The 57671-nt window shown below is 45.5% G+C and carries 53 protein-coding genes (1 of these 53 running past the window's edge); 30 read left to right on the top strand and 23 right to left on the bottom strand.

Features of this window, described 5'->3' with window-relative positions:
* The 7 genes from CLV31_RS18930 to CLV31_RS18900 form a co-directional block, all read right to left on the bottom strand.
* Window positions 1–286 carry the beginning of a penicillin-binding protein gene (locus CLV31_RS18930; RefSeq protein ID WP_111394651.1) on the bottom strand. It extends 1823 nt beyond the left edge of the window, so only the first 286 of its 2109 coding nucleotides appear in the window; it begins with the start codon at window positions 284–286; the stop codon falls past the left edge of the window.
* Complete coding sequence (locus tag CLV31_RS18925) at window positions 283–666, bottom strand: FtsL-like putative cell division protein (RefSeq protein WP_111394650.1); 384 nt, start codon at window positions 664–666, stop codon at window positions 283–285. The genes CLV31_RS18930 and CLV31_RS18925 overlap by 4 nt, the downstream gene beginning before the upstream one ends.
* On the bottom strand, window positions 663–1574 hold the full coding sequence (rsmH, locus tag CLV31_RS18920) for a 16S rRNA (cytosine(1402)-N(4))-methyltransferase RsmH (RefSeq protein ID WP_111394649.1): 912 nt from the start codon (window positions 1572–1574) through the stop codon (window positions 663–665). The genes CLV31_RS18925 and rsmH overlap by 4 nt, the downstream gene beginning before the upstream one ends.
* A 5-nt stretch (window positions 1575–1579) precedes the next feature.
* Window positions 1580–2014: a division/cell wall cluster transcriptional repressor MraZ gene (gene mraZ / locus CLV31_RS18915; protein WP_111394648.1), complete on the bottom strand. Its 435-nt coding sequence runs from the start codon at window positions 2012–2014 to the stop codon at window positions 1580–1582.
* A gap of 390 nt (window positions 2015–2404) precedes the next feature.
* Complete coding sequence (locus CLV31_RS18910; protein WP_111394647.1) at window positions 2405–4372, bottom strand: M56 family metallopeptidase; 1968 nt, start codon at window positions 4370–4372, stop codon at window positions 2405–2407.
* Between the two features lie 87 nt (window positions 4373–4459).
* A complete protein-coding gene (locus tag CLV31_RS18905; RefSeq protein ID WP_111394646.1) occupies window positions 4460–4834 on the bottom strand; it encodes a BlaI/MecI/CopY family transcriptional regulator in 375 nt (124 codons plus the stop codon).
* Window positions 4835–4941: 107 nt separating this feature from the next.
* Window positions 4942–5742, bottom strand: a complete 801-nt coding sequence (locus tag CLV31_RS18900) for an SDR family NAD(P)-dependent oxidoreductase (RefSeq protein WP_181452669.1) — start codon at window positions 5740–5742, stop codon at window positions 4942–4944.
* 108 nt (window positions 5743–5850) lie between these two features.
* Here CLV31_RS18900 and CLV31_RS18895 point away from each other — a divergent pair, with 108 nt between their 5' ends.
* Genes CLV31_RS18895 through CLV31_RS18875 form a run of 5 tightly spaced genes read left to right on the top strand, consistent with a single transcriptional unit; the run spans window position 5851 to window position 9728 of the window.
* The gene (locus CLV31_RS18895; RefSeq protein ID WP_111394644.1) at window positions 5851–6960 is read left to right on the top strand and encodes an alkene reductase; all 1110 of its coding nucleotides are present in this window, start codon (window positions 5851–5853) and stop codon (window positions 6958–6960) included.
* A gap of 54 nt (window positions 6961–7014) precedes the next feature.
* Complete coding sequence (locus CLV31_RS18890) at window positions 7015–7761, top strand: NRDE family protein (RefSeq protein WP_111394643.1); 747 nt, start codon at window positions 7015–7017, stop codon at window positions 7759–7761.
* 11 nt (window positions 7762–7772) lie between these two features.
* A complete protein-coding gene (locus CLV31_RS18885; RefSeq protein ID WP_111394642.1) occupies window positions 7773–8744 on the top strand; it encodes a YpdA family putative bacillithiol disulfide reductase in 972 nt (323 codons plus the stop codon).
* A 55-nt stretch (window positions 8745–8799) separates the two neighbouring features.
* Window positions 8800–9270, top strand: coding sequence for an MbcA/ParS/Xre antitoxin family protein (locus tag CLV31_RS18880; protein WP_111394641.1), 471 nt, complete (start codon window positions 8800–8802; stop codon window positions 9268–9270).
* On the top strand, window positions 9270–9728 hold the full coding sequence (locus tag CLV31_RS18875; RefSeq protein ID WP_111394640.1) for an RES family NAD+ phosphorylase: 459 nt from the start codon (window positions 9270–9272) through the stop codon (window positions 9726–9728). Before CLV31_RS18880 ends, CLV31_RS18875 begins: the two co-directional genes overlap by 1 nt.
* Window position 9729: 1 nt before the next feature.
* Here CLV31_RS18875 and CLV31_RS18870 read toward each other — a convergent pair whose 3' ends face one another.
* Window positions 9730–10500, bottom strand: coding sequence for a type III pantothenate kinase (locus CLV31_RS18870; RefSeq protein WP_111394639.1), 771 nt, complete (start codon window positions 10498–10500; stop codon window positions 9730–9732).
* Between the two features lie 71 nt (window positions 10501–10571).
* On the opposite strand from CLV31_RS18870, the gene CLV31_RS18865 reads away from it, so the two are divergent.
* From CLV31_RS18865 to CLV31_RS18855, 3 genes are all read left to right on the top strand, one after another.
* A complete protein-coding gene (locus tag CLV31_RS18865) occupies window positions 10572–11054 on the top strand; it encodes a GNAT family N-acetyltransferase (RefSeq protein WP_111394638.1) in 483 nt (160 codons plus the stop codon).
* A gap of 68 nt (window positions 11055–11122) precedes the next feature.
* Entirely contained in the window at window positions 11123–11857 is a 735-nt protein-coding gene (locus tag CLV31_RS18860) for an RluA family pseudouridine synthase (RefSeq protein ID WP_111394637.1), read from the top strand.
* Between the two features lie 105 nt (window positions 11858–11962).
* Window positions 11963–12460: a phosphoglycerate mutase family protein gene (locus CLV31_RS18855; protein ID WP_111394636.1), complete on the top strand. Its 498-nt coding sequence runs from the start codon at window positions 11963–11965 to the stop codon at window positions 12458–12460.
* Here CLV31_RS18855 and CLV31_RS18850 read toward each other — a convergent pair.
* Window positions 12457–13218, bottom strand: a complete 762-nt coding sequence (locus CLV31_RS18850; RefSeq protein ID WP_111394635.1) for a DeoR/GlpR family DNA-binding transcription regulator — start codon at window positions 13216–13218, stop codon at window positions 12457–12459. The genes CLV31_RS18855 and CLV31_RS18850 overlap by 4 nt on opposite strands.
* A 127-nt stretch (window positions 13219–13345) precedes the next feature.
* On the opposite strand from CLV31_RS18850, the gene CLV31_RS18845 reads away from it, so the two are divergent.
* From CLV31_RS18845 to CLV31_RS18835, 3 genes are read left to right on the top strand one after another with little or no spacing between them, the layout of a single operon-like run.
* Window positions 13346–14914 carry a glycerol-3-phosphate dehydrogenase/oxidase gene (locus CLV31_RS18845; RefSeq protein ID WP_111394634.1) on the top strand — a complete coding sequence of 523 codons (1569 nt, stop codon included), beginning with the start codon at window positions 13346–13348 and terminating at the stop codon, window positions 14912–14914.
* A gap of 35 nt (window positions 14915–14949) precedes the next feature.
* Window positions 14950–16449 carry a glycerol kinase GlpK gene (gene glpK / locus CLV31_RS18840; protein ID WP_111394633.1) on the top strand — a complete coding sequence of 500 codons (1500 nt, stop codon included), beginning with the start codon at window positions 14950–14952 and terminating at the stop codon, window positions 16447–16449.
* The gene (locus CLV31_RS18835; protein WP_111394632.1) at window positions 16446–17180 is read left to right on the top strand and encodes an MIP/aquaporin family protein; all 735 of its coding nucleotides are present in this window, start codon (window positions 16446–16448) and stop codon (window positions 17178–17180) included. Before glpK ends, CLV31_RS18835 begins: the two co-directional genes overlap by 4 nt.
* Here CLV31_RS18835 and CLV31_RS18830 read toward each other — a convergent pair.
* Together CLV31_RS18830 and CLV31_RS18825 are read right to left on the bottom strand one after the other, a co-directional pair.
* A complete protein-coding gene (locus CLV31_RS18830; RefSeq protein ID WP_111394631.1) occupies window positions 17177–17791 on the bottom strand; it encodes a thiamine pyrophosphokinase in 615 nt (204 codons plus the stop codon). The two genes, CLV31_RS18835 and CLV31_RS18830, sit on opposite strands and share 4 nt — an antisense overlap.
* Entirely contained in the window at window positions 17791–18777 is a 987-nt protein-coding gene (locus CLV31_RS18825; RefSeq protein WP_111394630.1) for a dipeptidase, read from the bottom strand. The genes CLV31_RS18830 and CLV31_RS18825 overlap by 1 nt, the downstream gene beginning before the upstream one ends.
* A 174-nt stretch (window positions 18778–18951) precedes the next feature.
* On the opposite strand from CLV31_RS18825, the gene CLV31_RS18820 reads away from it, so the two are divergent.
* The 5 genes from CLV31_RS18820 to CLV31_RS22305 all read left to right on the top strand — a co-directional run bounded on the left by CLV31_RS18820 (window position 18952) and on the right by CLV31_RS22305 (window position 22929).
* Window positions 18952–19464 (top strand): 3-hydroxyanthranilate 3,4-dioxygenase, encoded by a 513-nt coding sequence (locus CLV31_RS18820; RefSeq protein ID WP_111394629.1) that lies wholly within the window; start codon window positions 18952–18954, stop codon window positions 19462–19464.
* A gap of 197 nt (window positions 19465–19661) precedes the next feature.
* The gene (gene kynU / locus CLV31_RS18815) at window positions 19662–20948 is read left to right on the top strand and encodes a kynureninase (RefSeq protein WP_111394628.1); all 1287 of its coding nucleotides are present in this window, start codon (window positions 19662–19664) and stop codon (window positions 20946–20948) included.
* 22 nt (window positions 20949–20970) lie between these two features.
* Window positions 20971–22323 carry an FAD-dependent oxidoreductase gene (locus CLV31_RS18810; protein ID WP_111394627.1) on the top strand — a complete coding sequence of 451 codons (1353 nt, stop codon included), beginning with the start codon at window positions 20971–20973 and terminating at the stop codon, window positions 22321–22323.
* A 74-nt stretch (window positions 22324–22397) separates the two neighbouring features.
* Entirely contained in the window at window positions 22398–22631 is a 234-nt protein-coding gene (locus CLV31_RS18805; protein ID WP_111394626.1) for a hypothetical protein, read from the top strand.
* A 1-nt stretch (window position 22632) separates the two neighbouring features.
* On the top strand, window positions 22633–22929 hold the full coding sequence (locus CLV31_RS22305; protein ID WP_111394625.1) for a type II toxin-antitoxin system RelE/ParE family toxin: 297 nt from the start codon (window positions 22633–22635) through the stop codon (window positions 22927–22929).
* A 58-nt stretch (window positions 22930–22987) separates the two neighbouring features.
* Here the strand turns inward: CLV31_RS22305 and ruvB are convergent, their stop codons facing one another.
* Window positions 22988–24019: a Holliday junction branch migration DNA helicase RuvB gene (gene ruvB / locus CLV31_RS18795; RefSeq protein ID WP_111394624.1), complete on the bottom strand. Its 1032-nt coding sequence runs from the start codon at window positions 24017–24019 to the stop codon at window positions 22988–22990.
* A gap of 109 nt (window positions 24020–24128) precedes the next feature.
* On the opposite strand from ruvB, the gene CLV31_RS18790 reads away from it, so the two are divergent.
* The 9 genes from CLV31_RS18790 (at window position 24129) to CLV31_RS18745 (ending at window position 35023) form a co-directional block, all read left to right on the top strand.
* Window positions 24129–25187, top strand: a complete 1059-nt coding sequence (locus tag CLV31_RS18790; protein WP_111394623.1) for an FAD:protein FMN transferase — start codon at window positions 24129–24131, stop codon at window positions 25185–25187.
* A gap of 110 nt (window positions 25188–25297) precedes the next feature.
* Window positions 25298–26032 (top strand): ZIP family metal transporter, encoded by a 735-nt coding sequence (locus CLV31_RS18785; RefSeq protein WP_317048789.1) that lies wholly within the window; start codon window positions 25298–25300, stop codon window positions 26030–26032.
* 191 nt (window positions 26033–26223) lie between these two features.
* Window positions 26224–26487 carry a DUF4212 domain-containing protein gene (locus tag CLV31_RS18780; protein WP_111394685.1) on the top strand — a complete coding sequence of 88 codons (264 nt, stop codon included), beginning with the start codon at window positions 26224–26226 and terminating at the stop codon, window positions 26485–26487.
* A gap of 1 nt (window position 26488) precedes the next feature.
* The gene (locus CLV31_RS18775) at window positions 26489–28174 is read left to right on the top strand and encodes a sodium:solute symporter family protein (RefSeq protein WP_111394622.1); all 1686 of its coding nucleotides are present in this window, start codon (window positions 26489–26491) and stop codon (window positions 28172–28174) included.
* Between the two features lie 29 nt (window positions 28175–28203).
* Entirely contained in the window at window positions 28204–30096 is a 1893-nt protein-coding gene (gene acs, locus CLV31_RS18770) for an acetate--CoA ligase (protein ID WP_111394621.1), read from the top strand.
* Window positions 30097–30554: 458 nt separating this feature from the next.
* Window positions 30555–32501, top strand: a complete 1947-nt coding sequence (locus CLV31_RS18760) for a DUF294 nucleotidyltransferase-like domain-containing protein (RefSeq protein WP_111394619.1) — start codon at window positions 30555–30557, stop codon at window positions 32499–32501.
* A complete protein-coding gene (locus CLV31_RS18755) occupies window positions 32498–33175 on the top strand; it encodes a 3'-5' exonuclease (protein WP_111394618.1) in 678 nt (225 codons plus the stop codon). The genes CLV31_RS18760 and CLV31_RS18755 overlap by 4 nt, the downstream gene beginning before the upstream one ends.
* 108 nt (window positions 33176–33283) lie before the next feature.
* Window positions 33284–34522, top strand: coding sequence for a hypothetical protein (locus CLV31_RS18750; RefSeq protein WP_111394617.1), 1239 nt, complete (start codon window positions 33284–33286; stop codon window positions 34520–34522).
* Between the two features lie 12 nt (window positions 34523–34534).
* On the top strand, window positions 34535–35023 hold the full coding sequence (locus CLV31_RS18745) for a HEAT repeat domain-containing protein (RefSeq protein ID WP_111394616.1): 489 nt from the start codon (window positions 34535–34537) through the stop codon (window positions 35021–35023).
* A 92-nt stretch (window positions 35024–35115) separates the two neighbouring features.
* Here CLV31_RS18745 and CLV31_RS18740 read toward each other — a convergent pair whose 3' ends face one another.
* Window positions 35116–36522 (bottom strand): DUF4403 family protein, encoded by a 1407-nt coding sequence (locus CLV31_RS18740; RefSeq protein WP_111394615.1) that lies wholly within the window; start codon window positions 36520–36522, stop codon window positions 35116–35118.
* 67 nt (window positions 36523–36589) lie between these two features.
* Between CLV31_RS18740 and ytxJ the strand changes: the two genes are divergently transcribed.
* From ytxJ to CLV31_RS18725, 3 genes are all read left to right on the top strand, one after another.
* On the top strand, window positions 36590–36925 hold the full coding sequence (gene ytxJ / locus CLV31_RS18735; protein ID WP_111394614.1) for a bacillithiol system redox-active protein YtxJ: 336 nt from the start codon (window positions 36590–36592) through the stop codon (window positions 36923–36925).
* A 128-nt stretch (window positions 36926–37053) separates the two neighbouring features.
* Window positions 37054–39954 (top strand): TonB-dependent receptor, encoded by a 2901-nt coding sequence (locus CLV31_RS18730; RefSeq protein WP_111394613.1) that lies wholly within the window; start codon window positions 37054–37056, stop codon window positions 39952–39954.
* A gap of 233 nt (window positions 39955–40187) precedes the next feature.
* Window positions 40188–40685: a hypothetical protein gene (locus CLV31_RS18725; RefSeq protein ID WP_111394612.1), complete on the top strand. Its 498-nt coding sequence runs from the start codon at window positions 40188–40190 to the stop codon at window positions 40683–40685.
* A 566-nt stretch (window positions 40686–41251) separates the two neighbouring features.
* Here the strand turns inward: CLV31_RS18725 and CLV31_RS18715 are convergent.
* Window positions 41252–41812 (bottom strand): fasciclin domain-containing protein, encoded by a 561-nt coding sequence (locus tag CLV31_RS18715; RefSeq protein ID WP_111394684.1) that lies wholly within the window; start codon window positions 41810–41812, stop codon window positions 41252–41254.
* A 179-nt stretch (window positions 41813–41991) separates the two neighbouring features.
* Here CLV31_RS18715 and pheS point away from each other — a divergent pair, with 179 nt between their 5' ends.
* Window positions 41992–43020 carry a phenylalanine--tRNA ligase subunit alpha gene (gene pheS, locus CLV31_RS18710; protein WP_111394610.1) on the top strand — a complete coding sequence of 343 codons (1029 nt, stop codon included), beginning with the start codon at window positions 41992–41994 and terminating at the stop codon, window positions 43018–43020.
* A gap of 205 nt (window positions 43021–43225) precedes the next feature.
* Here pheS and CLV31_RS18705 read toward each other — a convergent pair whose 3' ends face one another.
* From CLV31_RS18705 to CLV31_RS18685, 5 genes are all read right to left on the bottom strand, one after another.
* Window positions 43226–44098, bottom strand: a complete 873-nt coding sequence (locus CLV31_RS18705) for an SMP-30/gluconolactonase/LRE family protein (RefSeq protein ID WP_111394609.1) — start codon at window positions 44096–44098, stop codon at window positions 43226–43228.
* A gap of 486 nt (window positions 44099–44584) precedes the next feature.
* Window positions 44585–45472: a sugar phosphate isomerase/epimerase family protein gene (locus tag CLV31_RS18700; protein WP_111394608.1), complete on the bottom strand. Its 888-nt coding sequence runs from the start codon at window positions 45470–45472 to the stop codon at window positions 44585–44587.
* 6 nt (window positions 45473–45478) lie between these two features.
* The gene (locus CLV31_RS18695) at window positions 45479–46270 is read right to left on the bottom strand and encodes an SDR family NAD(P)-dependent oxidoreductase (protein WP_111394607.1); all 792 of its coding nucleotides are present in this window, start codon (window positions 46268–46270) and stop codon (window positions 45479–45481) included.
* A gap of 1 nt (window position 46271) precedes the next feature.
* On the bottom strand, window positions 46272–47315 hold the full coding sequence (locus CLV31_RS18690; RefSeq protein ID WP_111394606.1) for a zinc-binding dehydrogenase: 1044 nt from the start codon (window positions 47313–47315) through the stop codon (window positions 46272–46274).
* A 3-nt stretch (window positions 47316–47318) separates the two neighbouring features.
* Window positions 47319–48026, bottom strand: a complete 708-nt coding sequence (locus CLV31_RS18685; protein ID WP_111394605.1) for an orotidine 5'-phosphate decarboxylase / HUMPS family protein — start codon at window positions 48024–48026, stop codon at window positions 47319–47321.
* A 166-nt stretch (window positions 48027–48192) separates the two neighbouring features.
* Here CLV31_RS18685 and CLV31_RS18680 point away from each other — a divergent pair, with 166 nt between their 5' ends.
* Window positions 48193–49218 carry a LacI family DNA-binding transcriptional regulator gene (locus CLV31_RS18680; protein WP_111394604.1) on the top strand — a complete coding sequence of 342 codons (1026 nt, stop codon included), beginning with the start codon at window positions 48193–48195 and terminating at the stop codon, window positions 49216–49218.
* Between the two features lie 328 nt (window positions 49219–49546).
* Here CLV31_RS18680 and CLV31_RS18675 read toward each other — a convergent pair whose 3' ends face one another.
* The 4 genes from CLV31_RS18675 to CLV31_RS22200 all read right to left on the bottom strand — a co-directional run.
* A complete protein-coding gene (locus CLV31_RS18675; protein ID WP_111394603.1) occupies window positions 49547–51505 on the bottom strand; it encodes an amylosucrase in 1959 nt (652 codons plus the stop codon).
* A 30-nt stretch (window positions 51506–51535) separates the two neighbouring features.
* Window positions 51536–53017: an MFS transporter gene (locus tag CLV31_RS18670; protein WP_111394683.1), complete on the bottom strand. Its 1482-nt coding sequence runs from the start codon at window positions 53015–53017 to the stop codon at window positions 51536–51538.
* 771 nt (window positions 53018–53788) lie between these two features.
* Window positions 53789–54724, bottom strand: a complete 936-nt coding sequence (locus CLV31_RS18665; RefSeq protein ID WP_111394602.1) for a PorP/SprF family type IX secretion system membrane protein — start codon at window positions 54722–54724, stop codon at window positions 53789–53791.
* A 157-nt stretch (window positions 54725–54881) separates the two neighbouring features.
* Window positions 54882–57671: thrombospondin type 3 repeat-containing protein (locus CLV31_RS22200; protein WP_111394601.1), on the bottom strand; the 2790-nt coding region annotated here is incomplete at its 5' end.

Genomic DNA, 57671 nt, shown 5'->3' with positions numbered 1-57671 from the left:
AATCAATACCCGACTTGAACTTTTGGTCTTTGACGACAGTCGGATCGATCGCTACTCTATAAAATGGCAAACTGGTAGCGAGCAGGCTTCCATCAGTTGCGTAAATGTTGCCTCTGGTAGCCGGCACCTCACGGTATTGGAAGTTGACCTGTTCTGCTTTTGCTTTCCACTTTTCTCCTTCCTGGAGTTGCACCACGGCAATTTTGTAAGGAATGGCACACGCAGCCACAGCCACCAGGATGAAAATCACCCTCACTCGGAGCACTATGGAGCGTTTGATGTTCACTTGTTTACTTCTATTTTGATAGGCGGCTGATTCAACTCATAGATTTCTAGCTTGGCGGCACGCTTAGCCACTTCGGATTGCATGCTGCTTTGCATATATTCTGCTTCCAGGGTGGTGACATCTGCTCGCAGGTCTTCCACCTCCTGTTGGGCTTTTTCAATTTTTCGGACCATGTTTTCCGCCCTGTGATTGCTATAGATATAGATCAAAGCAAGCAACACCAGGAATCCAACAGGCGGGACCAATTGCACAGGAACGCCTTCACCTAAAATTCCGGTGACATCCAGCTTCTCCTCGATCCAGGTAAAAATGGTCTTCTTGGGACCTCCTTTTGGAGAGTTCCCAGCCTTCAGTTTCCGCTTAAAGGTGTTCTGACTCATTTTCCTGTTCTTTTAGCTACTCTCAACTTGGCACTTCTAGCCCGCGGATTTGTCGCAACTTCCGCTTCATCCGCTACCACTGCGCCTCTGGTCAACGGCTCGAGCGGACGGATCAGATTTCCGTAAAAATCCTTTTCCACCTCACCCTGAAATTTCCCTTTGATGATCAGGTTTTTCACCAAGCGATCCTCCAAGCTATGGTAGCTCATCACCACCAATCGGCCTTCGGGCTTGAGCAAGTCCACGGCACTGAGGAGCATTTCTTCCAATGCGCCCATCTCATCATTTACTTCTATTCGCAGAGCCTGAAAGACCTGCGCGAAGTATTTAAACTCTTTACCTCGTGGAGCAAACTTTTTCAAGAATGCCGTGAAGCCCTCCGTCGTATCAAAAGGCTTTGCCGCACGTTCTGCGACTATTGCCTGAGCCAGCGTTTTGGCATTTTTTACCTCCCCGTAGATTCCCAAAATCTTATGAAGCTTTCCTTCCTCATAAGTATTTAAGACCTCTTTGGCCGATAATTCGGCTGACTGATTCATTCTCATATCCAAACTGCCGCTAAATCGGGTCGAAAACCCTCTACTCGGCTCGTCGATCTGATGAGAAGAAATCCCCAAATCAGCCAATATCCCGTCTACCTGCTTGACTCCATACAATCGGAGGTACCGCTTGATATCTCTGAAATTGGCCTGAATCAAGGTAAATCGACCATCCTCGGGAGCATTGGCTACCGCGTCCTTGTCCTGATCAAAGGCATACAAATGCCCGCTATCCAGGTGTTTTAAAATTTCCCTTGAATGACCTCCTCCCCCAAAAGTGACATCGACATAAATCCCGTTGGGATTAATAGCCAAGCCTTCAGTGCATTGGGCAAGCATCACTGGGATATGGTACACAGACTCAGTCATAGCGCTTAGGAGAGATACTTTTCCATCAGGCCGGACAAGTCCGCCGGATCTACAATGATGTTTTTGAGGTAATTGTCAGGATTCCAGAGTTCGATGCGAGTTCCCATACCGACTACCACAACGTCCTTGTCAAGGCTGGCATAGGTTTGGTAAAGCTTGGGAATCAGTAATCGCCCTGCAGCATCCAGTTCCACCTCGACGATGGAATTGAAAAATGACCTTTGCAGCATACGCTGTTCCGGATTATTGATATTCAGGGACTTGATCTGACTTTCCAGCTTCTTATACTCTACCATGGGATAGAGGGCAAGACATTTGTCTTCGGCCATGCGGAGCATGAGCGATGGCCCATTAGCTTCCGGAATTGCCGCCTTGATTTTGGCAGGCAACACCAGACGCCCTTTGGGATCCAGCTTGCTATCGTATTGACTGTTGAACATGACTTGACTTCTATTCGCTAGAGTTTTCTGTAAAAACAAAAGTAAGAAAATGAGTTACACATTCTACCACTTTCTCCCACTTTTTCCCACTTTGGATTAAAAGTAGCCAAAAGAATATTCCAAGCCAATATTTTTTTCTAAAAATTGAAAGAAATTTTTGTTGATTTTCAGGAGGTTAAGAGGGCTAAATACTACCCAAAAAATGGCCTTATTGTAGAAATTTTAAGGTTTTTCGGGATCAAATCTTCTTGTGAATCAAAAGCGGAGCCGTGCTTTTCGAAAAAGTGGGAGAAAATCCCATGGAAAATCCTCCTTTTCGGGAATCTCAAAAAAATAAGCAAAAAAAAACCTGCCCAAACAGGCAGGTCTTTCGATAGCATCAACACACAATTAGTTATCGTCTTTTTTAAGTTCTTCCCTGAGCAGTTTTTGGAACTCTTCCAATCTGGCTTGGTGCTCTTTTTGCCAAGCCTCCATTTTCTTCTGGAACTCTTCAAGTTTCGGCTTTTGGGTCGCTTCCCACTCCTTCATTTTAAGTTCAAACTCTTTCATCTTGGGTTCCTGGGCTTCTTGCCAAGCTTTCATTTTTTCCTCAAACTCCTTCATTTTAGGACCTTGAGCTTCCTGCCATTCTTTCATTTTCTGCTCAAATTCCTTCATTTTAGGCTCCATCTCTTTTTTCCAGGCTTCAATCTTGGCTTCTCTTTCCGCTGCATTCTCTTTCCATCGAGCCGCCCACTCTTCAGAGCGTTTTTCCATTTCAGCCGACCATGTTTTCATTTTTTCCGCCCACTGTTTCTGTTCTTCTGGTGTCATTTTCGTGGTGTCCGTCCGAAATTGAAATCCTGGAATATTCCCGTCAAATGGGATCACCATCAACCTGTCTTTCGGATCGAGTAACATAGGAAACTCCTTCATATCCAATAACGGCATGGCAGGTACTCCATTCATTTCAAATTCGAAGCTCGGCATCGGAGCATCTGAAAAAGCTAAAACCGGAAAATTAGGGGCCATTGGCAATTCTAGGGTGGGAAGTCCTGACTTGTCAAGTTGTCTGAGTTTCAAAAGAGCCTCCTTGGAGCGACCGGTTAGGATAATCGTGTCTTCGCCGGTGATCAGAGTATCTCCTTTGATTTTATATTCAAAACCATCACCAGAACTAAAAACCATCACATTATTTCCATAAACTTTGACATCTTTCGGAGCACTGGGAGTGGTTTTGGGTTTTTCAGGAATCGTGTCTGTTACAGAAAGCGGGGCAAAAGCAGGTTCAATCGAAGAAGCATTGCTTTTTTGAATTACAGGTTCAATAGGTTTGGGAGCATCTTGCTGTGCACTCGCCATCAGGCCGGCACTGAGAAATAGCGTAAGTAACATGGGGATAGAGATAATAGGGGTTTGTGGATAGTTTTCAGTTGGATAGCCTAGCATTCGCTTGATTCGAAGCAGGGTTGGATTTCTCTTTTTGCCGGCAGCAAGAGCGAGTTCGGGAGGATTTTGCTTGGCAAAGTTTAGCACTTCGGCTAGACTCGTTGCCAAAACTTTGGGCTGTACACCCGTCTTCAATGCTAAATCATCTGCGGCATTTTCTCTCAGTTCCTTGACAGTTTGGCTCATCCACCAGTAGCAAGGATGGAAGAAAAACAGGATCTCCAATCCAGAAAGAAGCAGATTGCTGAGATAATCATTTCGTTTGACATGAGCGAGTTCATGAGCAATGATAGCTTCTAGCTGCAAGGGGGTAAGTTGGAAAATCAGCGCAGCGGGAAGTAAAATCACAGGCTTAACGGTGCCAAAAGTCAATGGGGATTGTGCAAATGAACTGGAACGGAGCTGTACCTCCCGGTTGATGTTCAGTTTACCCATGAGTCGGTACGTGATTTTCTCCAGTTCAAAGTCTTGGATCAAGGATGCATTTCTCCTGAGATTTCGTACTTCCGCCAAGCTATTGACCAGTCGGAACAGAAATAAAAGGGATCCAAAAAACCAAAAATTAACCAAAATCGGAAGATTACGATCAATCCAAGCGGTAGCTTGAACAATTCGGGATTCCCAGGTGAGATCTTGGGAAATTGCTGTCGAAGAGACGAGTATAAACTCCGTCTCTGACAAGGTAAAGACAGGATTTGATTCAATCTGCGACCATTCATAGGTGAACGTAGCGAAAGTCAGTACAAATGAAAACACCAAGGCACCCACTGCAAGTCCGTATTTCAAAGCAGGGCTGGACTTTTTGACCAGATGTAAGACGATCCATAAAATTCCTGCTACTAAGATCAGCTGCCAAAGTGCGTGAACCAGGGTCCATCCAAGAGCCTTCAGCAATTCTTCTGAGATCCAATCATTTAAAAGTGTCATATGATTATAATTTTTTCTTTAAGGCCATATGGAATCTAGCTTGACTTAAAATCATGGAAGGATGTGCCCCTTCCGATATGCTCGATTTCATCGGTTATCGTTTTCTAGGTTGTCGAGAAAAGCTCTTATTTCATCCAGTTCTTCTTTGGAAGGCTTCTCTTGGCCTAGAGCCTGCATGACCAGAGATTTGGAGGACCCTCCAAAGGCTGTGGAGAGTAAATTTTTCAAGAGGGACTTTTGAGTATCTCCCTGCTTGACCAAGGGACGATAGACATGGGTTCGGCTCTCCTCATCACGAGCGAGCATCCCTTTGGCATGCATAATTTGCATGATCTTGAGGGTGGTGGTATAACCCGTGTCTTTGGTTTCAGCCAACCGTTCATGGACTTGGCGGACACTGGCATCCTTCAATTCCCAGAGAATCGACAAAATCTCCAATTCGGCTTCTGTTGGTTTGTTCATGAGCGTAATTACGATAGCTTTCGTACCAAAGTTATACGAAGGCAATCGTAATTTCAAAATAAATACGATAATTATCGTATTAAAAAGTGTTAATCGCTCAAAATCGGTTACTTACGTAGTTTTTGAAGGTTTTTTATCCCTCTTTTCTCCAAGGAGTTTCTAAAAATTTCACTCAACTGTGGCCAGGCTCCGGCAATTTTTGCCAATAATCCTCGAGAAGAAGGGACGGTCACCTGAAGTCTGGGATTCTCCATCAAGTCCAAGATTTCTTTCACAATATCTTCAGGTTGAAGAATCTTAGAGGAACCGCTAAATGTAAGTTTAGACTCCTCCGGATATTCCAGTTGTATATCCAGCATCGGTGTCTGAACCAAATCGGGGCAAATCACGCTCACATCCACCCCATAATCACGTAACTCTGCAGCTACTGCTAAAGAAAATCCACGCAAGGCAAACTTGGAAGCCACGTATAAACTCAATCCCGAAACCGGTGCCAAGCCAGCCAAGGAAGAAACATTTATAATGTGCCCAAATTCCTGAAATTTCATCTCCCTGGCAATAAGCGTGGTTCCAAGAATTGCCCCTTTGGCATTGATATTCAGATGATAATCAATATCTGAAATAGCATAATCAACCAAAAAACCAGGACGAATCACTCCTGCGCAATTGATCAAATGCGAAATAGGCAAGTGAATTTCCTTTGCCTTTTCCAAGACTTGATGCCAAGTTTCTTCTTTGGCAACATCTCCGCCTATAAGGTGAATTTTAGAGGATGAAAAAGAGTTTTCCAACGGGCCAAGGTTCAGGTCTACTAAGATTAAGGACAAATTATTCCCCTGAAAATGACGCGCAAGTTGAAGACCAATGCCACTGGCAGCTCCGGTAATAACGATCAGTGTTGGATCCATTAATTGTGGTGATAACACAGACAAAGTACAGAAAACTTCCAAGAAAAGGAACATTCTGCATTGCATAATAGTTGTATAGACATTGAATTTCGAAACCAACAAACTACCATGAGTATTACACAAGCGCTTTTACAACCTATTCAAGTCGGTGATTTACAACTGAAAAACAGAGTGTGGATGGCTCCAATGACCCGAAGCCGAGCCAATAATCCAGAAAACAAGGTCTTTGATATTCATGCAAAGTACTATGCCCAAAGAGCTTCAGCCGGATTGATTATTTCTGAAGGATCTCAAATTTCTCCAAGAGCAGTCGGGTACATTAACACTCCGGGCATCTATTCTGAAGCCCAAACCGAAGCCTGGAAGCAAGTTACTCAAGCTGTTCATGAGGCTGGTGGACATATCTTCATCCAGCTTTGGCACGTGGGCCGCATGTCCCATCCGGATTTCCACGGCGGAGAATTACCGCTTTCGGCATCTGCTACCAATCCCAACTCCAAGTCTTACACCCCTCAGGGATTCAAGGACACGGTAACTGCTAAGGAGATGACTCTGGAGGAGATCAAACAGACCATTGCTGACTTCAAAAACGGAGCGAAAAATGCCATGGAAGCGGGTTTTGACGGAATAGAAATCCATTCTTCCAACGGCTATTTACTTCACCAATTCTTCAATGCGACTTCCAATCATCGAACCGACGAATATGGGGGAAGCATTGAAAACAGGGCAAAAATTCTTTTCGAGGTAATCGATGCGATCAAGGAAGTAATGCCTGAAAACCGAATCGGTGTTCGCCTCAATCCGTCGTTGCATGGAGTATTTGGGATGACCATGGATGAAGAGACCATCCCGACTTTCGATTATATCGTCACTAAGCTAAACAAATACAACTTGGCTTACCTCCACCTCTCGGAGCCATTTACCGATGTGAGCGAAATTCCTTTTGCCGAACCGAATATTGCCGAGAGATATCGACCGTTATACAAAGGCACCTTGGTGATCAACAGTGCATTTGATCAGGAAAAAGGGAACCAAATCATTGAAGCGGGTTTGGCGGATGCAGTTGCATTTGGCAAGCCATTTATCTCAAATCCCGATTTAGTGGAACGCTTTGCGGAAAACGCCCCTCTGAGTGAGTGGGATCAAAGTACCTTTTACACCCCCGGTGAAAAAGGGTTTACCGACTACCCAAGTCTGAAAAAGGAGCAAGTTGGTTAATCACCCCAAAAAGAGGTTGTCTGAGTACAGCCTCTTTTTTTTACCTTTAATCTTATGTGTCTGGTAGCGTTATCCTGGAAGGTCCATCCTGATTTTCCGCTTTTGATTAGTGCCAATCGAGATGAGTTTTTTCATCGCCCCACCCTTTCCATGCATCGTTGGGAAGAAGGTTTTTATGCTGGAAAAGACCTTCAGGGTGGTGGGACTTGGATGGGCTTTCATCCAGCCGGTAAATGGGCCTTACTGACCAATTACCGAGATTTCACGCAGAAAAGGCAGGCAAAAATAAGTCGGGGAGTTTTGGTTTCCGATTTCCTCACTTCCGCTATTTCTCCCGAAAACTACTTGGATCAAGTCTGGGAGAAAAAAGCCGAATTTGATGGGTTCAATCTGCTCGTTTCTGATGGAGACCGTCTTTTTTATATGAGTAATTATGGAAATGGTCTTATGGAAATTCAACCGGGAATTCATGGCCTCAGCAATGGCTTACTCAATGATCCTTGGCCTAAAACAGAACTGGCCAAACATCAACTCCAATCTAGTCTAAAATCGCCCTCACCTGAACAACTCCTGGCAATTTTAAAATCAAAGGAAAAATACCCTGAAGAACTTTTACCGAATACAGGGATCCCCAAAGAAACTGAAATTGAACTTTCTTCCCAATTGATTCGAATACCTCCTAACTATGGAACCGTCTCATCCACGGCTGTTGTAAAAGACAAAAACGGAAAGACCTTGATTCGGGAACGGAGTTTTGCTTGGGACCCTGCTAATTTTAAGGACGAAGAAGTCCAATTTTAAACTTCTCAACTATGCAACCTATACATGATTTGATTATCATCGGAGGCGGGCCCATAGGCCTCGCTTGTGGGATCGAAGCAGGGAAAGCAGGCCTAGATTACCTCATCTTGGAAAAAGGAGCGCTTTGCAACTCGATCTACAACTATCCGTTGAACATGACTTTTTTCTCCACTTCCGATCGACTGGAGATGGCCGGAATCCCATTTATGTCCGTAGGTGCCAAGCCGACACGTACCGAAGCATTAGAATATTATCGACGGATCTATTTCCATTTTAAGCTCAACGTCAACCTCTATGAAGGAGTAGAATCGGTAAAAAAAGTGGGGGATCTTTTTCAGATCAAAACTTCAAAAAGGGCTTATCAATGCCGAAAAATCGTGCTTTCTACAGGCTTTTATGATCTTCCCAATCTCATGAATGTCCCAGGCGAGGACTTACCGAAGGTTCTTCACTATTATAAAGAACCCTGGCCCTTTATCGGACAGAAGGTTTTGGTGGTAGGTGGTGCCAATTCGGCCGTAGATGCAGCTTTGGAATGCTGGAGAAAAGGCGCAGAAGTCAGCATGGTGCTTTTGGGAGACGAGGTAGATGATAATGTCAAATATTGGGTCCGCCCGGATATCATGAACCGAATCAAAGAGGGTTCGATCAAGGCTTTCACCCGATCCAAAGTCAAGGAAATCAAAGCTCAGGAGGTGGTCATTTCTACCCAAGACGGTGAAGTCACCATTCCAAACGATTGGGTACTCGCCATGACCGGCTACAAACCCAACTTTTCGCTACTCGATCAACTCGGTGTGGAACTAAGCCTGGACGAGAAGCGACAACCCTGCTACGACCAAACTAATCAGGAATCCAATGTTCCGGGAGTTTACTTAGCAGGAGTAGTGTGCGGAGGTTTAAATACCCGGGAATTTTTTATCGAAAACAGCATCTCTCACGCCGAGGCTATCGTAAAAGATATTATTGCAAAAAGGAGTTAGAGGTATTGCAAATACAATTTTTCTTGATAACTTTCTGGGAATAAAAGAAATAGCCATGAGCACGACTTGGAAAATCCGATTTGATGATCAGCACACCGAAGTGATCGAGTCAGGACCTAGGGCCTATCACTTTTTCACGCAGTCTCCTTCTATCGTGGCCGAGCAGCGGGAGCAGTATGGTGAGGCTGTGCTGGATTTTCATGAGACAAGTCCTTTTTTCGATTACTTGGATTTTACTTCACAGGATGTGGCCGAGCTGCTGGAAGTGGATCCGAGTACACTGTTCCGTTGGAAAAAGGACGATCGCAAGCTCAGCAAGGCCATCACCAAAAACCTACTCGAGATGGATCAGATTATCGCCAAAGGCATCCGGATATTTGGTTCAGAAGAGCTCATGTCCGAGTGGCTTCGCACCCCCAATACTGCCCTTTCTTCCCAAAGACCCGTTGACCTTCTCAAGAATCCTTATCAGATATCCTTGGTGGATCAGGCCTTGGAGGCGATTTCCTGGGGTAATATTCTCTGATGCGCTACTTCCGACTGATCGAGCATCTTCCCGGCCGTGATTCCTTGGGCTATGGCATAGGGCCAGGCCGATGGAATCTCTATGGCACTCCGATGATCTATGCATGCTCGGTGAGTTCGCTTAACTTTTTGGAAATGCTAAGCATCAAAGGTTCAGTCGTCACACAAAGCAAATGGAAGCTGATCATTTTTGAAATCGAGGGAAAAATTCCCGAGCTCGACATTTCCGAACTCCCGGATAATTGGAAAAACCGACCCTATCCAAGATCAACCCAGGAGTTTGGTTCTGCCTGGGCCAAGAGTATGCTCTCTCCTTTTCTAAAAATCCCTTCTTGCCGAATCCCTTTAGGTAGTTTTTCTCTGGAACATAATCTCCTCATCAATCCACTTCACAGAGAATTCAAAGATAAAATCAGGGTGGTTGAAGAATGGGATGTGAGCTTTGAGGTAAATCGCTGAGTCAGGAATTAGCTTCGGTAATCAGTCGAAGTCCTTCCAAGGTTAAGTTTCGATCTACTACGTCGAATTCTTCTTCCAAATTGGTCAAAATCGAAGAAAGCCCTCCTGTGGCGATCACCTTGAAATCAAGTTGTGTTTCTTTTCTAATTGCCTCGAGCATTCCCTTAACCAAGCCAGTGTATCCATAAAGAATCCCTGCCTGGATCGCATGGATCGTATTTTTCCCCAAAGCAGACTCAGGCATTTTCAACTCCACTTCAGGCAATTTGGAGGTATTCATGAAGAGTGCTTTGATCGCAGTTTGAAGTCCCGGAGCAATGGAAACCCCTAAGATCAACCCATCCTGTCCCACGGCAGTAAAAGTCAATGCTGTACCAAAATCCACAATAATTACGGGGCCCGATACCCGCGAATAAGCCGCCATTACATTGCACATGAGATCGCTACCGATTTCATTGGGCCGCACAGGCTTGACAGGTAGTTTAGAGAAGCTTTTTGGCTGAATCAAATACGGGGCTTGTCCAAAAAAACTTTCACAAAACTGCTCGATGATGCCGTTGATCTCAGGCACCACGGAGCTAAAACCGATCTTTTCAATCTGGGAAACATGGATATCATGCTCGAGAAAATAGAGCGGAACCTTTTTACTAAGCTGAGAAATCAATTTGGGTGTTTTAGTTTCCAATCGAAATTGATTGGTCCACTTGCCGCTTTTGGAGTCAAAAAGTGCAAAAACTACATTGGAATTGCCGGCATCGATGGCTAAAAACATTCGTTTCTCAGGTTTTGACTAATTTAGGCGCATAGTTAACAAAATAGCAAATCACTTCCCCACAAAAGCCTATGTATTCCCTCCGCGAAGGCAAAATCGAAGATCTGCCCCGAGTACTCGAACTGATCAAGGAACTCGCCCTGTATGAAAAAGCTCCCGAACAGGTCACCAACACCTTGGAGATGATGGAAAAAGACGGATTCGGTCCCAATCCGGTATATGGTCTTTATGTTTGTGAGAAAAACACCACAGGAGAGATCATCGGTATTGCCATTTATTACTATCGCTATTCTACCTGGAAAGGGAAAAGATTATACCTCGAGGATATCGTAGTCACCGAATCCGAGCGAGGAAATGGTGCCGGGAAACTACTTTTCGACCGGGTGATGGCCAAGTGTCTCGAAGATGGGTGTACCGGTATGATGTGGCAGGTACTGGACTGGAACAAGCCTGCGATCAATTTCTACAAAAAATACGGGGCCTATCTCGAAGCCGGCTGGCTAAATGCGCATTTGCAGGATTATGAGATTAAAAAACTGTTGGATGTAGGGTGACCGATGACCGATGCATCAGACATCCGACATCGGTCATCCAACATATTCCCCTACCTTTGTGATTCATTATGAGAACAAAACCATTTTCTGTTGTCTATGAAGACAATCACCTCCTAGTCGTCAACAAGGCGGCGGGGGTCTTGGTACAAGGGGATAAAACCGGAGACAAGACACTGACGGACTACTGCAAAGAGTATATTGCCAATAAATATGAAAAGCCGGGAGCGGTTTTTCTCCACCCGATTCACCGTTTGGACCGGCCGGTCAGTGGCTTGGTGGCTTTTGCCCGGACCTCCAAAGGACTGGAGCGAATGATGGAGCTTTTCCGCAAAAGAGACATTCACAAAGTCTATTGGGCTATCGTGAAGCGTCGCCCGAAAGAAGAACAAGGTAAACTCACGCACTGGCTGACCAAGGACGAAGCCAAAAACTTCGTCACCGCACACGATACAGAAGTACCGGGTTCACAAAAATCCGAGCTCAATTACAAGGTGCTAGGCAAACTCAACGATCACTGGCTTCTGGAAGTTAGACCGATTTCTGGCCGTCCGCATCAGATTCGCGTTCAATTAGCGTCCATGGGTTGCCCGATCCGAGGCGATGTAAAGTACGGATTCTCTAAAGCCAATCCTGACGGTAGCATCAATCTTCATGCTTTTCACTTGGTGTTTGTTCATCCGATCAAAAAAGAAAAAATCTTCCTCAGAGCAGCACTTCCTGAAATAGATTTCTGGGAACAATTCCTGGAATTTGAAGAAGTCAAAGCCAAGGATCAGCATCTGGACAATACCTTTTCGGGATAATCAAAAAGATAGCTTCGCAGATAAAAAAATATGGCTAGCGCCGAGACAGGCCTTCTATTTTGCGAAGCATATCTCTAATCTCCCGGAGCATACCTTTAAAAATCTATGAAAAACCTACTCCTCCTCTTCAGCCTGCTTCTAATGCTAGGAGCTTGTACATCACCAAATTCTCCTAAGACCATCTACATTGTCCGTCATGCCGAAAAGCAATTGGTGGGGAATGATCCTGAACTGGCATTTGTGGGTGGCGTGAGAGCATTGAAACTTTCACAGATTCTGGAAAAAGAGGATATCAAGCATATATTTTCCACAGATTATATCCGCACCAGAAATACGGCAAAACCTACAGCAGACCAAGCCAGTATCGAGATCGAAATCTACGATCCCAACAATCATGACGCCTTGGTAGAAGAGCTTCGCAAAAGAGAAGGAAACATCTTGGTGGTCGGCCACAGCAACACCGTCAGTCAATTGGCTAACTATTTTGTGGGCGATGGAGAAAAATTCGCCGATCTGACTGACTTGGAATACGACTTTATCTATGTGGTGACCTTGGAGAAAAATGGATCCAAGGTCGAGCGAAAGGTGTACAAAGACTTTTAAACTACCACCACTTCGATTCCCTTTTCTTCCAGCTTTTCTTTGAAAATCTCCGGAATTCCCGAGTCGGTGATGATCACATCGACGTCTTCGAGTTCACCGATTTTGCCAAATCCTTTTCGACCAAACTTCCGGCTATCGACCAGCACGATGGTCTTCTGAACGGATCGGATCATTTGAGCATTGAGGTGGGCTTCCATCATATTGGATGTGGTGAGCCCGTGGTCCAGACTGATGCCGTCCACACTGAGAAACAATTTACTGCAGGCAAAACTTTTGAGCATCTCCTCAGCAAAATGTCCAACTGCAGAACTGCTGCTTTTTCGCACCACTCCTCCAAGCTGCACCAGTTCGATCTCCGTGGTATCGATCAGGGCCATCGCTACATTCATGGCAGAAGTCAACACCGTCAAGGGATAATTCCTTGGAATCGCTTGCGCAAAAGCACCTACAGTCGTACCCGAACCAATAATGATGGCATCTTTCGGTTCTAAAAATTCCAAGGCTTTCTGCGCAATTCTGCTCTTTTCCTCCACCTGCTCCAGTTTCTTGACCTGAACCGAGCGGTCAGACACATAGGGAGATACCGAGGTGGCACTTCCGTGAGAGCGATAGAGCAAGCCCTTGTCCTCCAAGATTTTTAGATCTTTTCGAATCGTCACAACCGTCACTTGGAGTGATTTGGCGAGGTCAGATACACTGACAAATCCGCTTTTTGCCAGTTCGTCCAATATATGCTTATGCCGTTCTGCAATGGTCATGACTTTTCAATTTGATCACTCGAAAGTAATTAAAAGAAAGTAATTGGAAACCATTTCGTAAATTTTACTTTCGTTTAATTTCTTTTTATTTCCTTTTGAATTACTTTTAGCCCAGAAGGGAAAGAAAATGAATCGAGAAGAAAACTTAAATCAGCTTAGAGATAAAAGTAAAATCTGGGATATTGCCGTGATTGGCGGCGGTTCGTCCGGGCTTGGAGTAGCCTTGGATGCCGTTTCCCGAGGGCTTTCAGTAGTCTTGTTGGAAAAGGCTGATTTTGCCAAAGGAACCTCCAGCCGAAGCACCAAACTGGTACATGGGGGAGTTCGCTACCTGGCCCAAGGCGATATCGCGTTGGTTTTGGAAGCCCTCAAAGAACGAGGAATGCTCCTTAAAAATGCCCCCCACCTCACCCAAAACCAACCCTTCATTATTCCAATCTATACTTGGTGGGACCGCATTCAATATAGCGCAGGACTGAAAATCTACGACTGGATGGCAGGCAAGCTCCGTCTCGGAAAGTCCAGATTTATCTCCAAAGCTGAAACGGTTCGCCGCCTTCCTTCCGTAAACCAAGACCAACTCAAAGGCGGAGTGGTCTACCACGACGGGCAGTTTGACGATGCAAGACTGGCACTCAACATTGCTCAAACAGCAGATGAGCTTGGAGCCTGTGTCTTGAATTACATGAAGGTTTCTGGGCTTGTGAAAAATGACTCAGGCAAAATCTCCGGCTTAAAAGTCATCGACGAACAGTCCAAAGAAAAACTGGAAATCCAGACCAAAATGGTCGTCAATGCCACTGGCGTTTTTGCGGACAAAATCTTGCAAATGGATAATCCAGAAGCACCAAAAACCATTCAGCCTAGCCAAGGCATTCATTTGGTTATGGATTTAGATTTTTTGGGTGGAAAAGACGCCTTGATGATTCCCAAAACCCGGGACGGGCGTGTGCTTTTTGCTGTACCTTGGCACAACAAACTCGTAGTAGGTACGACAGACACCCTTCGGGAAAAAGCCAAACTCGAACCCGAAGCTTTGCAAAGGGAAATTGATTTTGTGTTGGAAACAGCCAGTGGTTATTTAACCAAAAAACCAAGCAGAGCCGATGTCAAAGCTGTTTTTGCTGGGCTCCGACCACTCGCAAGACCCAAAGAAGGCAGCACCAAAACCAAAGAAATCTCCCGCTCCCACAAGGTAATCGTATCCCAAAGCGGCTTGGTAACCCTTACCGGAGGCAAATGGACCACCTATCGAAAAATGGGCGAAGACACCGTGGACTATTTTACCCAAATCACCGGACAGAAACTCAACCCAAGCAAATCCCTTAATCAGAAAATCCATGGCTTCACAACTGAAATTCCGTCAGGACATTGGAGTGTTTACGGTTCGGACGCAGTAAAAATCCAGCAACTCGCAAAGGAAAACCCAGAATGGAGCGAGCCCATCCATCCGGCATTCCCGAATATCCTGGCAGAGGTCGTCTGGTCCTGCGAAAATGAAATGGCCGTCAAAGTGGAAGATGTACTTTCCCGAAGAATTCGTATGTTGATTCTCGATGCGCAGGCAGCATTGGATTCGGCTGAGAAAGTGGCCCAAACCATGGCCGTTGCACTTCAAAAAGACCAAGCTTGGATCGATTCCGAACTGGTTGATTTCAAGAAAACTGCAGAAAAATACCTCATCAAAAGCACATAAAACCGACCCTTTACCTTTAACCTCTAAACCCAAAAATGTCCCAAAACAAACCTTACATTTTGGCTTTGGATCAAGGCACAACGAGCTCCAGAGCCATTATTTTTGACCAAAAAGGGCAAATCGTCTCCGTCGCCCAAAAGGAATTCAAGCAGCACTTTCCCAAACAAGGATGGGTGGAGCATGACCCGGATGAAATCTGGTCCAGCCAATCGGCGGTCATGATCGAAGCCTTGGTTAACAAAAGCATACGCGCTGACCAAATCGCTGCCATCGGCATCACCAATCAGCGGGAAACGACCATTGTCTGGGATCGAAAAACCGGAAAACCGCTCTATCATGCCATCGTTTGGCAAGACCGAAGAACTGCCCCTTATTGCAATGAGCTCAAGGAAAAAGGCCATGCCGAGCAAATCGCTGCCAAAACTGGATTGATCATCGACGCCTATTTCTCCGCTACCAAAATCCGCTGGATCCTGGAAAATGTAGAAGGAGCAAGGCAAAAAGCGGAAGCGGGAGAACTGGCTTTTGGCACGGTGGATTCTTGGCTGATTTGGAAGCTGACAGCTGGAAAAAGTCACCTCACCGACATCACCAATGCAAGTCGCACGATGATTTTCAACATTCATACGCAGGAATGGGACAAGGAACTGTTGGAATTATTCGGCATACCTGCCTCGATGCTGCCTGAAGTGAAAAGCTGCAGCGAGGTATTCACCGAGACCGCAGGCGATGTGCTCAATACCAAAATCCCGATTGCAGGAGTGGCCGGAGATCAGCAGGCGGCACTTTTTGGACAGCTTTGCACCCAACCCGGAATGGCTAAAACCACCTACGGAACAGGATGCTTCTTGGTCATGAATACCGGAAAAGAGGCCGTTCGCTCCCAAAATCAACTACTCACTACCGTTGCTTGGAAAATAGGCAACAAGATCAACTATGCACTCGAAGGCTCTGTATTCATTGGCGGAGCGGCGATTCAATGGCTGAGAGATGGCATCGAACTCTTCAGTCATGCGAAGGAAACCGAAAAATTGGCCACCAGCCTGGATGATAACGACGGCGTGTACTTTGTTCCTGCCTTGGCCGGACTAGGGGCCCCGCACTGGGATCAAAATGCACGGGGAGCTTTCTTTGGCATCACACGTGGCACGACCATCGCCCACATGACCCGCGCAGCCTTGGAAGCGATCGCCTACCAAGTCTTTGATGTACTCAAAGCCATGGAAAAAGACAGCGGGAAACCTACTCAAGAACTCCGGGTGGATGGAGGAGCTACTGCCAACAATTTCCTGATGCAATTCCAGGCGGACCTACTTGGCTGCGAAATCAAACGCCCAAAAATCATCGAAACCACAGCCATCGGCGCTGCATTTTTGGCGGGATTGGCTGTGGGATTTTGGAAAAATCAGGAAGAATTGCAAGAGTTATGGGAAGCTGACCAAAGTTTCGAACCTAACATGGAAGCTGAAAAGCGTGATCAGTTGATACACTTTTGGCATAAGGCAGTCGAACGCTCTAAAAACTGGGTAGAATGAACGCAATCGTAGCAGAATTTATCGGAACTGGTATTCTTATCCTGCTTGGTTCAGGTGTGGTTGCCAATGTAATTTTACCGGGAACCAAAGGAAACGGAGGTGGTTTGATCGCCATCACTACAGCTTGGGCTCTTGCTGTCTTTTGTGGGGTAGTCGTGGCGGGACCTTATAGTGGTGCTCATCTCAATCCGGCAGTGACCATCGGTTTGGCAACTGTAGGCAAATTTGATTGGTCCATAGCTCCCGGGTACATTATCGCTCAATTAGGCGGCGCAATGCTCGGGTCGGGCTTGGCTTGGCTGATGTATCGTCACCATTTCGACATGACAGATGATCCAGGATTGAAGCGGGCGCCATTTTGTACCGATCCCACCGTGAGAAACTTCAGCACAAGTGTTCTTTCAGAAGTGATTGGGACTTTTGTTTTGATTTTTGTGATTCTCTATATCGCTGGAGCAAAATTGGAAGACACTGCAGGAACACCCATCGGATTGGGTTCTGTCGGTGCATTACCGGTAGCGTTTTTGGTTTGGGTGATTGGATTGGCTTTGGGCGGCACCACCGGCTATGCCATCAACCCTGCCCGTGACCTGGGACCTAGAATCATGCATCAGCTTTTGCCTATCAAGGGAAAAGGAAGCTCGGATTGGGACTATTCTTGGGTTCCGATCCTCGGTCCAATTCTTGGCGCCTTATTGGCAGCAGGCTTGTATTTGGTGGTGGGTGCTTAGAAAATTACCTTTTCCCCAATCCAAAAAATATCCGGACTGGAAAACTCAGAAATGCCTTCTGGTACCTCGATCTGAGTCAAATACTGAATAGGAAAAAGCAATTGGCCGTTGGAATTGGAAAGTTCCAGCGGCTGATTTTCTTTAGCCAAAATCCGGATTTCATACGATGTAAACCACTTTTTGAACTTTCCCTCTTTGACCGGATAATACTTCCACTCTCCATCCAGTACGGTCAGATCCAAAAGATTCGCCTTTTCTGTCAAGGCAGTGATTTCTGCATGATCAAACCCCACCAAATGCACTCCATTGTGTTGGGAAGCTAGCAAATACTGTAAGCCTTCTTCCAAAAATCCTTCATCAGAGACGGTCAAAAACCGAACAGGATACTGCTCTTCTAGGAGGTTATAATTAGCTTTTTGAAACTCTTGAGTGGCCAAAATCACATCCACTTTGATCCCCCAACTTAGCACCGTCTCTACGCATTCTTGCCAGACGAGCACCGTGGGCACCCATTCCAACAAGGGTGAAACAGTCTCAAACGAAATGCCTTCCGTGTTCAAAATGAACACCGCAGGTTCCTGCTGCTCTTTGACAAAATGGTGGCTAGACATCAGTCCCAGAGTTTTTGGTAGAAATTAAACACATTTTCGAAAGCCATTTTGCGAAGCTGAACCTCCGAAAGCTGCTTGCTGAGCTGCTCCAAAATGGAAGGATACTTTCCGGCATTTTCTGCAAGGGGAAAGTAAAATGGATGGCGACTTGGGTCAGGAAAATCCTTGGTGTAGAAAAAGTCAGCGCCAAAGCAGATGGCATTTTCACCTAGCTTAACTCCGTGAAGCAGGTGCTCAAACAGCCTTTCCGGAACTTCATTGTCCAGAAATGCTCTGAGAAAATTCACCCCGATGATGCCTCCACGATGGATGATTTCCTGCGCAAATTCATCGCTGAGGTTACGCTTGTGATTCCAAATGGATCGGAAATTGGAATGGCTGGCAATGACAGGAATCGGCAAATGATGTCGGTCAATGTGTTTGAGAATCCCTTCGGCGAGTAAGTCAGAAGTATGTGAAAGATCAATGGGAATCCGCTTTCCTGCCATGTAATCGAGCAGGCGCTTGCCGTCTTCTTTTAGGCCTATGCCTTCGGTATAATTTCCTCCGCCGAATCGGTTTTCGGTATGGTGCGTCAGGCTGATGTAGGCCAGTGGCCCGACTTTTTCCACAATCGAATCAAACTGCTGATAGATTTCAGGCCAGGTGGAATTTTCCGTGCCAAAACCCGCCGCATTTTCCACCGAAGCGATGATTCCGATTGGACTTTTTTCAGATTGATTTCGGAAAAAATCTCCATCAAATCGGCAAACCGTTTCTTTTTCTTTGCGAAGCAACTCATCAAAAATAGCTGCCTGCTTGGTGGCCAAGGCCCTACTTCCCGAATCGACAGTAGTATAAATCGCCATGACCTGCATCTTGACACCTCCCTCTTGCATCCATGGAAAAGCGCAGGCAATTTGGTTTTTATCAAATGGGTCTGCACGGGGAACTACCGCCAAAAAAGACAGGAGGTCACAGTGCATATCGGCGATGGGAAAAGGCATGGGAAGGATTAATTTACGATCTACGAATGTCGATTTACGAGGGGCAGCTGCTCCTCAAACAGGAATCCAAAGTTAAACTTTTTCCAATGGAAGCGCTTTTCCAAAACTATCTCGCCGCTGCATTTGTATTCAATACCTATCTTTGAGTTTATCCTAATTCAAATCCATCAAAAAATGGCTGTAGCAAAACCTTTCAACTTCAAAAAATGGATCGATGACAACCGCCACCTGCTTAAGCCACCCGTCGGCAATCAGCAGGTGTACAAAGGAAATGATGATTTTATCGTGATGGTCGTTGGCGGTCCAAATTCCCGAAAGGATTACCACTATGATGAAGGAGAGGAATTTTTCTACCAACTCGAGGGCGATATCGTCCTGAAAATCATCGAGGACGGCAAACCCAAAGACATCGAAATCAAGGAAGGGGAAATCTTCCTTCTGCCGGCGAAAGTGCCTCATTCTCCCCGTCGACCCGCCAATACCATCGGTCTGGTGATGGAACGCTACCGCAGACCGGGAGAAAAAGACGGTTTCCTTTGGCACTGTGAAAACTGCGGAGAAAAACTTCACGAAGAATACGTGGAGCTCACCGATATCGTTACCCAACTTCCTCCCATCATGGAGCGATTCTGGTCTAATATGGACCTGAGAACCTGCAAAAGTTGTGGAACAGTGATGGAGAAGTAGTTTGCAGTGGTCAATTGGAAGTTTTCAGCTAGTGAAAAAGCACCGCTGACACGCTCCTAAGACACAAAAGGCCTTCGAAGTAGTAATAAATCTCACAATTAGGATTCTTCGGTCATCGGTCTCCGGTCTTCCCTCTCAAACCATGATTAAAAACACCTCCTTGCAGAATTGTCAATCCTAGGATTCAAGCCATAGATATGAACCCAAATACATTCCAATACTCCGAGTCTTTTGCACGGGAAATGGACGCCAAAGATTCGCTGGCGCATTTCAGATCCCGATTTCATTTTCCCAAAGTAAACGGTCAGGAAGCCATTTATTTCTGTGGCAATTCGCTCGGCCTTCAGCCCAAAACTGTCAAAGATCACTTGGAAAAAGAGTTGAGCAACTGGGCAGATTTGGCGGTGGACGGACATTTTCACGGAGAAGATGCTTGGTATCATGTGCGGAAAAAGTCGAAACCTGCTCTTGCAGAAATCTTAGGCGCCCACGAGCATGAAGTGGTAGCGATGAACAATCTTTCGGTCAATCTTCACCTGCTGATGGTTTCCTTTTATCGTCCGACCAAACAACGTTACAAAATCATCGTCGAAGCGGGAGCTTTTCCTTCCGATCAATATATGCTGGAAACTCAGATCAAATTCCATGGGCTCGATCCGGCAGATACCCTGGTCGAAATCAGTCCAAGACCGGGTGAACACACGCTCCGAACCGAAGATATTTTGGCCGAAATCCATAAGCAAGGTGACTCCCTTGCCATGGTCAATATGGCCGGAATTCAATATTACACCGGACAGCTTTTTGATATGCAGGCCATCACCCAAGCCGCTCATGAAGTAGGTGCGGTAGCTGGATTTGACCTGGCTCATGCAGCTGGAAATGCCCTCTTGAAGCTTCACGATTGGGATGTGGATTTTGCGACCTGGTGCAGTTACAAGTATTTGAATTCTGGTCCGGGTAATGTGTCGGGCATTTTTGCCCATGAGCGCTATGCCGAGCGTCCGGATCTGCCACGCTTTGCGGGTTGGTGGGGACATGACGAAGGCGAGCGCTTCCGAATGGAAAAGGGATTTGTACCGATGTATGGCGCTGATGGCTGGCAGCTGGCCAATTCCAATGTCTTGGCTTTGGCAGCTCACCAGGCTTCTTTGGATATTTTTCAGGAAGCCGGAATGGAAAATCTCCGGGCAAAAAGCGAAAAACTGACTGCCTTTTTGGAGTTTCTGATTGAGCAAATCAGCGGAAAATCAGGAGTTTTGGAAATAATCACCCCAAAAAACCCTGCTGAAAGAGGTTGCCAGTTATCTTTGCTGATTCACCGGGGCGGCAAGGCGGTCTTCGATGAGTTTTACAAACACGGCGTGGTAGGCGACTGGAGGAATCCCAATGTGATTCGATTGGCACCTACTCCGCTGTACAACAGCTTCTTGGATGTGTTCCGCTTCGCAAAGATTTTGGAACAATCCCTGGAGAAATTCGCTTAAAAGAAAGCGGGAAACTAATCCAATGAAAAACAACTCCATCACCATCTTGGGTGCCGGCTTGATCGGCAGCTTGATGGCCATATATCTCAAGCGTCAGGGTCTGGACGTACATATCTATGACAAGCGTCCCGACAAACGCAAAACTCCCTACTACGAAGGCGGCCGCTCCATCAATATGGCTTTGAGCCATCGGGGTTGGAAAAGTCTCGAGCAAGTCGGGCTGAAGGACAAAGTACTGCCCTTAGCCATTCCGATGTACGGACGAAAGATCCATGATGAACATGGAGGCACGACTTTTATCCCCTACGGAAAGGCCAATCAGGCCATTTATTCTATTTCCAGAGGAAAATTCAACCAACTGCTAGCCGAGGAGGCTGAGCGACTGGGGGCACAGATTCACTTTGAGCACAAGTGTCAAGAGGTAGATTTTAGGTCCAACGAAATCACTTTTGAAACTCCCGAGGGATTGGAAAAACTCCAACCCCAAGTGATCATCGGGGCGGATGGGGCCTATTCTGCCCTTCGCATGTCCATGCAAAAGCAGATCAGATTCAACTATAAGCAGGAATACATTTCTCACGGGTATAAAGAGCTGACCATCCCGGCAACTGCCGCGGGGGAGTTTGCCATGGACCCCAATGCGCTCCACATCTGGCCAAGAGGAAAGTTCATGTTGATCGCATTGCCCAACCCGGACAAGTCTTTTACTTGTACTTTATTTCTCCCTTTCGAAGGGTATAAGGTGTGCTTTGAAAAAATTCAGGATGAAAAGGATCTGGAAACGGTCTTCAGGGCTTATTTCGATGATGCGTATCAATTGATGCCAGATTTGAAAAGTGAGTTTTTCAAAAATCCGACTTCTGCTTTGATCAATGTGGAGTGCTATCCTTGGGTTCAGGGAAACTCATTGCTGATCGGTGATGCATCCCATGCCATGGTTCCTTTTTATGGGCAGGGTATGAATTGCGGTTTTGAGGATTGCTACATTCTCAATCAACTGATCGAAAAGCTCGGTAGCAATGCTTGGGATTTGGTTTTTGAAAAATTCCAGAAAAAACGCAAGCCGGACACCGATGCCATCTGTCAGTTGGCCATGGAAAACTTCATCGAAATGCGGGACAGCGTAGCCGATCCGAAGTTTCAGCTACGCAAAAAAATCGAGGCTAAGCTGCATGACCTTTACCCTAAGGAGTGGATTCCACTCTATACCATGGTGACCTTTTCGGATATGGGCTATGCCGAGGCCTATGCACAAGGCAAGCTTCAAGAGGCGATCATGGACAAAGTAATGACCGACCCGCTGATCACTGAAAACTGGAATAAGCTCGACTACGAGGACATCATCAATCAGATGGAAACAGCAAAAGCGGTGTAAGAACCGCTTTTTTTGATTTATTCTTGCCAAAACTCAATTTGGAAACGTTAACTTGAGTAGAAAACAATCAGCTTATGGATATCGAGATTAAGAAAAGTCTAATTGCCGCTATCCTTCAAACAGAAAATGAAGAGATTCTTGAGGCAATCAAAAATCTGCTAAAAATCGAAGATCAAGCAGATTTTTGGGATCAATTGTCTTTGGAAGATCAGGAAGCAATAAATGAAGGAATAAGGCAATTAGATGAAGGGAAAAGCGTATCCTATGAAGAGGCAAAAGATCTAATTAAAACTAGATTCGGTTTTTAGTTTGAATAGGAAAGTAAAATATTCGCTTCGTGCTATCGAGGAGCAAATCGAAATCCTCGAATACATTGTTCATAAATTCGGGCGTTCAAAAGCGAATGAAGTTTTTTTGGAAATGAATCAAACACTGGAATTGATTTCTAAAAATCCAGAAATGTATCCAGAATCAAAAAGAAAGTCGGGGTTACGAAAATGTGTTTTTAGTCCTCAAACTAGTATTTACTATCGAATTAAAGCTGAGGAAATCGAGGTCATCACTTTAAGACCAAACCGAATAGACCCCACAAAATTTAAGATTTAAAAGACACTCAAACCCCTGTAGCTATTCGATTTAAACTGAATTGTTTTTAGAGATTCAATCACAAATCAAACAATGTCCCACTCGCTCCGGTCGGCTTGATTTTCAAATGTTTATAAGCTAATTCAGTTGCCATGCGACCTCGGGCGGTCCGCTTCATATAGCCTTCTTGGATAAGGAAAGGTTCGTACACTTCCTCAATCGTCTCCGCTTCTTCTCCACAAGCTGTTGCAATTGTGCTAAGCCCTACCGGGCCTCCCTTGAATTTTTCGATGATGGTCAAGAGGATACGGTTATCCATTTCATCCAAGCCATTTTCATCCACGTCAAGGGCATTGAGGGCGATTTTGGCGATTTCGAGGGTAATCGTTCCGTTTCCTTTGACTTCGGCAAAGTCTCGGGTTCGACGAAGCAGCATATTGGCGATTCGTGGTGTCCCACGGCTTCGGCGTGCGATTTCAAAGGCAGCCACCTCATCAATCGGAGTTTGCAAAATCCCCGCAGATCGGGTCACAATATCCGTCAGCAACTTGGCATCGTAGTATTCCAATCGGGAGTTGATCCCAAATCGGGCCCGAAGCGGAGAGGTCAATAAACCCGAACGGGTAGTCGCGCCAATTAAGGTAAATGGACTGAGGGAAATCTGCACCGAACGGGCATTGGGTCCTGAATCCAGCATGATATCGATCCGGAAGTCCTCCATAGCCGAGTAGAGATATTCCTCCACGATAGGATTGAGTCGGTGAATCTCATCGATAAAAAGAACATCACCTTCCTCCAAGTTGGTCAGCAAACCCGCCAAATCGGAAGGCTTATCAAGCACCGGACCGGAAGTGATTTTGATTCCAGCCTGAAGCTCGTTGGCGATGATGTTGCTCAACGTGGTCTTGCCAAGTCCTGGAGGGCCATGCAAGAGTACGTGGTCAAGGGGTTCTTTTCGCTTTTTGGCGGCATGAACGAAGACGCGGAGATTTTCCAAAATTTTGGCCTGACCGGTGAAATCATCAAAGCTTAGCGGACGCAAAGCCCGCTCAAATTCCCGGTCCTTTGGGCTTAAATTTTCCTCATCTCCTTTCAAATAATCTTCTCTCATGGCAAAACGGATACGCACAAATATAAACAAAAGCCCATGCCAAGGACTTTGGACTTTAGCTCAGAGGACAAAAAAATTGACCTAACTTTGGAATTCAAATTCTCCAGAAATGAATTCAAACGCACGGAAAAATCTCATTTATTCCATTGTCCTGCTTCTTATGGTATTGGTGGTTTACTTTTTCCGCTCTCAAAAATCAAATATCCAAACCACCGAAACACCTGCTGAACAGTCGGGATTGGTAGGTTTCAACGGGGAAATTCTTAATGAGCCCTATCTCGTCTTGTATCATCCGAAAATTGCCGGGATCGAAACCTCCGTAGATTCCATATTTAAAGTATGGAATGAAAAGTTTTCTTCAGACTTACCTGGCTCTGAAATCCGGGATTTAAATCTCAAAGATACTTTATTGCGACCTACCAAATTTCAAGTGGATCTCCTTAAGTCTATTTCCAAAAATCACCGAGAAACCAATTTTGCTTGGGACCCCAGCAGTGGTCCGATTGACCTCCAATGGAATTTTTCAACTTCCGGAGCAAGACTTAGGGATAGTGTGAATGTAGCGGAGATTCTTTTCTTGGTAGGACTTCAAAAAATTCAATTTTCGGATTCTTTAATTAGAAAAACCAGAAGCAACATCCGACTAGATCTAAGCGATTATGGAAAAGCTTTAGCCTTGGATGAAGTTTCATCATTTCTGCAAAAAAGAGGGGTTCAAAATTATTTTTTACAACTGGGAAGATATACCACCTCCAAAGGAGTGAATGAAAAAGGAGAGGTCTGGAAGGCGAAATTGACTTACCCTTCAGATTCCCTGGGAATCAAAAAAGAGGGGTTCCTCGCACTTCAAAACCGTTCCATGGCTATATCCGGAGATTTTACATCTTTTTATTCCCAAGATTCTTTAAGGAAAACATTTAAAATAGATCCCAGGACAGGATATCCTGTCGGTCATGGGCTTCTGAGTGCCATTGTCCTTGCCGATGACTCGGAGACGGCGGGGGTGATTTCCGAATCTTTGATGGTTCGGGGCTGGAAAGAAGGGATCGCTTTAGACTCCGCAAACCAAGAGATCAATTTGATTTTGGTTTACAACGAAAAAGGATCCGGACTGAAGATGTATGTAAGCCCCATGCTGAGGAAATATCTATCCTTTCCGGTGAAATAAAAACATAAATGCAACATTATTGAATTTTTATACCTTTGTGGCGGTTAACGAATCAGTCCTTGCCTTTAATTCGGCAGGATTGAATGATTTACATGGGGATAAACTTTCTTTTGCTCTTTCTCACCGCGATGATTGCGGGTTTACTGGTCTTTGTTGCACCTGTATTCCGTGAAAAATATTTTAAGCTCGTCTTGGTTTTTGCCGGTTCGTACCTTTTTTCCATCACTATTCTACATATCATCCCCGAGCTTTTCTCGGAAGACTACGGAATCGGCGAGATGGGACTGTATATCCTTTTAGGCTTCTTGCTTCAACAGGTATTGGAATTTTGGTCCTCCGGGATCGAACATGGGCACATCCATAAGCACCAATCAGAAACATCAAAAGGAGTCATCACACTGATGACGGGACTTTTTATTCATGCCTTTTTGGAAGGGACTTTGCTTTCTCACGGAGAAACTGTAAGCGGTTCGGGAGCAGAACTTGGCCATGTACACAGCAACAACACCGTACTCTTGGGAATTATAATGCACAAGGGACCTGCTGCGTTTGCACTGGCTGCGGTACTTTCTTCCTCTTTGAGTAAAAAGTGGACTATCGTTCTTCTGACCATTTTTGCCTTAGCCTCACCCCTTGGAATGTTTTCTAGTTCACTTTTCATTGAAAATGGACTGCTCTCCAGACAAGGGATCGGTATTTTGTATGGATTGGTGACTGGAGGATTCTTGCATATTTCCACCACGATTTTCTTCGAAAGTAGCCCTCACCACAAATTCCAACTTAATAAGTTGCTTGTAACTTTTTTGGCAGCAGGATTGGCGGTGGTTTCTGAATACCTGATCTGAAAGACTTGACTCAGGAATTTTTGGAATAAGGGAGGACTTATATAAAATTTTTAGCTTTTTCCTGTAAAAGCCTTTGGATTCTCGAAGGAGATTCGAGTATTTCATTTTTGAAAATCAAATGCCGAATTTCTTTTTGGAAAATGAATATCTGAATGGAAATTCATTCTGATTTTCAACAAAAACCCAAAATCATGACCAATCCCAAATCCAATTCTTCTGCCTATTGGAAGAAAAATCTCCAAACCCTCATTTTTCTCTTAGCCATCTGGTTTGTTGTTTCATTCGGCTTCGGGATTTTGCTTGTGGAGCCTCTGAACAACATTAAGGTTGGAGGTTACCCACTCGGTTTTTGGTTTGCTCAGCAAGGTTCGATATACACCTTCATAGTGGTGATTTTTATCTATGTGGTTCGGATGAATAAGCTGGATCGGGAGTTTGACGTAAACGAGGACTAAGATGGACATTCTGACCTGGACCTATTTGCTGGTAGGCTTAAGTTTTGCGCTTTACATCGGCATTGCCATCTGGACTCGAGCCGGATCGACCAAAGAATTTTATGTAGCAGGCGGAGGAGTCTCTCCGCTAGCCAACGGTATGGCTACCGCAGCGGATTGGATGTCTGCCGCCTCCTTTATCTCCATGGCTGGATTGATTTCCTTTGCCGGATATGACGGCTCGGTGTACCTGATGGGCTGGACAGGAGGATACGTGTTGTTAGCGTTACTCTTGGCTCCCTATCTCCGAAAATTCGGCAAATTCACCGTGCCTGACTTTGTCGGTGACCGCTATTATTCCAATAAAGCGCGCGTAGTCGCTGTGATTTGTGCCCTTTTCATCTCCTTCACCTACGTAGCTGGGCAAATGAGAGGGGTTGGAATAGTTTTCTCCCGCTATCTGGAAGTACCCATTGAATGGGGTGTGGTCATCGGGATGTGCATTGTGTTTTTTTATGCGGTTTTGGGTGGTATGAAAGGGATCACCTACACTCAGGTGGCTCAATACTGTGTGTTGATTTTCGCTTACATGGTTCCGGCGATTTTCATTTCGATGCAGCTGACCGGAAATCCTGTCCCTCAACTTGGATTGGGAGGGAGTTTGGAAGATGGAGTACCTCTTTTGGAAAAATTGGACGGAGTCTTAGCTGATTTGGGTTTCACGGAATACACTTCGGGGCGAAAAGGCATGGGAGATATGCTGATGATTACTCTAGCCTTAATGGTGGGAACGGCAGGTCTTCCACATGTGATTGTCCGGTTTTTTACGGTTCCAAAAGTCAAAGACGCCCGACTTTCTGCCGGATATGCCTTGGTATTTATTGCTATTCTTTACACCACCGCACCGGCAGTGGCCGCTTTCGGCATTTACAACGCAATCAATTCCACCTCTGAAAAAGAACTTGCTGCCTTACCTGCTTGGGTAGAAACTTGGCAAAAAACCAACCTGATTCAGATCGATGACAAAAACGGAGATGGCAAAGTCCAATACCTCCCAGATCCCAAGGCCAATGAACTCACCATCGACAAAGACATCATGGTACTTGCCAGTCCGGAAATCGCCGAGCTCCCCAACTGGGTGGTCGGGCTAGTGGCCGCCGGAGCCATGGCAGCAGCTTTATCTACAGCTGCGGGATTATTATTGGTGATTTCCACATCGGTCTCCCGCGATCTGTTCAAAACCTTCAAACCCGATATTTCCGAGAAAAAAGAACTTCGAATCGCCCGGTTCTCAGCCGCAGGTGCCGTGATCTTGGCGGGATATTTTGGGGTCAATCCTCCGGGATTTGTGGCTGAAGTGGTCGCATTTGCATTTGGATTGGCCGCAGCCTCCTTTTTCCCCGTGATTATTTTGGGGATTTTCTCCACCCGGATCAACAAAGAAGGAGCCATCACAGGGATGATCGTAGGTCTGGTTTTCACCATCGCCTACATTTCTTATTTCAAATTCATCGCTCCAGATTTGAATAATGCCTCCCATTGGTGGTTTGGCATTTCTCCGGAAGGAATCGGATCGGTGGGCATGCTGCTCAACTTTGCCTCCTGCTATTTCGTGTCAAAAATAACCCCGCCGCCACCAGCACATGTGCAAGACCTCATTCAGGAAATCCGAATCCCGAGAGGCGCCGGAGCGGCACAAGATCATTAACTTAGAGTTTTCCAAATAACCCTACTACCATGAGTGATAGACTTCATACCCTTAGCGGATACCTTTACGAATACCAAAAAAGCGTGGCACAGCCCGAGGAGTTTTGGGCGAGAATTGCTGATTCTTTTCACTGGAGAAAACGCTGGAACAAAGTACTCAAGTGGAATTTTGAAGGACCCGAGGTCAAATGGTTTGATGGTGCAACGCTGAATATCACTGAGAATATTTTTGAAAAACAACTCTACACCATTGGAGAACGACCGGCCATCATTTGGGAACCCAATGAGCCGGATGAGCCAGCCCGAACCTTGACTTATCGACAACTTTTTCGGGAAGTTTGCCGATTTGCCAATGCGCTGAAGGCAAAAGGAATCGGAAAAGGAGATCGAGTCATCATCTACATGCCTATGGTGCCTGAAGCAGCCATTGCCATGCTGGCCTGTGCCCGAATCGGTGCGATTCACTCGGTTGTTTTTGCTGGATTTTCCAGCTCATCACTCGCAGATCGAATCAATGACTGTCAAGCCAAAGCCGTATTGACCTCAGACGGAAACTTCCGAGGGAATAAAAAAATCACTGTCAAAGGAGTGGTGGATGAGGCGCTGGAAAAATCTTCTGTAGAAACGGTCATCGTCTATAAGCGAACCGGACAAGAAACTACCATGGTCCCAGGAAGGGATTTTTGGTGGGATGAAGTGCTCGAAGGTCAATCCGACGAAAATATCGCCGAAGAAATGGAAAGCGAGGACATGCTGTTTATCCTTTACACTTCCGGCTCTACAGGCAAGCCAAAAGGCGTCGTCCATACCACGGGAGGCTATATGGTCTACACCAAATATTCCTTTGAAAATGTCTTTCAATATTCTCCGGGAGATGTCTATTGGTGTACGGCTGATGTAGGCTGGATCACCGGGCACTCCTACATTGTGTACGGGCCACTTTTAGCAGGAGCGACGACACTCATGTTTGAAGGGGTACCGACCTATCCTAATCCAAGCCGATTTTGGCAAGTGATCGAAAAACACCAGGTTAATGTATTTTATACCGCTCCGACAGCGATAAGAGCATTGCAGGCTTTTGGCACCGAACCGATCGAAGGCTATGATTTGAGCTCACTCAAAGTACTTGGATCAGTGGGCGAGCCCATCAACGAAGAAGCTTGGCACTGGTACCACACCCATATCGGCAAAGGACATTGCCCAATTGTCGATACCTGGTGGCAGACCGAAACAGGCGGGATTTTGGTATCTCCGCTGGCGGGCATTACTCCGACTAAGCCTGCCTATGCCACTTTACCCTTACCTGGAATCCAGCTTTGCATTGTAGATGCGGAAGGAAATGAACTCACGGGCAACTCGGTGGAGGGTAATCTTTGCATCAAATTCCCTTGGCCATCCATGATCCGAACCACCTATGGCGATCATGAGCGCTGTAAGCAAACCTATTTTTCGACTTATAAAAACATGTACTTCACCGGTGATGGAGTGAAGCGCGATCACGATGGCTACTACCGAATCTTGGGTAGAGTCGATGATGTGATCAACGTCTCCGGGCACCGCATGGGTACTGCCGAAGTCGAAAACGCCATCAACGAACATCCAAAAGTCATCGAATCGGCGGTGGTCGGTTATCCGCACGAGGTCAAAGGACAGGGTATCTATGCCTATGTAATCTGCGATATGACCAACCGGACCGAGGAAAACCTCATCAATGAGATCAAGGAGATGGTTTCCAAAATCATCGGACCGATCGCCAAGCCGGATAAAATCCAGATTGTGCCAGGACTCCCCAAAACCCGCTCGGGAAAGATCATGCGACGTATTCTGCGAAAAGTCGCCGAAGGCAGCACCGACAGCATGGGAGACACCTCCACCCTGCTCGATCCTGAAGTGGTGGAGAAGATTATTGAAGGAAGGAAATAAAGATAGATTTTAGACTCAAGACACAAGAAATTAGACCTTGGAAACACTACCTGCTGAAGCTTTTCCAAAGTTTGAAACTTTGGAAAAGCTTAAACAGCAGATTTCGGTTTTGCTCAAAAGGATTAAACCCGAAATATGCATTAGACTTCCTATTCAGAGCCCATCCGCCGCGGCGGACAAAATCAATCGCTTTGCTGCATTTAATTCATTCACGAGAGTGATGCTATGCCTCATTCGTTAAATGCTTGATTTTCTTGCATTTTGAAATCTTCCCGATTCGCTTCTCTATCGGGACAGGCTAATACGGATCCTAATGCACAATGCGGGATAAATGAAAAGACAAAAAGTGTCGAGTAAAAAACTGACATGACACTTTAATCTTGAATCTAATGTCTTTTGTCTAACTTCTTCTATTTAGCGCCTTACCTCTTGTTTCTTGCATCTAGCTTCTTGCGTCTATTATGAACGTCATCGTCAACCGGGTAGCCGAGTTTCTGAAAAGGTTTCCGCCTTTTTCATTTTTGGAAAAGGAGGACCTGTACGAGGTAGCTCAACAGGTGGAAATCCAGTATATCGAAAAGGGCGACACTCTTTTTGCTCAAAGAGAGCCCGCTAGACCTCACTTTTTTGTGTTAAAAGAGGGAATAATCCACTTGACAGAGAAATCATCCAAAGGGGAGGAAATCCGGGAAATCTGTGATGAAGGTGATGTATTTGGGGTGTTGGCACTCTTGGGCAAAAGACCCTATTTATTGAATTCGAGGGTTGTTCAAAACAGCCTGATTTATGCCGTCCCTGTTTCGGTTTTTGAAAAAATACTGGAGAAAAACAGCCGCGTCGCTTTGTTTTTCGCAGCAGGATTTGCGGCAGGACAGGTGGTGGTCAGACAGGATCTTTCGCAGGGACAAAGAGCCCGTGGAGAATTCCGCAAAAGCACAAAAGATCATTCGCTCCTGATTTTCGCAGATCAATCGGAATTCAAAATTTCTGAAGAAGTGCTCAGCTGCTCTCCCGAGACCAGTATTCAAACTGCTGCCCAGCTTATGGCAGCTGCTCAGGTCAGCAGCATCATCATCTGTGACCAAAACCAATTCCCCCTGGGAATCCTGACTGATAAGGATCTCCGAACTCGGGTTCTTGCCAAAGGAATTTCACCGGATCAACCCGTATCCCTGGTCATGACCACTCCGGTGGTGACACGAAAAAAAGAGGACGATTTTTCTACTATATACCTGACTATGATCCGAAATCGGCTCCACCACTTGGTGTTGACAGAAGACGGAAGTACTCAGAGTCCTGTCAACGGATTGATCTCCGATCATGATGTATTCCTCTCCATGGGTAACAGTCCCGCGGTATTGATCCACGCGCTGATGAATACCCGTGAAGTATCCGAAATGCGGAAAATCCGGGATCGGGCAGAGCAGATGCTCCGATATTATTTGGAAAATGAGGTCTCTATGGATTTTGTCTCTTCGGTCATGACAGAAATCAATGATGTCATCATTTCCCAAGCCTTAATGATTGCAAAGGAAGAGCTTAGGAATCAATTCCCTGAAATGGAAACCATTAAATTTTGCTTTCTTTCAATGGGTAGCGAAGGTAGAGAGGAACAATTGCTTCGAACAGATTTGGACAATGCCATCATCTACCAAGATGTGCCTGCCGGGCTTGCAGAAAAGTCCAGGGAATATTTCCTAATGTTGGGAGAGCAGGTCATCGAGATCCTTCTTGCATGCGGCTTTGACCCTTGTCCTGCCAAAATCATGGCGAATAATCCGGATTGGATTCAGCCCGTATCAATTTGGAAAAACTATTTTTCAGAGTGGATCCTTCGTCCCACGCCTGAAGCCTTACTCAAATCCTCCATTTTTTTTGATTTTAGACCAGTAGCCGGCGATTCAGCATTGGCAGAAGAGCTGACCTTACATATCTATCAAGAAATACGGAAAAAGAAGGCATTTCTCAGCTTTATGGGTACCACTGCCTTACAAACTCCTCCACCATTAGGGTTTTTTAAAGATTTTATTGTTGAAAAGTCCGGAGAACACAAGGATCGATTTGACCTTAAAGCTAGGGCAATGATGCCGCTTACCGATTTGGCGAGATTGCTGGTTTTGAGTCACGAAGTTGTGGGGATCAACAATACCTTTAAGCGTTTTGAAAAATTGGCCGAACTGGAACCGAGCCAATCCGAGCTCTTTCTTCAGGCAGGAAAGGCCTACGAAATACTGATGCGCATGCGAGCTTTGGAAGGGATCGAAAAAGGGAATAATGGCAGATACCTTGATCCCAAATCACTGGGAAAAATCCAACGTCAATTACTCAAAAACACCTTCAGTCCAATTTCTGAATTGCAGGAATTGATCCAGATACGATTTCAACTTGACTATTTCCGTCGATGAGCTGGTGGGAATTTTGGAAACGGAAAGGGGCTAAACCGGATTTTGTACAATCCTTTTTAGAATCCAACGAATCAGGGATCCCTAGTCTCCGAAGCATCAACCAGTTGGCCTTTACTGTTTTAGACACCGAAACCACCGGTTTGGATACGAGCAAAGATGCCATCCTTTCTTTTGGGGCGCTCAAAATAGAACAGGAAAAAATACTGGTCAATCAATCCGTAGAGTGGTATCCCCATGCGGAAAGCCATGGAAAAAATACGGTAGCTATCCATGAACTGGTCGAAATCCCAAACAAGCTCTCCAGAGAAGAATTTGCGAGGCAGTTATTGGACTACATTGGCAATTCGGTCTTGGTGGGACATCACATCGGCTTTGATTTGGAAATGCTGTTAGCTTATCTCAAGCCGCTAGGCTTTACCCGATTTCCCAATCCTGTCATCGATACCTTTTCCTTCGCCATCCGGTTGGAAGTTGGACCCCAAGCAGACCTGAGTAGGATCAAAAAGGAGGATTATAGTCTGGATGCTCTTTGCATGAGATACGAGATCGAATTGGACGATCGGCACACTGCTCCAGGTGATGCACTTTTGACGGCATTGCTATTCTTAAAACTGCTGAAAAAAGGCAAAAAAAAGGGCTTTAAAAATTTTAAAGATTTGATGAAAAATTTTTAGAAAATGCAGGGCAGATTTTTTGAAATTTAATTTTTAATAGATTGATTTTTAATATTTTATGATTAGTTTCGATTAGTTTTTTGTATCATTTTTATCTAACACAGTCCTATGTCAAAACTACACATTGACCCAACAATTGTTAGGACAGATCTGAATTTGGAGGCCATCAAGGATCTCCTCAAAGTTCAGCATCCCATTACCCAAAAGTATCTTGCTTTGGGTGGTCCTGGAGGCTGGCTTGGACCTCACCTTATCCCGATCACCAGGTGTCCGGATGGGGTGGGTTCTTACCAGCATTATGCAAACGGATCGATTTATTACCATCCTTCCACCGGTGCCCATGAAGTCCATGGGTTGATCAGAGCACGCTGGCAGTCATTTGGCTGGGAGCGGAGTTTTTTAGGGTATCCTCTGACAGATGAAACCACCACTCCAGACGGGATTGGAAGGTACAATCATTTTCAGGGAGGGAGTATTTATTGGAGCCCATCCTCCGGTGCCTGGGAGGTACACGGAGCTATCCGTAACAAATGGGCTAGCCTTGGCTGGGAAAGAAGTTTCCTTGGATATCCCTTGACCAATGAATTGACCACACCAGATGGGATCGGTCGATACAATCATTTCCAAGGGGGAAGCATCTATTGGACTCCCAGCACAGGAGCCCATGAGGTACATGGGGCGATCAGAGAACAATGGAAGGCCCTGGGTTGGGAAAGAAGCGTTCTGGGATATCCCACTTCAGATGAATTAGTGGTCTTTGGAGGAACAGGCAGAATTTCCCATTTCCAGAGAGGAAGCATTTATTGGTCTCCGACCGCAGGCACCCGGGTGTTGAGAGAAAGAGTAAGGATTCATGTGAAAATCCTGGAAAATCCCACCTCCTTCACCTTAAACGAGCAATTTGCCGCTATGCAGGAAGTTTTTGCGGTAGCGGGAATCCGGGTAGACTGGGTGACAACTGAAAACCTAAGTCTTCCCACACTAACTGATGTGGATGTAGGAGGCTGTTTCATGGGGCAATCCACCGCCGAACAAACGTCCCTTTTTGGAAATCGAAACTTCATGAGTGGCAATGACATGGTCGTGTATTATGTACGAAGTACCGTCCCCGCCTACAACGGATGTGCGGCACACCCCAATGGCAGACCGGGTTGCGTAGTGGTCAGGTCGGCAAGCCGATGGACATTAGGTCATGAATTTGGACATGTGTTGGGTTTGAGCCATGTCAACAACAATGATCGATTGATGACAGGAAACGGTACCTTCAACATTACCAATCCTCCGCCTGACCTGGCTACCACTGAGTCCAGCACGATGCGAAATTCAACCTTAAGTACTCCCCTTTAACCTTCCAAAATCATGGCACGAAAAAGATTAATCGACGCACAGGGAAATCCGTCTGCCGAAGCGCTTTTGGCATTTCTCCGACAAGATGAGCTGGACTATTCAGCCGCGGCTTTGGATTTTGGCAAGGAGGCCCTGCCTTTCTTGAAAGATCTCATTGCTTCCAGTGATGAGAACCTCTCCACTAAGGCGGCCTATTTGGTTGGGTACATTGAGGATGATGAAGCTGACAAAATTTTGACTGATTTGGCAGCAATGGGCTCTGCACCCCTTAGAGTTGCAGCGGCCTTTGGTGCGCAGAAGCGGAAATCTGCCGTAGCAGAATCCATTCTCCAACGATCATTGGACGATCAGGATCCCTCGGTCATCAAATTTGCCCTCAAGTCAGTCCAAGCTTCCAAGCTGGAAAAGAACCTCAAGTCAAAAATCGACAAAATCTCCAAAAATTTTGTCGATGAACAGATCAAAACCTCTGCAGGAGAAATCCTGAAAAAGATCAAGTAAAAGGAAAATCAATTCATTAAAAAGCTGCCTTCAGTGGACTAGCCCCAAAAAGTTGGACACTTATTGGGGGCATTTCACAGGGGCAGCTTTTTCTATTTCCAGTTCACTTCGACCTTGCCATTGGCTTGAAGTTGAATCTCCAATCCAGTTGCCGTAGGATAAAAGCCTAACGGAAATACCTGAAGCTCATTGATCATCAAATCCGCAAAAGGAGTCTGGATAGCCAACCTTTCCCTGATACCTTCCAAACTTCCTTCAAGGGCTTCCTCCAGCGAAAACTTCATGCGTTGATTAAGTTGTTTCAAGATCTTTCTTCTCTTCACATTCGCACCAAATCTTGCTTTGGAGCTGCTGCTCTGAAGGTTGAAATTTACTTTGTCAAAGGCTAAAACCTTGGCTTCTTGATCAAAAACAGGAATTCCTGCCAAAAAGAGCTCCCCGGAAATTTTCTTTTCTTCCTCACTGGTAGCGATGAAATCCATCAGTACTCCTAATCGGTCTCCATAGGGTTTGGTCCTGAAATTTGAAGGTTGAAACAGGTATTTTTTATTGACCCGGATCGCCTGTCCCTCAAATGACTGACGAATCATCAGATCCAATTCCGCATAGGTCACATGCAGGGGGATGGTAATTTTCAGGTGATTGGAAGTGTCCGAATTGGTTGTGATTGAAGGCAAAGGAAAAGGCCGGGAAGGCGCCGCTTGGGCAGGATGCAATTGCACCTGTCCGATCATTCCCAAATCCAGGTGAAACCCCTTTGCTGGATTCAGGTATTCGTTGATTTTGATGGCATCGGGCTTGATGGAAAATGCCAGTTGTTTTCCTTCAAAATTTACAAAAACCGGCCTGCCCACTTGATTCCATGTCGCATCCACCAAAGGACGCAAGTTGATCAAATCCGGAGTGGAAGTCAGACGTTCCTGGGCAAAAGCCCTGATCTCATTTCGGATCATCGGACTCAAATCCAACTCCATTCCCAAAGCTGAAAAGGACATTTTTCCTCCCAAATCCGTCAATTCAAACTCGTCAATCCCTAAAGACCAATTGGAATTCATCTTGGGGTCCAAAACAAAAACCGGAGAAAGCACCCTATCGATGGGGATTTTTGATTGGAAAAGATTCCGAAGTCCACCTGGTTTTAGCCCTATTTCACCTTGGATTTTTAAAGGAAAAATCACCTGTATTCGCTGACTGTCCAAAGCCGCCAATTGAATCATTCCATTTCTTGAAAAATTCAAATCCCCGATCAGCCCATTGCCTAAATCCATTCCTTTTTCATCAAAAATGCCGGGAGGAACCGCCTGATTTGCCAAATTGGCCAAGGTGGCCATGGGGATATCCAGAGGCACATTGACAGAAGATTGTGGAGTAGGAATCTGCATCTGGGGAAATTGAGCCGTAGGATCAAGAGACTTACAGGACATGAAGTAATACCCCAAAACAAGAACAACTCCAGCCAGTTTGAATTTTTTGATAAAACAGAGTAGGTTGAATGTCATATTTGAACTTTCTAAAGGAACTTTTTACCCCAAGCAAGAATTGCCCCAAAAGTAAAGGAAAGAGTATATGAACTGGAATAAGTTAACCCTAGCCAGCCAACTGGAAGAGATCAGAACCATCAGTCAGGAAAAGCCAGTATTGATTTTCAAGCACAGCACCCGATGCTCGATTAGCAGCATGTCCTTGGATCGAGTCCTCAGAAATTGGAAGGATGAGGACAGAGACAAAGTCACTCCTTATTATTTGGATTTGATTTCTTATCGATCACTTTCCGACCGGATAGAAGAAGAATTCGGGATTCCCCATGAGTCTCCCCAAGTCTTGGTGATCAAAAAAGGCCAGGCTACCTACCACCAAAGCCACTTTGGAATCTCTTATCCTGAAATTATGGCAAACCTGTAAGCCAAGAGCCTCCTTCAAAAGGAAAAACAACCACTCATCCTGAGAATTTCCCTTTCTAATTTTTAAGCGGATTCAGGTTAAACCTTTCTATTTCATGTTCAGTCAAAGAAGGTGAACTTTGCTCTGATATGAAAAAACTCTTTACACTTAGTTTCCTGATTTTTAGTCTTTTATTGACTACAGCCGGTTACGGACAGCGGCCCGTTGGGCAAAATCAAGAAGAACGAAAATTTACCGGGAAGGTAATCGACGGAGTGACAAAAACTCCAATGATTGGCGCTAACGTTTTGATCAAAACTGTAACCGATTCCCTTTTGAGAGGAACCGTGACCGGCGCTGACGGGTCCTTTGAAATCGTCAGACCCGATATTCCTCAAGTCAAATTTGAGATCACCTTTTTGGGATACCGAACCATCTCCCAGATCCACAGCCTTAGAGATCCCATGAATTTGGGAGAATTGGTCCTATTGGAAGACACCAAGGTCTTGGGAGAAGTTGTGATCCAGGGTCAAGTCCCGGTCGGAGAACAGCGAGGAGACACCACCTCATTCAATGCCAACGCATTCAAGACGCAGACCAATGCCCAGGCAGAAGATTTGATCCGAAAAATGCCCGGAATTACCATGCAGGGCGGACAGATTCAGGCCCAGGGAGAAAACGTCCAACGAATCTTGGTTGATGGGCGAGAATTCTTCGGGAACGATCCAAATATCGCCTTGAGAAACCTCCCCGCTGACGCCATCGATCGGGTCGAAATCCTCGATCAACGCTCAGACCAAAGCCGACTTACTGGCTTTGACGATGGCAACTATACCAAGACGATCAACATTATCCTTCGCTCCGATAAGAAGAACGGTTCTTTCGGTCGGGCTTATGGAGGCTATGGTACAGATGATCGGTACTCAGCCGGAGGTAGCATCAATTTGTTCAAAGGAGATCAACGGTTCTCCATCTTAGGTCTATTTAACAACGTCAACCAACAAAACTTCTCCAGTCAAGACCTGGCAGGTGTCACTGCCAATGCTTCCGGAGGCGGTGGCGGTCGCGGTGGAATGATGGGCGGCGGCGGTCGTCCGGGAGGAGGCGGCCAATGGGGCGGTGGAGGAAACAACAATTTCTTTGTAGGAAATACCGGGGGGATTGTGAGCACCAACGCATTAGGCTTGAACTACTCGGACAAATGGGGCAAAAAAGTAAACTTCACCGGAAGTTATTTCTTCAACAATACCACCAATTCACTCCGTCAAATCACCAATCGGGAGACAGTAGTCAATGAGAGCCTTCGTCAGTTTTATCAGGAAAACCTGATCAATACCGTAGAAAACAATAATCATCGGGCTAATGCACGAATCGAAGCGGATCTCAATCCGAAAAATACGATCATCTTGACCCCGAACATTTCCTTCCAAAACAACAACACCTTCAGTGACCGGGATGCATTGACTCGAACCAGCGCAGGAGACTCGCTTTCTGCCCTTCGCTCGATTTCCAATGCGGAAACCATCGCATTCAACATCTCCAACAATCTGACCTACCGTTACAAATTTGACAAGAGAGGCAGAACGCTTTCCTCTGAAATTTTCACGGCATGGAACAAGAGAGATCAGTTTTCCGATCTCCTTGCAGCAAGCAATGATTATAGAAGAAATGTCATCGATACCACTGAACAGGTGACAGATGCCCTAAACAACGGTTTTAACTACCGAATTAACACTACCTGGACCGAACCGATTACAGAAAAAGCCTTGGCAACCTTTGGCTATCAGATCGGCAACAACAAAACCCGCGCGGATCAAAAGACCCGGATTCTGAATCCTGAAAACCGATTTGTACTGGACACGGCACTATCCAATGAATTTGACAACAAATTCATCACACAACGCCTCCGTTCTGGCTATGCCTACAACAATCAAAAATGGAGTGTAAACCTTAATTTGGATTATCAAAATGCCCGATTGGACAATCAGGCCTTCTTCCCAGAAGCAAGAGAATTCAACAGAAGCTTCAATAATATTCTCCCAAGTGCTAACCTGAACTATCGAAACAGAGAAACGGGCTTTAGCTGGAGAATGCGCTATGGCACCAATACCAATGAGCCTTCTGTAACGGAACTTCAAAATGTAGTGAACAACCAAAATCCGCTCAATCTCCGTGTGGGTAATCCTTCACTTGGACAGAGCTACAACCACAACATCTTTGCAAACATCAGCAAGGTGAATCTGGAAAAATCCAGAACACTGTTCATGTTCATGAATTATAGCGCCACCCAAAACTTCATCGGTAGCAGCACTTTACTTACTACTCAGGACACTTTGATCAACAATGAAATTCTCCTCAGACCTGGCGGACAAATCACGCAGCCGGTGAATTTGGACGGCAACTTCCGGACAAGTTTCTTTATGACCTACGGTGCACCGATCAAGAAGATAAAATCTCAATTCAATACCAATTCTAGAGTTAGCTTCAACAGAATCCCGGGTTTGATCAATGGAGTGAATAACCTCAATGATAATCTGACGCTAAGCCAAGGGTTGACCTTTAGTTCTAACATCAGTCAAAATGTGGACTTCTCCATCAACACTACAGGGTCCTATAACATTGTGAATTCTTCCTTGCAGCAGAATCTGGACAATAACTTCTATCAGCAGGAATCCAATATCCGACTGTATTTCTCTTCTCAAAACGGCAAATTCTTTATGGGCAATAATGTGGCCCACACCTTGTTTACAGGACTTTCAGAAGGATTCAACCAAAACTTCTGGCTGTGGAACATCGAAGGAGGTTTCCGATTTGCCAAAAACAATAAGGCAGAGCTCAAAGCAGTCGTTTTTGACTTATTGAACCAAAACAACAGCATCAGCCGAACCATCTCCGATGTGGCAGTGACGGACGTCTTTACCAACGTGCTGACCCGCTATGGCATGATCACCTTTACCTACATCATCGGCAACTTCAAGCAGCCTGAACCTCAGCAACAGCAGCCCTGGATGATGGGCCGACCTCCCGGAGGAGGAGGAAGGACTTGGTAACAAAGTCTGAAAGATAAAGTCAGAAAGCTGAAATAAGGCCCAAGTCGAGAGATTTGGGCTTTTTTATCTCAAAATTTTTTAGGGGGATATTTGAAATTCAAAAAATAGTTTTCATCTTAAAAGAAGTTTTTAATCAATAACCTAACCCCATTTTATGAAAAACACTTTTACCACCCAAGTACAGAAAACTAAATAGATTCAGACTTTTAGGTTTTCTAGCCCTCTTGATCACGATGAATCTCCTGCTCATGTCCTGTGTGGAAGAACCCGAAGCTTCTCAAATCGAGATTGATGAAAATTCACAGATCGCTCAAGTAAAGTCTTGGTTTGAAGAAAATAAGACCAAGCTCAGACTTCCCGAACGGGGTTCGAATCTTAGGAATGAATCCCATGGAAATAGAGAGTTTAGTATTATGAGACTAAGAGATGGGACAATTGAAATTTATACCTCTGGTGCTGACAGGTTGACAACGAGATTTGATCAAATTGCAAGCACAATGTCCCAGATATTTTCTCAGCAATATAATTTAGATCCTTGGGTTGCTCTGAATGGTATTCAATTTGCCAAAGCTGATTATTTATGGTTGAGTTTTCTCCAAGGTATCACAAAATTTGCTGAACAAAGGGGGGCTTTCAAAACGAAAAATGAATTTAGAGTTAATCGCCCCAATTGGGATAAAGTAAAAGAAGCATTGGATTCTAATAGCCCAATTCCCTTAAACTGTAACTAGCATGTTCCAGATAATCAAATTCCTAACAGGATATTGTTTTTGTCTGATTATATTTAGTTTAACTACAAGTCTTTTAGTTAACTTAATGGCTTATAATCGGATTAGCCTAGGAGGTCATTTTAGCGCACTATATATCTTAATTATGTTTAGTCCTACAATCCTTGGTTATTATGTAATTCATTATTATGTGCAATTCAAAAAGCAAGATTGGAACAGTCAGCCTAAATATATAATGGCGTTTATGCTAATAGCAATTTCCTACACCTATATTTTCGGATTTCTTTTTCCAATTATTGGTCTTATTTCAAAAAGCCCTCTTGTTGTATATCAGTTTCTCGGAATGTCAGTATCTAGCGGAGCTACTTATCTGGTATTTAGGGACTCCATTAGCAAATAGAGAAAGCTAGTTTCTAACTTCCATTTCAAGGCCAAGGTTTAGAATTCCACTAATGTAAAGTGGGAAAGTTTTGAGTTTGATTTAAGGGAATATTTCAATGAGTTAAATACAAAAAGCCGCTTGAAAGTAATTTTCAAGCGGCTTTTTAGTTTACTCTGGACTGTTTGGTTTACATTTTAGGAAGTACCACGGTATCCACGGAGTGAATCACCCCGTTTGATTGCCATACGTCGGCGATGGTTACTTTGGACTGACCGCCGTTTTCATCCGTGATGTAGAGATCTTTGCCCTTCATCCATGCAGTCAGCTTTCCGCCTTGTACCGTGGTCAGGACCGCTTTTCCATTTCCTTTTTTGATCGCGTCGGCGATGTCCTTGGAGCCCATTTTACCCGCTACTACATGGTAAGTCAACACCGCTGTCAGTTGGCCTTTATTTTCAGGCTTCAAAAGTGTTTCCACTGTTCCTGCAGGAAGTTTAGTAAACGCTGCATTGTCTGGAGCAAACACAGTGAAAGGTCCGGCGGTCTGTAAGGTCTCTACCAATCCAGCTGCCTTTACGGCGGCTACCAAGGTGGTATGGTCTGCAGAGTTCACCGCATTTTCCACAATGTTTTTGGATGGATACATCGGCGCCCCGCCTACTTCCACGGTTTTTTCCATTTGGGCAAAAGCCACATTTGCTGACAAAAAGACGAAGGCTGCGATAGCCACTTTCAGTAGATTGTTCATAAAGGTTTTTGTTTTTTTGGTTTCTGAATTTGAAAGCACTTACGAGCCCTGATTTGGGATTGGATTGAGTGGTGAAAAAAAATTTTGTAGTGAGACTCACTCCAAGGGGAGATGATGTCCATCTTTCTCCGAAAAAAAGCCTAAAAATGATAGCTTTGTGGCTTGATTAATTTTCAGTCATGTATCAGGAAAAAATCGAAACCATCAAAGCTGCCATTGCCGCTGCTGACGCCACTACCCCCGACCAACTCGAAGCTTACCGCATGGAGTTTATCTCCAAGAAAAGTGTCGTAGGCGAACTTTTTGCCGCCATGGGCCAAATCCCAAATGAGGAAAAACGCGCCTATGGACAGCTCGTCAATGGCGTAAAGCAATTGGCCGAAGAGAAATTCCAAGAACTGATCGAAAAAGTCAACTCTGCCAATAAAAAGTCGAAATCAGCGGATATCGATCTGACCCTTCCTCCATCCAATGTGGCATTGGGAGGCATTCACCCGCTTACGGCTACCCGTCAGCGGATCATCGAGATCTTTGAGCGCATCGGGTTCAACCTTTCCGAAGGACCGGAGATCGAGGACGATTGGCATAACTTTACCGCGCTTAACTTCCCTGAAAATCACCCTGCGCGTGAGATGCAGGACACGTTTTTCATTGAGAAAAATCCTGATATCGCGCTAAGAACCCATACTTCCTCCGTGCAAGTGCGCGTGATGGAAAACCAAAAACCTCCCATCCGTACCCTTTCTCCAGGAAGAGTTTACCGAAACGAAGCGATTTCGGCCCGTGCACACTGCATCTTCCATCAGGTCGAAGGACTCTATGTAAATGAAAATGTGGGTTTCGCGGATTTGAAAAACACGCTTTACCACTTCGCCAAGGAGATGTTTGGCAAGGAGACCAAGGTGAGGTTCAGACCTTCTTTCTTCCCCTTCACCGAACCAAGCGCGGAGATCGACATCTCTTGCCTGATCTGCGGAGGCAAAGGCTGCAATGTCTGCAAAGGAAGCGGCTGGGTAGAGATCGGTGGATCGGGAATGGTCGATCCGAATGTGCTGGAAAATTGCGGAATCGACTCCAAAAAATACACCGGATTTGCTTTTGGGATGGGAATCGAGCGAATCGCGATGCTGAAGTATCAGATCAAAGATTTGAGACTTTTTACCGAAAATGATGTCCGATTCCTGCGGCAGTTTAGGCCGATGTTGTAGAACAAAGGAAGGCTGATCGAGAGATTGGCCTTTTTTTATTTCCCACAGATTTGCACGGATTAAGAAACACAGATCATCACAGATCTTTTTTCTTGATTTTAAAATCTGTGGGAATCTGTGAAATAAATCAGTGAAAATCTGTGGGAAATATAGGTGGACAAATCAGCGCTCATCTCCGACTTTTTCTGCGTTGATCAGCGGGAAATTAAATCTCTGCCTGAAAGGACTCAATTCCCTCCACCTTCACCAAAAACACATCCCCGCTCTGCGGATATTTTTTCAAATCATCCGCTGTCAGATTTTCCTGTGCCGTGGTAATCAGCATCAGATCCAGATTTTCCCCACCAAAACAACAGGAAGTGACATGAGGTACGGGCAGTTCGATTTTGTCTAAAAGTTGTCCCGTGCTCGGATCCCAACGATACACGCCCGAACCCGCATAATGCGCCACCCAAAGCATCCCTTCCCGATCGATGCACATCCCGTCCGGAAAGCCCAATACCTCCGGAATCTCGACTGCTATTCGTCGAAATTCAATGGCTCCAGTTTTCGGATCAAAGGCAAATTCCTGGATTTTCTTGGTTGGGGTATCGATAAAGTAAAAAGTCCGTTGATCGGCTGTCCAAGCCATCCCGTTGGAAATGGTCAGGTTTTTTAATTGAGTTAGGGGTTTTAGATCCGTTCCAATTCGATACAAGGAACCCGAACCTTCAGTAAACAGTGTACTTAGCGTGCCGATCCAGATTCGACCTTGAGGATCGACTTTTCCGTCATTGAAGCGATTCAAAGTCAAATCCGATTCAACTTCACAAAGCTCTTCGATCACCTCCGTTTCCCAATCGTAGCGAACCAGCTTCCGGTCCAAGCCCAAAATCAACTTTCCGTTTTGTCCCTCCAAGACCACGGCCAATCGATGTGGAAAATGACGGATTTCCAGTTTTTCGGTCGCCAAATGATAGCGATGCAGGTTTCCCTTTTCGATATCCACCCAAAAGAAACAGCCCAATTCCGCAATCCACAGCGGGCCTTCGCCCAAAAAACACTGACTATGGATGGATTTTATTAAAGCATTTGCCATGTTGGTTGGATTGGAAAATTTTAAAATTGAAAGATATGATTATCCGCTTTTCCGCCTTTTCTAAGTTGAACGCAGTATAAAATTTTTAATTCCTGGGAAATGGCTCTGAAGGAGCCAAACAATTCATGACCCTGTACGAAGTGCAGGGAAAATATGCCCTTGATTGTCCTTGAGCCCTGGAAGGGTGAGACATCAAAGTTCCGCCCTTTCAGGGCTTCCCTTTACAGTTTTTTACTTTAACCCCCGGCTACACCGGGGGTCATTAATTGTTTCAATCCTTCGGATCTTGATGTAACTAAAATATATCTCCTTTCCAAGTGCAAGGTTTAAATTCTGCGAATGGTGTGATTGCGGATATACATTTTGAAAGATTTTAAAATTTATAGAACACTAATGATTCCAGCTTAAAACAAGGTCAACTTGAAGAAAAGATGTCGTAAATCGTAAACTTGTGCTGAGCGAAGTCGAAGCATCGTAACTCGTAAATCACATATGCCAATACTGCGCAATCTTCTTCTTCAAAAACGCCACACTACGCTCCAGCTGATCCATGCCATCCACGCCATCTTCGATACTGATCCAGTTGTCAAAGCCGACTCGCTTGAGTTCGGTGAAGATCGCGTCATAATCATTCATGCCTTTACCGATTTCGCCGTGACTGAGCATTTTCGCATAACCCACGGCTCCACCCTCTACTTTTCGCAAATCTTCAATTGTTCCGTATTTTAGGAATCGATCGCTCGCATGCATGGTCACCACCCGTTCAGACACGTCATATAGTAAATCCAGTGGATCTTCTCCTGCCAAAAAGGTATTACTCGGATCGAAATTCACCCCAAAGTTGGGATGGTGAATGCTGTTGACCAGTTTGGTGAAGATCGCCCGCTTTTGGGCAAACTCCGTGTATTCCCAAAAGTCATCCTTGTAATGATTTTCGATGATCAGGGTGATTCCAAGACTTTGGGCATAAGGGAGACAGGCTTCGATACAATCTTTGGCGAGCTGGATTCCTTCCTCAATAGAGAGTTCGGGGCGATACTGTCCGGAAAGCACCCGGCAGTATTTTCCTCCCAAAGCATCCGTCATCTCGATCCATCGCTTTTGCTTTTGGATTTCTTTTTCCCGGAAAGCTTTGTCCCGATGGGTAAAATCCGGCGAGCAGCACATCATGGGTATGACCATGCCCTCGTTTTCGACCATTCGACGGAATTTGGGCCAGTTTTTTTCATCGGCCATCTCCAAAAATCCGGCATACCACTCCAGTCCATCGATCTGAAGCGGGGCTGCCAATTTCACCCAATCGGCAATTTTCATACTCCCATCCTTGCAGAGCTGCTGCATAAAGGCCTTGGGAAAGGCGGCTAATTTGGGCATTAGGAATTATTTAAAGGTCTTGTTGTCTTTGGGTAGGTTTCTCCCGATCATCGGATGCTGCTCCAAAGTGAGCACTTGTCCGGAAACCGGTCCGCTTTCGTCCGAAAGGAAGAAAATACATGCCGCTGCAATCTCTTCAGGAGATAGAATTCTCCCGGATGGAGCAATGATGGCAGGCAAGTCCTCGTACCAAGTTTCGGAAAGTCCATGCTCCTTTTTGCGTTCTTTTTCACGCTCGGTCAGCACCCAACCCGGATTGATTTGGTTGACCCGAATGCCATATTCCCGCATCAGGGAATCCCCCAAATTTCCGGTCAGGGTCATGATGGCACCTTTGGAAACAGAATAGGCAAGCAGGTTGGGTTCTCCGCTCCAGGCATTGATCGAACCGATATTGAGTACGCTTCCACGGGTTTTGATCAGTTCGGGAAGTGCTTTTTGAATCAGCAGAAAGGGCGAAATGGTATTGATATCCAACACTTTTTGGAAAAATGCACGATCGGTATTGTGGATATCAGAAGCGATGACCCAAGCTGCATTATTGACGACGGCATCGAGCTTACCGAACCTTTTCACAGCAAGGTTCACGAGATTTTCAGGGCATGACTCTGAAGTGATGTCCTCACAATGAAACACCGCGTGTTCGGCCCCAATCTCTTCTTCCACTTCTTCTCCCAGGTACTGCTCCAATCCATGCAAAACCACTTTTGCTCCCTCGGCTGCGCATCGCTTGGCGATGGCTTTTCCGATACCTGTGGTACTTCCGGTGACGATAATGACTTTGTCTTTGAGTCGCATGTTAGACAGGTTTAAGTACAGCTTTTACAATTTGTCCGGTATGCATTTTTTCAAAAGCGGTATGCCATTCGGTGATTGGCCAAACGCCTCCGATAATAGGCTTCACATTCAATGCCCCACTTGCCAGCAAAGCAATAACCCGCTCCCAAATCGGCCAGTTATGACTGAAGCTGCCCTGCAAACGCACGTTTTTCTGAACGATCGGGTCGATGGAAAAATTCAAGGGCTGAGGTCCCCAACCCACTTTGGTGATTTGCCCATTGGGACGCACCAACTTCATGGCTGTCTTGAGAGTAATGCTATGTCCAGCTGCATCTACGATTAGGTCGGCCCCTAAGCCATCCCGCTTTCGTGCCCAAGCCTCAGCTGCATCTTCTCCGATCAGCGGATCACAACCGTAGGCATTTTTGGCGATTTCCAGTCGGCCTCGGTCCGCTTCCAAACCCAATACCGCCACTTCGGCACCACAAAGCCTGGCCACTGCGGCACACAGGATCCCAATGGTACCCGGTCCGATGACGATGACCCGATCTCCTGGTTTGATATGGGAATTTCCCACCAAGGAATTGAAAGCGACACAGCAAGGCTCTGTCAGGCAGGCTTCTTCGAAAGACAAATTCTCGGGAACGGTATGCAGGCATCTGGCAGGTACACGTACATATCGGGTCATCGCACCATTCACCCCATAGCCGAAGCCTTTGCGGGTGGGGTCGAGATTATAAAGTCCCACCTTGCTCATGGGATTTTGGGTATCGATCACAGCAGCGGTTTCAGACACGACCCGATCACCGACCTTCCAACCCGAGACTCGGGAACCCAAAGCGGCAATTCCCCCCCCAAATTCATGACCTAAGACCACCGGATAATTTACCGGCCAACTGTGGTCGGAAGTCCATTGATGGAGGTCACTGCCGCAAACACCGACATTCTCGACTTCGAGAAGGATATCTTCTTCCCCGATTTCGGGAACAGGGATTTCACGGATTTCTACCGAATGCTTTTGCTCGGAATAATTGACTACTGCGGGTATTTTGGTGCTGGACATGGCTTAAGCTTTAGTGGGGAAAACGGTGGTTTGGGCATGTATGGCTTCGCAGATCATCCGAAGCGAAGCTTCAAGATCTCCATCTGCGGTCTTGAAGGAATCCGCATCAATCGTCAGTGGGGCACCCAAGACGACTAATGGGGCTCCGTATTGTGGACATTGGATCGCCTGCTCGAGCGAAAGTCCTCCTACAGCCTGTACCGGAATATTGACCGCAGCGACTACCTCGCGAAGTTGATCAAGCGGACTAGGCATTCGATGACCCGCTGCAGCAATGCCCCTTCGCTCATCGTAGCCAATATGGTGAATGACATAATCACATCCCAAGTCTTCCAAAAATTTGGCTCCTTCCACCATGTCCGGACAGATCATATTATCCCCCATCACTTGGACACCAAAGTCTTTCCCTGCCTTGACCACACACTTGATGGTCTCGGCATGTGCTCGGGCCATCACCACGACGTGGGTAGCACCGGCTTTGGCCATCATTTCGGCCTCCAGATAGCCTCCATCCATGGTCTTGAGGTCGGCTACAATGGGAATTCCGGGAAAAGCTTCTCGAAGTTTTCGGACTCCGTGAAGTCCTTCGGCCAGAATGAGTGGAGTTCCTGCCTCCAGCCAGTCCACTCCGGCGCGAAGGGCCAAAGCGGCGGTTTCCAGGGCCTCATCGATATTCGTCAGATCGAGCGAGATCTGTACAATAGGTTTCATTTATTTCGGGTTTAAGGTTGGGATTGAATATAGAATTTTTCCTTCCTTTTTTACTTACAAAATGGATGAAAGGACTATCCAAATATGGATTTGGGTTTAAATAGTCGTACTTTCTGAAATCAATTAGCACAAGAGTCAACCGTGCCAAACCCAATGAACCTAACCCATGGCTGAGAAAAGAAAAGTCACACTGAAAGACATTGCCAAAGACCTCAATCTTTCCCCATCTACCGTTTCCCGCGCGCTCAATGGCTACCCTTCTCTTTCGGAAGATACCATTCAGATGGTCAAGGAATATGCAGAAAAGCACAATTATGTACCCAACACGATGGCGGTGAACTTCCGGAAAAACCGAACTTCGATTTTAGGCATGATTGTACCGCAGATTGTCCATCACTTTTTCTCCACGACTATCAGCGGCGCAATGGAAACCGCAAAAAAACATGGCTACAGTATTCTTTTAGCCCAATCGTATGATTTATTGAAAGACGAGATTCTGGCAAGTCAATACTTATTAGGAATGGGTGTAGATGGGTTGCTGATTTCCGTCTCCAATGAAACCAAAGAGGCAGATCATTTACAGGCATTTGTGGACGAAGGAAAGCCGGTGGTGCAGTTTGACAAAGTCACAGATCTATTACCGGGGCCCAAAATCGAGGTGGATGATTTTCAAGGAGCCTACCAAGCCGTGACCCATCTGATCCGACAAGGTTATCGAAAAATTGCCCACCTCAGCGGACGAATGGAAGTAAAAAACGCACATGAACGATTTTTGGGCTACAAAAAAGCCTTGGAGGATCATGGCTTGGAATTCAGGGAATCTCTGGTCAAAAACTGCTTTGCGATTTCCGAAGATGAAGGTTTCGAATTTACCCGAGAATTGATGGAATCTGTGGAAAAGCCGGATGCGTTATTTTGCATCACAGATCTGGTGGCTTTGGGAGCAATGAATTACCTGAAATCCTCCGGCTATCAGATACCCACTCAGATAGGCTTGATGGGCTTCAGCAATTGGATGCTTTCGGAATACACCACTCCTTCCTTGAGTTCGGTGGATCAGTTTGGCTATCGGATGGGTAGCAGGGCGGCAGAATGGATGATCGAATTGCTAAAAAATCAGGACATGGGTCAAAATGAAACCCTTGAAATGAAAACCGAACTGGTCGTCAGGGGATCTTCAATGAGAAGCTGAAAATAAAGGATGATTCATATCAGTGTCAGCTCGATTAATAAACATTCAAAAAGGACCCAACGGAGCTTTTTCCTTCATCGCAACATTGTTTTTGCATTTGGTATTTGTTGACTTTTTTGAGTACAAGACTCTTTTTAGATGGGCGCGGGGGCTGACGCAGCAGCGGGCCAGCGTTTGGCCTTGTGCGGTGGGAGCTTCCTGCCGCACCTACTGGCTCAAAAACTATCGTTTTTGCCCTTTCTTGACCTTTTGGTTCTTTTGGGTCAAGCCAAAAGAACGAAGAGAAAGAGAACCGAAAAATGCTAAATGGGAGAATGTCATCCTCTTTTTAGGCTTTCGGCTCCAAAACCCGAAACCCATACGGCTCTAAAATCAGATACTCATGATCCGGACCCACTGCGACTTCCGATTGTGTCCAGTGATCCCAAAGTTTACCAGACCCTTCTCCCTGCTCCCGAAAGGCATACCAAGTCAGGTAAGCCGCTTTGTCCGAGAAGTTGAACAGACAGTACATCCGCTCATTTCCCATTCGGCGGACAAGGCCTGCCACGTGGATGTTGTGCGGACTCATCCAAGAAATGTTGCTCAGGTCGCTGAAAAGCTCATTTTCCTTCCGGATCTGAAGTAATCGCTTCGTCCCTTCAAAAATCTGATGCTCGACTGTTCCTTCTACTTTTTTGCGGTTGACCTTTTCCCAATCGATCACCGGGCGGTGCATCCAGCGGTTGTCATAGCTTTTGCCGGGATCATGTTGATAGCTGTAGTCATTGGTGTAGCCGACTTCGTCCCCATAGAAAAGCATCGGCAACCCGCCCAAAAAGATCGAATGCGCCTGCATCATCAGGATTTTTTGGATGCTTAGATCAATAGCCGGACCATTGCCTTCGATGAGTGCTTTTTCCAATCCGCAGAGCGAAGCCAAGGTTCCTGAAATCCGTGCGTCGCCGGTCTTTGGATTGGAAGAGAAAAGGGCTCCCCTAGCTGGGCTCATCCATTGATCTCCGGAAAAGGAGTAGTATTCTTTCAGAAATTTTCGATGCTGATAGGGATCTTTTCCAGCCTGAGCGATCATGTAGTCATCGTATCCCAGTCCGATATCGTCGTGGCAACGGGTATAGGTAATCCATGAAGTTCCGTAAGGCTTGTTGAGGATTTCAGATTGCGCATTGAGCATGACACGGGTTTCTCCTGAGGCCAGCATGTCCCATTGAAGGGCCATTTGGGTAGCATTGTAGGCAAAATCGCATTCCTGAGCGATAAATTCTCCCGTGCCAAAGTACTTCATAATTTCTTTGGGGGCCACAATGGCTTCACCCAAAAGGGCCATTCCGGGTGTAGCTACTTGTACACACTGCTTGATCAATCGGAGAAGCATATGTGCTTGGGGAAGGTTTTGGCAGGAAGTGCCCATCTGCTTCCAGATGAAAGCTGGAGCATCTATCCTTAACAAGTCCAAACCAAGGTTACCATAAAACAAAACGGTATCCAGCATGGCGCGGAAGACATTCGGGTTGGTGTAATTCAGATCCCATTGATAGCGATGAAATACTGTCATCACCCACTTGCCCATTTCTTCACTCCAGGTGAAATTTCCCGGAGCACTTTCCGGAAAAATCTCCGGCATACTCCGCTCAAACTCATCCGGAATCGAGCGGTTGGAATAGGTATAAAAGAAGTCCTGATAATAGAAATCTCCCGCTTTGGCCTTTTGGGCCCACTCGTGATGGTGCGAAGTATGGTTGAGTACAATGTCCAGCATAAGGTACATGCCTTGGCTATGCATGTTTTTCCTCAGGGAAATCAAATCCTCCAAAGTCCCAAAACGGGGTTCCACTTTTCTGAAATCCGATACGGCATAGCCTCCGTCGCTTTCACCTGCCGGGCTTTCAAAAATCGGCATTAGGTGAAGAAAATTCACTCCCAATTCTTCGAGATGTGAAAGCTTGGTCGGCATGGTCTTCAGACTTCCGGCAAATCGATCCACGTATAAGCTCATGCCAGCAAGCTGATTGCTAAGAAACCAAACGCCCTTTTCAGATTTTTCCTGATCTCTTTTTTTCAGACCCGACTCTCGGCTTTTGTGGGCTAGAATCAGACTTCGAAGCAAGTCCAAAAACTGCTGCTCTGCATCAAAACATCCTCCATAGATCTCCCCAAATAGTCTATGGATTTTTGGCAAATGGGCTTGGAGACGGTCAGCAAAGTCTTTATCCTTTTTGAAAGGGTCAATGGAATGCTCTTGGAAGAGTTGATGGATTTTTTCAGAAATAATAGATTCCGGGTACATGGAATGGGTTCAGTTGGTTTGAAAAGGGAGTTAATGTCCTGCCGAAACAGGCGCTGTAGAAGGATCTATGGATTTGTTTTCTTTGATTCGAAGCGTGGCGAGGGCCGCAATCAGCAGCAAAACCCCACCGAAAATGATGGCTTGTCCGGCATTGTTATTCAGGAAGGTTTTGGAGATAAAACCAAAGGTCAGCGTCTGCAGGATCATCGGGATCACGATCATCATGTTGATAATGCCCATGTAGACGCCATAGCGTTCCTTTGGAATTTCATTCACAACAAGTAGGTAAGGCACGCCCATCATGCTGGCCCAAGCAACCCCAAATCCGGTCATCGGAGCAAACAGCAAATACTTGTTTTCAATCATCGGAAATAAGATCAATCCCACTCCCGCCATCAGCAGACAAATGAAATGCACCTTCTTGGGGCCGAAGCGTTGTGCCATTCGTGCAAGGAAAAAGGCAGAAAGGAAGGTCACGATATTGTACCAGCCATTGACCAGACCTGCCCAACCTACTGCTTCCTCATACTTGGCAGGGTCGCTCGACGGAGTGGCATCCCAGACCGAAAGAGCGATACTTTTGGCTGCGTTTTGCCAGTAACAGAAGAGCGCATACCACTGGAAGAGATAGACCAAGGCAAGCTTCCACATCACAGCGGGCATTTCCATGATGGACTCGATGATCTCCAGATTCTGGGCAAAAAGCACTCGAGTGGTTGGATTTTGCTCGGCGGATTTCATCACCTTTTTGATCAATCCACGATCGAAAATCGAAGGAATCAAAAGCAGTAAGAAGATCGTGTAGGCTACTAAGGTGGTGAGGATGGATAGAAAAAACTGAACCGCAGGATGAGGCATGCCTTTATTTCGCTCCTTCAAAGCAGCCAATTCTTTGGGTGAAGGCGGATATTCCGGAGTTTTGGAAATGCTCCACATCACCGAGGTGATCGAGCAGACGGTACCCAAAAAGAAGGAAGCATAGACCCACATCGGAAGCGACCCGACGGTGCCTTTGAAGAAAATCTGGAAGACAAACAGAGAAATATTGGCAAGTGTGATCCCCAATCCGGTAAAGAAGCTTTGTGTCAAAAAGCCCTTTCCGTACTGCTCCTCAGGCAGGGTATCCGCAATCAAGGCTCGATAAGGCTCCATTGCGGTATTATTCGCCGCATCGAGCACCCACAGCAATCCCGCAGCCATCCAGAGTGAGCTGCTAAATGGATAAAAGAAAAGACAGATACTGCATAGCAAGGCTCCAATAAAGAAGTAAGGCTTTCGTCTCCCATACTTTTCACTCCAGGTACTATCGCTGAGCGCACCGATGATAGGCTGGATCAAAAGTCCGGTCATCGGGCCGGCAAGATTCAAAATCGGAATCTCATCTGGCGCCGCACCCAGCATGTCATAGATCGGGTTGACAGCGCTTTGCTGGAGACCAAAGCTGTATTGGATCCCAAAAAAACCAACGTTCATGTTGATGATTTGGGAGAAGGATAAGTGAGGCTTTCGCATGAGGTTAGATTGGGGAATTTTGGCTTTATTGGGATAAAGCCTCATAAAATACAAAGAATAGGGCTCGAAAAACAGGCAAGATTCAAGCTGCTTTGAAAAACTGCTAGGAAATCGTTTGATATAGATGAATATTTTTAAAAATTATTTTCAACCCCTCCTCAATATTTGCGATTCAAATAATTGCTTTGCCAAGAGAGAAATCTCACATTAAAAAGCCGATGCCATGAAATGCCCATGAGTAAATGCTTCTCACACAGGGGGATGATTATCCAGGGCATTCTCCCGATGAAAGATCGGGACAGGCTATCTGACCTTAAAAAATCAAATTATAAACAGATGAAATGGTAGCATAAAAAACAAAGGTCGGTCATTACTGGAGGTTGAAATATCACTGCCCAAACAGTGAAACCCCGTACATGAAATTGACATCAAGCGCTAAGCACACAGGAGTATTGCCGAGAGCATGTAGATGAAAATTTAACTTCTTAGCGTTTTTCTACTATTGCCTAAAAAAATAAAAATGAGTTAACAGACAAATTATAAACAGATGAAATGCCCATGAGTAAATGCTTCTCACACAGGGGAATGATTATCCGGGGCATTCTCCCGATGAAAGATCGGGACAGGCTATCTGGCCATTAAAAATCAAATTATAAACAGATGAAATCTTAAAACCACCATGAATCATCCACTTCCAAAGCCCTGAATGAAAGAAGTGTTTTTTTGAAAGGAATCTTATAGTCAAAAAGTAAAAGATTGTTTTTCCCACACCTACCAAATTAAACCCTTTTGATTATTTCCAAAAATCTGAAAAACAGCAATCAATTCATGGGTAGAACTCGGTAGGAGATAGGATCTTATTGTTGGAGTCTCATACACATACCCAAATCTTAATTTATTCATTATTAAACCCATTTGAAGGCTATTCGCATAATCCACCCGATGCCCTACTCCCAACCACAATCTTTCTAGGAAGAAGGCTTTTAGATTGATCTCAATATTTTCTGGTAAATCTGCTTGGTGTCGAAACATGAAGTTGGTCGATACACTTACTGATTTACTTAATTGATTTCGATATCCTGCCTGAAATACACTGACTTGAGGGATGCTATTTACAAAAACATCACCCGACCTAAGTCTACCTTTATTTGCTTGGTTCAGAGAGTATGAAAAATAATAGTTGGTGTGAGTAATAGATATTCCAAGGTTGAAATCAATTGTTCTCATCGAAGCATATCGGCCTAAATATGGACTGACAACAGGATCATTGCTCTCCTCTACATTCAAGTTATTTCCGTCAAGTCTAAGTTCTTTCCAAGATAACCCTGCTCCTAATCTTAAATTGGTTTTTTCACCAATTTGGACTCGCGCTGCATAACTTGACATAAGTTCAACCTGATTGAATGCCCCATAGGAATCAGAAAGAACAAAAATCCCCATTGCATTTTTTCCTCCAAATTCGGTTTTTGATTGGTGTTTCAATTGATCGAAATCAATTTCAGTTGAAAAATAATATGACTTGGGAGCACCTTCCCAACCTGCCCATTGATTTCTGGCTAATCCTCGAAGTAAACTGCCCTCATACCCAGTCATTGCTGGATTAAAATAACTTTGAGCTTGATTAAATTGAGAATAGTATTTCCGGGATTGTGCCTGAGCACCCAATCCAAAAAGGAAAAATAGAATTAACAAATTGATCTCTTTCATTTGATTTGATTTTGGTCCAGACATCCCTTGATGAAAATCATCCTTTCGGGGGACCTGTATTACCTTTTTTTAATAATTAAGTATCCAGAACCTAATTAACCCCATTGATATTGGGGCTTGGAAAAATGAATAAGTTCTTCCAAGCCCATTTCCCAAATCAATTCTTAAGTAAAGTGAGGATCCCTCTTCTAATTTTTCCGGTTGGCTTGTGTTCCAGTACCCAATAATAAGACCCTACGGAAAGCTCCCTCCCCTTGAATGTTCCATCCCACCTTTGACTAGGGTCTTCAGTATAAAACACCCTTTCTCCACTTTTTTCAAAAACCTGAATTCTAATTCCTTCAAAATATTGAAGTTCGCGAATACCCCAAGTATCATTTACTTGATCTCCATTTGGAGTGAAGGTGTTGAAGACAATAATTTCTTCAATAGAAGGCAGGATTCTGAAAATTTCAAACTCTTGAATGATCTCATTGCTATCTCTGTCAGAAACTCTAATAGTGAGTTGGAATGATGTTTTCCCTGGTAAATACTTCTGCCCTATCCACCTCAAATTCCCACTCACAATTTCAAAGTATTGATTATCCCCAGTATTCCCGTTCAAAGAAATCGTATGTATTTGGTCGATTGGATCATCTACCGACAAAATTCCAACTACAACTTGGGAGTTATCAGGTTTAGATTCAAATGAATTTTTACTTAATGTTATTCCTTTTGGAGCTGGTTTTGAATCCACCATCACCTGTATCACAGGAAAGTTTTTAAATGGATTATGTACCCATCCTGGAAGAACCCAACTTCCTTGAACCTTATAAATCCCTCGCGCCAGGTTATTCAATCCATTAGTATTCCACACTACTGGTAGTAAAATAGCTTTGCCATTTCCTAAGACTACCTCTATTTGGGCAGGAAGCTTCAAGGTTCCTCCCCATGGAATAACTATAAACTCTTCGTAATTGAGCGCAATAATTGACCTGTTCTCTATGTAGTCAGCAATCCTGTTTCCATTAGAATCCAAGAAGTCATCTTTGTCAGTTGGATTTGTCCCTTCAAGGAGTTCAACATAATCGGGTACCCCATCCCCATCTAAATCTTTAAAGTCTGTTGGATCAAATGGATTTGTTCCCACCCGTGATTCTTCATAATCAGAAACTCCATCTTCATCAGAATCTTTGAAATCAAACTTGTCTTTTGGATTAGTTCCATCTATTAATTCCTGTTCATCGGAAACTCCATCCCCATCGGAATCCTTTTGAGAATCCGAGCAGCCGTTGACGTCTACAACAGCCTCTTCAGGTGTATTTGGGCAAAGGTCCAAGTCATCAGTTACGCCATCGTTATCGGAATCCTTTTGAGAATCCGAGCAGCCATTGGCATCCACTTCCGAATTTGCTGGGGTATTTGGACAGAGATCCAAGTCATCGGTTACACCATCGTTGTCGGAATCCTTTTGAGAATCCGAGCAGCCGTTGACGTCTACAACAGCCTCTTCAGGTGTATTTGGGCAAAGGTCCAAGTCATCAGTTACGCCATCGTTATCGGAATCCTTTTGAGAATCCGAGCAGCCATTGGCATCCACTTCCGAATTTGCTGGGGTATTTGGACAGAGATCCAAGTCATCGGTTACACCATCGTTGTCGGAATCCTTTTGGGAATCCGCGCAGCCATTGGCATCCACTTCTGCATTTGCAGGGGTATTCGGGCAGAGATCCAAGTCATCGGTTACGCCGTCATTGTCGGAATCCTTTTGGGAATCCGAGCAGCCGTTTTCATCTACTTCAGATTCAGCCGGTGTATTGGGACAGAGATCCAAGTCATCGGTTACGCCGTCATTGTCGGAATCCTTTTGGGAATCCGAGCAGCCGTTTTCATCTACTTCAGATTCAGCCGGTGTATTGGGACAGAGATCCAAGTCATCGGTTACGCCGTCATTGTCGGAATCCTTTTGGGAATCCGAGCAGCCGTTTTCATCTACTTCAGATTCAGCCGGTGTATTGGGACAGAGATCCAGGTCATCGGTCACGCCATCATTGTCGGAATCCTTTTGGGAATCCGAGCAGCCATTGGCATTCACTTCTGCATTTGCAGGGGTATTCGGGCAGAGATCCAAGTCATCGGTTACGCCGTCATTGTCGGAATCCTTTTGAGAGTCCGCGCAACCGTTTTCATCTACCTCAGATTCAGCCGGTGTATTCGGGCAGAAATCCAGATCGTCAGTCACACCATCGTTGTCGGAATCCTTTTGGGAATCCGCGCAGCCATTGGCATCCACTTCTGCATTTGCAGGGGTATTCGGGCAGAGATCCAAGTCATCGGTCACGCCATCATTATCGGAATCCTTTTGGGAATCCGAGCAGCCGTTTTCATCTACCTCAGATTCAGCCGGTGTATTCGGGCAGAAATCCAGATCGTCAGTCACACCATCGTTGTCGGAATCCTTTTGAGAATCCGAGCAGCCATTGGCATCCACTTCTGCATTTGCAGCGGTATTCGGGCAGAGATCCAAGTCATCGGTTACGCCGTCATTGTCGGAATCCTTTTGAGAGTCCGCGCAACCGTTGGCATCAACTGGGGTACAGAATGGTGTATTTGGACACAAATCCAAATCATCAGTTACTCCATCCGCATCAGTATCTTTTTGGGAATCCGAGCAGCCATTGGCATCCACTTCTGCATTTGCAGGGGTATTCGGGCAAAGGTCCTTGTCGTCAGTTACTCCGTCGTTGTCGGAATCCTTTTGGGAATCTGCGCAGCCGTTTTCATCTACTTCAGATTCAGCCGGTGTATTGGGACAGAGATCCAGGTCATCGGTCACGCCATCATTATCGGAATCCTTTTGGGAATCCGAGCAGCCGTTTTCATCTACCTCAGATTCAGCCGGTGTATTCGGGCAGAAATCCAGATCGTCAGTCACACCATCGTTGTCGGAATCCTTTTGAGAATCCGA

Origin of the sequence: Algoriphagus aquaeductus, from assembly GCF_003253485.1 — a bacterium.
Lineage (GTDB): Bacteria > Bacteroidota > Bacteroidia > Cytophagales > Cyclobacteriaceae > Algoriphagus > Algoriphagus aquaeductus.
The sequence above is the reverse complement of the archived record's forward strand: the minus strand, read 5'-3'. Positions and strand labels throughout refer to the sequence as shown.

What these genes read in the sequence shown, in the direction of transcription:
- CLV31_RS18745 (WP_111394616.1), top strand. Translation starts at nt 34,535, where the DNA reads ATGGCACGAAAAAGATTAATCGACGCACAGGGAAATCCGTCTGCCGAA.
- CLV31_RS18730 (WP_111394613.1), top strand. Translation starts at nt 37,054, where the DNA reads ATGAAAAAACTCTTTACACTTAGTTTCCTGATTTTTAGTCTTTTATTG.
- CLV31_RS18810 (WP_111394627.1), top strand. Translation starts at nt 20,971, where the DNA reads ATGAAAAACAACTCCATCACCATCTTGGGTGCCGGCTTGATCGGCAGC.
- CLV31_RS18665 (WP_111394602.1), bottom strand. Translation starts at nt 54,724, where the DNA reads ATGAAAGAGATCAATTTGTTAATTCTATTTTTCCTTTTTGGATTGGGT.
- CLV31_RS18780 (WP_111394685.1), top strand. Translation starts at nt 26,224, where the DNA reads ATGACCAATCCCAAATCCAATTCTTCTGCCTATTGGAAGAAAAATCTC.
- CLV31_RS18725 (WP_111394612.1), top strand. Translation starts at nt 40,188, where the DNA reads ATGAATCTCCTGCTCATGTCCTGTGTGGAAGAACCCGAAGCTTCTCAA.
- CLV31_RS18850 (WP_111394635.1), bottom strand. Translation starts at nt 13,218, where the DNA reads ATGACCATTGCAGAACGGCATAAGCATATATTGGACGAACTGGCAAAA.
- ytxJ (WP_111394614.1), top strand. Translation starts at nt 36,590, where the DNA reads ATGAACTGGAATAAGTTAACCCTAGCCAGCCAACTGGAAGAGATCAGA.
- mraZ (WP_111394648.1), bottom strand. Translation starts at nt 2,014, where the DNA reads ATGTTCAACAGTCAATACGATAGCAAGCTGGATCCCAAAGGGCGTCTG.
- CLV31_RS18880 (WP_111394641.1), top strand. Translation starts at nt 8,800, where the DNA reads ATGAGCACGACTTGGAAAATCCGATTTGATGATCAGCACACCGAAGTG.
- CLV31_RS18875 (WP_111394640.1), top strand. Translation starts at nt 9,270, where the DNA reads ATGCGCTACTTCCGACTGATCGAGCATCTTCCCGGCCGTGATTCCTTG.
- CLV31_RS18675 (WP_111394603.1), bottom strand. Translation starts at nt 51,505, where the DNA reads ATGTACCCGGAATCTATTATTTCTGAAAAAATCCATCAACTCTTCCAA.
- CLV31_RS18830 (WP_111394631.1), bottom strand. Translation starts at nt 17,791, where the DNA reads ATGTCTAGCCACCATTTTGTCAAAGAGCAGCAGGAACCTGCGGTGTTC.
- CLV31_RS18885 (WP_111394642.1), top strand. Translation starts at nt 7,773, where the DNA reads ATGCAACCTATACATGATTTGATTATCATCGGAGGCGGGCCCATAGGC.
- CLV31_RS18925 (WP_111394650.1), bottom strand. Translation starts at nt 666, where the DNA reads ATGAGTCAGAACACCTTTAAGCGGAAACTGAAGGCTGGGAACTCTCCA.
- CLV31_RS18775 (WP_111394622.1), top strand. Translation starts at nt 26,489, where the DNA reads ATGGACATTCTGACCTGGACCTATTTGCTGGTAGGCTTAAGTTTTGCG.
- CLV31_RS18700 (WP_111394608.1), bottom strand. Translation starts at nt 45,472, where the DNA reads ATGCCCAAATTAGCCGCCTTTCCCAAGGCCTTTATGCAGCAGCTCTGC.
- CLV31_RS18750 (WP_111394617.1), top strand. Translation starts at nt 33,284, where the DNA reads ATGTCAAAACTACACATTGACCCAACAATTGTTAGGACAGATCTGAAT.
- CLV31_RS18680 (WP_111394604.1), top strand. Translation starts at nt 48,193, where the DNA reads ATGGCTGAGAAAAGAAAAGTCACACTGAAAGACATTGCCAAAGACCTC.
- CLV31_RS18870 (WP_111394639.1), bottom strand. Translation starts at nt 10,500, where the DNA reads ATGTTTTTAGCCATCGATGCCGGCAATTCCAATGTAGTTTTTGCACTT.
- CLV31_RS18805 (WP_111394626.1), top strand. Translation starts at nt 22,398, where the DNA reads ATGGATATCGAGATTAAGAAAAGTCTAATTGCCGCTATCCTTCAAACA.
- CLV31_RS18695 (WP_111394607.1), bottom strand. Translation starts at nt 46,270, where the DNA reads ATGCGACTCAAAGACAAAGTCATTATCGTCACCGGAAGTACCACAGGT.
- CLV31_RS18895 (WP_111394644.1), top strand. Translation starts at nt 5,851, where the DNA reads ATGAGTATTACACAAGCGCTTTTACAACCTATTCAAGTCGGTGATTTA.
- glpK (WP_111394633.1), top strand. Translation starts at nt 14,950, where the DNA reads ATGTCCCAAAACAAACCTTACATTTTGGCTTTGGATCAAGGCACAACG.
- CLV31_RS18715 (WP_111394684.1), bottom strand. Translation starts at nt 41,812, where the DNA reads ATGAACAATCTACTGAAAGTGGCTATCGCAGCCTTCGTCTTTTTGTCA.
- CLV31_RS18890 (WP_111394643.1), top strand. Translation starts at nt 7,015, where the DNA reads ATGTGTCTGGTAGCGTTATCCTGGAAGGTCCATCCTGATTTTCCGCTT.
- acs (WP_111394621.1), top strand. Translation starts at nt 28,204, where the DNA reads ATGAGTGATAGACTTCATACCCTTAGCGGATACCTTTACGAATACCAA.
- pheS (WP_111394610.1), top strand. Translation starts at nt 41,992, where the DNA reads ATGTATCAGGAAAAAATCGAAACCATCAAAGCTGCCATTGCCGCTGCT.
- CLV31_RS18690 (WP_111394606.1), bottom strand. Translation starts at nt 47,315, where the DNA reads ATGTCCAGCACCAAAATACCCGCAGTAGTCAATTATTCCGAGCAAAAG.
- CLV31_RS18825 (WP_111394630.1), bottom strand. Translation starts at nt 18,777, where the DNA reads ATGCCTTTTCCCATCGCCGATATGCACTGTGACCTCCTGTCTTTTTTG.
- CLV31_RS18900 (WP_181452669.1), bottom strand. Translation starts at nt 5,742, where the DNA reads ATGGATCCAACACTGATCGTTATTACCGGAGCTGCCAGTGGCATTGGT.
- CLV31_RS18755 (WP_111394618.1), top strand. Translation starts at nt 32,498, where the DNA reads ATGAGCTGGTGGGAATTTTGGAAACGGAAAGGGGCTAAACCGGATTTT.
- ruvB (WP_111394624.1), bottom strand. Translation starts at nt 24,019, where the DNA reads ATGAGAGAAGATTATTTGAAAGGAGATGAGGAAAATTTAAGCCCAAAG.
- CLV31_RS18835 (WP_111394632.1), top strand. Translation starts at nt 16,446, where the DNA reads ATGAACGCAATCGTAGCAGAATTTATCGGAACTGGTATTCTTATCCTG.
- CLV31_RS18790 (WP_111394623.1), top strand. Translation starts at nt 24,129, where the DNA reads ATGAATTCAAACGCACGGAAAAATCTCATTTATTCCATTGTCCTGCTT.
- CLV31_RS18865 (WP_111394638.1), top strand. Translation starts at nt 10,572, where the DNA reads ATGTATTCCCTCCGCGAAGGCAAAATCGAAGATCTGCCCCGAGTACTC.
- CLV31_RS18705 (WP_111394609.1), bottom strand. Translation starts at nt 44,098, where the DNA reads ATGGCAAATGCTTTAATAAAATCCATCCATAGTCAGTGTTTTTTGGGC.
- kynU (WP_111394628.1), top strand. Translation starts at nt 19,662, where the DNA reads ATGAACCCAAATACATTCCAATACTCCGAGTCTTTTGCACGGGAAATG.
- CLV31_RS18845 (WP_111394634.1), top strand. Translation starts at nt 13,346, where the DNA reads ATGAATCGAGAAGAAAACTTAAATCAGCTTAGAGATAAAAGTAAAATC.
- CLV31_RS18860 (WP_111394637.1), top strand. Translation starts at nt 11,123, where the DNA reads ATGAGAACAAAACCATTTTCTGTTGTCTATGAAGACAATCACCTCCTA.
- CLV31_RS18905 (WP_111394646.1), bottom strand. Translation starts at nt 4,834, where the DNA reads ATGAACAAACCAACAGAAGCCGAATTGGAGATTTTGTCGATTCTCTGG.
- CLV31_RS18685 (WP_111394605.1), bottom strand. Translation starts at nt 48,026, where the DNA reads ATGAAACCTATTGTACAGATCTCGCTCGATCTGACGAATATCGATGAG.
- CLV31_RS18820 (WP_111394629.1), top strand. Translation starts at nt 18,952, where the DNA reads ATGGCTGTAGCAAAACCTTTCAACTTCAAAAAATGGATCGATGACAAC.
- CLV31_RS18670 (WP_111394683.1), bottom strand. Translation starts at nt 53,017, where the DNA reads ATGCGAAAGCCTCACTTATCCTTCTCCCAAATCATCAACATGAACGTT.
- CLV31_RS18910 (WP_111394647.1), bottom strand. Translation starts at nt 4,372, where the DNA reads ATGACACTTTTAAATGATTGGATCTCAGAAGAATTGCTGAAGGCTCTT.
- CLV31_RS18855 (WP_111394636.1), top strand. Translation starts at nt 11,963, where the DNA reads ATGAAAAACCTACTCCTCCTCTTCAGCCTGCTTCTAATGCTAGGAGCT.
- rsmH (WP_111394649.1), bottom strand. Translation starts at nt 1,574, where the DNA reads ATGACTGAGTCTGTGTACCATATCCCAGTGATGCTTGCCCAATGCACT.
- CLV31_RS18740 (WP_111394615.1), bottom strand. Translation starts at nt 36,522, where the DNA reads ATGACATTCAACCTACTCTGTTTTATCAAAAAATTCAAACTGGCTGGA.